Here is a 54,982-nt window from a genome sequence, read left to right as displayed (position 1 = left end):
ACTATCTCGAGCAATGCGGCTGGCTCAATGCGCGGACCTGGCTCGCTCACGGCATCTTCTTCAATGCGGAGGAGATGAAGCGGCTCGGCAAGGCGAAGACGACCATCAGCCATTGCGCGTGCAGCAACCAGATTCTGGCGTCGGGCTGCTGCCCGGTGTGCGAGATGGAGGAGGCCGGTGTCGGCATCGGCATCGGCGTCGACGGTTCGGCCTCGAACGACGGGTCGAATTTGATGCAGGAGGTGCGGGCGGCGTTCCTGCTGCAACGGGCGCGCTACGGAGTGGCCAAGGTCAGCCACAAGGATGCACTGCGCTGGGCCACCAAGGGCTCGGCAGCCTGCGTCGGCCGGCCGGAGCTGGGCGAGATCGCCGTCGGCAAGGCCGCCGATCTTGCCCTGTTCAAGCTCGACGAGCTGCGCTTCTCCGGTCACGGCGATCCGCTGGCCGCGCTGGTGCTGTGCGGGGCGCATCGGGCCGACCGGGTGATGGTGGCGGGACAATGGGCCGTGATCGACGGCGCGATCCCGGGACTGGATGTTCCCGATCTCATTCGCCGCCACGGTTCCGCGGCGCGGGCGATGCAGGTGGGATAATCCGGGCAAAAAAGAAAGAGGGGGCGACCACAAGTGCCGGGTGCTTCTGGCCACCCCCTCCGAACCTCCTCCGGGAGGAGCAGGTGATCTAGGCAATGCAAGAAGCGTGCTACTTGCCCGGAAGCTTGTCGTCGATGCCCTTGACGTAGAAATTCATGCCGAGGATCTGGCCGTCATCGAGGTGATCGCCACCTTTGCACTCGACCGGCTTGCCGTCCTGCCCAACGACCGGGCACTTGAATGGATGCAGCTTGCCCGCTGTGATCGCGGCCTGGGCATCCTCGGCGAGCTTCTTCACGTCGTCAGGCATGTTGGTGTAGGGCGCCATCGCGAACATGTGGCTGTCGAGGCCGCCCCAGCTGTCCTCGGACTTCCAGGTGCCGGCGAGCTCGGCCTTGACGCGTTCGATGTAATAAGGGCCCCAGGTGTCCAGGATCGAGGTGAGCTGGGTCTTCGGCCCGAACTTGATCATCTCGGAATCCTGGCCGAAGGCGAGCTTGCCGCGTTCGCTGGCAATCTGCATCGCCGCCGGCGAATCCGTGTGCTGCATGATTACGTCGGCGCCCTGGTCGATCAGCGCCTTGGCGGCGTCGGCCTCCTTGCCCGGGTCGAACCAGGTATTGGCCCAGATGATCTTGACCTTGATGTTCGGGTTGATGGTCTGCGCCGCGAGGATCGTCGCGTTGATGCCGGAGACGACCTCCGGAATCGGGAACGAGCCGATATAGCCGAGCACCCCGGACTTCGACATCTTGGCCGCGATCAGGCCCTGGATGTAGCGGCCCTGCCACCATTTGGCCGAGTAGGTCGACATGTTCGGGTTGCGCTTGTAGCCGGTGGCGTGCTCGAAATGCACGTTCGGATATTTCTTGGCGACCTTCAGCGTCGGGTCCATGTAGCCGAACGAGGTCGTGAAGATCAGCTTGTTGCCGGCGCGAACGAGCTGCTCGATGGAGCGCTCGGCGTCGGGACCTTCGGGCACGTTCTCGAGATAGGTGGTCTCGATCTTGTCGCCCAGCTCCTTCACCAGGGCCTGGCGCGCGAGGTCGTGCTGGTAGGTCCAGCCCAAGTCTCCGATCGGACCCAGATAGATGAAGCCGACTTTCAGCTTCTCGGCGGCGGAGGCTGCACTGACGCTTCCGGCAAGCAAAAGCCCGGCAGCCAGCGCAAGAAGTGATTTCCTCATCATCAATCTCCAAACATCAGGGGACAGCCACGATCCGCAACGTACGCGCCCCATCGCGCACGCCGCGGAAATGAAACTCAGCGGTCGGGCACGAACACGGTGCCGAGCGCGGCCGGCGCGGTCGAGCCGCCGGTGCGCGCGCGTGAGAGCAGGACCAGAACGATGACGGTTGCGAGGTAAGGCAGCGCCGACATGAACTGCGAGGGAATGCCGACGCCCCAGCCCTGCGCGTGCAGTTGCAGGATCGTCACCGCGCCGAACAGGTAGGCGCCGACGACGAGCCGGCCCGGCCGCCAGGACGAAAACACGACCAGTGCCAGCGCGATCCAGCCGCGGCCCGCGGTCATGCCGGGAATGAAGAACGGCGTGTAGGCGAGCGGCAGATAGGCGCCGGCAAGGCCTGCGCAGGCGCCGCCGAACATCACGGCGAAGGTGCGGATGCGCAGCACGGGGTAGCCGAGCGCATGCGCGGAGACATGGTTGTCGCCGCAGGCGCGCAAGATCAACCCCGCCCGCGTGCGGTACAGGAACCACCAGACGCCGACGACGAGCGCGATGGAGAAATAGACGAAGGCGTCCTCGCCGAACAGCACCCGGCCAATCAGCGGCATATCCGTGAGGCCGGGAATATAGAGGTGCATCGCGGGCGTGATGCGCTCGCCGACGAAGCCGGCGCCGATCAGGCCGGACAGGCCGACGCCGAGGATGGTCAGCGCGAGACCCGTTGCAACCTGGTTGACGGCGAGCCCGAGCGTCATCAGCGCGAACACCAGCGACATCAGCGTGCCCGCGACGATGCCGAACAGCGCGCCGAAGAAGATCGAGCCGGTGAGCCACGCACCTGCAAAACCGCAGGCTGCACCGACGATCATCATGCCCTCGACGCCGAGATTGAGCACGCCGGAGCGCTCGGTCACGAGCTCGCCGGTCGCCGCGATCAGGAGCGGGGTCGATGCGGCGAGCACCGCGAGGATGATGGCTTCAACCAGTTCCACGGGTCACCTGTCGGTTCGGGAAAACCAGCTTGAAGCGATAGAGAATGAGCGAATCGCAGGCGAGGACGTAGAACAGCAGGATGCCCTGGAATACCTTGGTGACGTCCAACGGGATCTTCATCGCGATCTGCGCCTGCTCGCCGCCGATAAAGGTCAATGCGAGAAAAAGGCCTGCAATTAGTATTCCAAGCGGGTTCAGCCGACCGAGGAAGGCGACGATGATCGCGGTGAAGCCGTAGCCTGGCGAGATGCCGGGCTGGAGATGCCCGACCGGACCCGCGACCTCGATGATGCCGGCGAGCCCGGCGAGCGCGCCCGACACAGCGAAAGTCAGGATGATCAGCTGGTTGGCGTTGAAGCCGCCGAACCGTGCGGCGCGCGGCGCCGCGCCGACCACGCGAATCTCAAAGCCCTTGATGGTGCGGCCGAGCAGGATCGCGGCTGCCGCGACGACGAGCAGGGCGATGATCGAGCCGAGATGCAGCCGGCCGCCTTCGATCAGCAGCGGCACCGTTGCGACCGGATCGAACTCCGCGGTGGTCGGGAAGTTGAAGCCGTGCGGATCGCGCCAGGGGCCGCGCACGAGATAGTCGAGAAAGAGGTCGGCGACATAGACCAGCATCAGGCTGGTCAGGATTTCGCTGGCGCCGAACTTCACCTTGCAGATCGCCGGGATCAGCGCATAGAGCGCGCCTGCTGCGGCGGCGAGCACGAGCATGACCGGAAGCACCCAGGCGCCGGCATCGGTGCCCTGCGTCTTCACCGCGATCCAGCTTCCGGCCACCGCGCCGATCAGGAATTGCCCTTCGGCGCCGATGTTCCAGGCATTGGCGAGATAGCAAAGCGACAGTCCGATCGCGATCATCACCAGAGGCGTGGCCTTCACCGCGATCTCCTGCAGCGAATAGCCGTCGGTCAACGGCGCGATGAAGTAGGCGTGCAGCGCGAGCAGCGGATTCTTGCCGAGGATCGCGAACAGGATGGTCATGGTGGCGATCGTCAGCCCGATCGCGATCAGCGGCGAGACCAGCGCGATCGTGTTGGAGCGCTCGACGCGCTTCTCAAGCACCAATTGCATGCGCGGCCTCCTTCGGCTCCAGGCTGCTGCCCCCCATCAACAGGCCAAGTTTTTCGCGCGTGGCTTCGCTTGTTGCAAGCGGCGGCGACAGCCGGCCATGGAACATCACGGCGATGCGGTCGGCGATCTCGGCCAGCTCGTCGAGATCCTGGCTGGTGACGAGCACGGCGGCGCCTGCGGTTGCGAGATCAAGCAGCGCCTGGCGGATCACGGCGGCGGCGCCGGCATCGACGCCCCATGTCGGCTGACTCACCACCAGCACCGCGGGGTTGCGCAGGATTTCGCGGCCGACGATGAACTTTTGCAAATTGCCGCCGGACAGGCTCGCAGCTTCCGGATCCCGCTTGGCCTTGCGAACGTCAAACGTTTCGGTCGCGCGGTCCACGGTCTTTAGTGTCGCCGCGGTGTCGATGAAGCCGTGATGGACCATGCCGCTGGCGGCGTGCCCGGTCAGCAGCGCGTTCTCCGACAGCTTCATGCGCGGCGCGGTGCCGTGGCCGAGCCGTTCCTCCGGGACGAAGGCCGCGCCCAGCTTGCGGCGCCGGGTGATCGAGAGGTGGCCGGCGGCGATGCCTTCTATCACGACGGTACCGGGGTCGTTCGACAGGCGCTCGCCGGAGAGCGCGGCGAACAACTCGTCCTGGCCGTTGCCGGCGACGCCGGCGATGCCGAGGATCTCGCCGCCCTTCAGCTCGAACGAGATGTGCTCGAGCCGCACGCCATGCGCCTCGCTCGGCGCGAGTGAAAGGTCGTTGACGACGAGTCGCGGCACGGTGGTCTTCCGGCCTGCCGGTGCTCTCACTTCCCTGATCTCGCCGCCGACCATCATCCGCGCGAGCGAGGCCGCGGTCTCGAGTCGGGGATTGCAGGTCTCGACCTTCTTGCCACCGCGCAGGATCGTGGCGGTGTCGCAGAGCCGCTTCACTTCGTCGAGCTTGTGGCTGATGTAGAGGATGGCGCGGCCTTCGGCCTTGAGGCGTTCCAGCACGATGAAGAGCTGGTCGGCCTCCTGCGGTGTCAGCACGGCAGTGGGCTCGTCCAGGATCAGGAATTTCGGATCCTGCATCAGCGCGCGGACGATCTCGATGCGCTGGCGCTCGCCGACCGAGAGTTGCCAGACCTCGCGCCTGGGATCGAGCGGCAGTCCATAGGTCTTCGACACCTGCTCCAGCCGCGCCGACATGTCCTTGAAGGATTCCCTGCCGTCGAGGCCGAGCGCGACGTTCTCGGCGACCGTGAGATTGTCGAACAGCGAGAAATGCTGGAACACCATGCCGATGCCGCGGCTGCGCGCCTCTGATGGACCCGACAGCACGATGGGGTGGCCCTGCCAGCGGATCTCGCCGGCGCTGGGCTGGATCAGCCCGTAGATCGCCTTGACCAGCGTCGACTTGCCGGCGCCGTTCTCGCCGAGCAGAGCGTGGATTTCCTTGGACCAGATACCAATGTCGATGGAATCGTTGGCGAGGAAATCACCATAGCGCTTGGTGAGCCCGATCGTCTGAAGCAGAGGGGGCTCGCCGGAATGCAGGTCGTTGGACGTCTGGTCTAACATTCGCTGATGCGCTGGCACGGGGTGAAGTGCCTCAATTGTGGGCTAGTTTGAACCGTCGCGTAAGATGTGAAAAAGCGTCATCCCTTGCTCAACGCTTCGGCAGGCGGTCTGTGTCGCGAGTCGCGGCCCTTGTCAGTCGATGATCGTCTCCAACCGACATCAGGGAGAGCCATTGCGGCGGCCTCCTGCGAGAGACGCCTGTTGCAAATTTGTGACGGCTCAAACCAAATCGGAACCCGCTGTGCAGGCCTGACGTGAAGTTGAGCAAAGTCGCGCCGGCGCGCGTATGCAATTCCCGACCGGGCCAACGGCCGCTGTCGTCAATTGTGTCTGCATTCTTGCGCCGCCACAAAAGACAAATGAAATCAAACGGGAATCTTCGGCATCGCGTCACCGCACGCACGCAGCAGCGAAACGGAAAAAATCCTCGAATTCCTGGGTTGAAAGGCCGCCTCCTGCCGAAACAAGCGGCATGCCTTGAAAAAAGTTGAGGCTTCTCACTCCGGGAGATCGGCGCAAGTGTCGCACCCAAGGGGCGTTCATTTTTACGTGTCCAAACTTGGGGGTATTCAGGATGTCGTTTGGTTTCAAGGCAATCGCAGCCGCGGCGCTGTCGATTGCTACACTCGCTACCAGTGGCCTGGCTCAGGCGGCGGACCTGCCGGTCAAGGCTGCCAAGAAAGCGTCGGACGTCCCGTTCTTCCTGGTGATCGACAACCGCGTCACGTTCTCCTGGATGCCCAAGGGCACTGACCCCGGCATGTGGAGCGTCAATCCGAACGGCAGCATCAACGGTACCACCGCCAAGCAGGTCTATTCGTTCACGCACTTCGACCTCTGGGCCTACGGCACCAACTTCTTCACCATCTCCATGTTCAAGTCGGGTCATAACGACCCTGCTTCGCCCTGTATCGCACCTGGTCTGTCCTCCTCCTTCGGTGCAGCCGACTGCGCCGGCGCGACCGAGATCTACGGCCTGTTCCGCTCGACCTTCGGCTGGAACCAGCTCTTCAACACCAAGGCCTTCACCACGGGGCCGCTGCAGAACATCTCGTTTGAAGTCGGTATGGATGGCAATTCCGAGAACACCTTCTTGGCGCCCGCGAAGCGGGACGTCGTTGCCGGTCTCCAGTTCGCCTTCGACCTTCCTTACAAGGGCTACATCAACGTCGCGCCCTTGATGTACTGGGAGTTCTCCAACCACAACGCCTTCACTCAGTGCGGCAGCGGTTTTGCTGGCCCCCTCTCGGGTGTGAGCTGTAACTCCGATGGCAATGTCAGCTACAACCCGACCTGGGCCGTCGAAATCAACTACTACATGGACCTCGGCTTCCTGCCGCCGAACATGCAGTTCTGGTCGATCAGCGGCCGCGCCGGCTGGTATGGAGCGAAGGGCGACTCGAACGGCCTTCCCGCGCTCTCCGGCCCTGGCCGGTTCTCTACTGCTTCCAAGGTCGAGTTGAACAGCGAACCGATCCGTCTGACCTTCGACGCTTCGAAGGCCGCCTGGGGTGACAAGTACTCGCACTTCGTCGATCTCTGGGTTGCCTATCGCTACTGGCAGAACAAGTTCGGCCTCGACCACAACGCCATGCCCGGCGTCTGCACGGTCGCCGCGACCGGCCAGAGCACCAACAGCTGCACCGAGTCCACGGTGTACGGTGGCGTCACTGTGAAGTTCTGATCGACTGAATGTCTCCAGGTTTGAATAACGCCGCGCAGGAATGCGCGGCGTTATTAGCGTTTCCGAGCGTAGGGTGGGCAAAGGCGCAATGCGCCGTGCCCACCATCTTCCCAGATAGTTAGTTATCGGTGGGCACGCTTCGCTTTGCCCACCCTACGAAGTCGAGTTGTTGAGCTCGCTACTTGGTCCACACGCCGTCGTGCAGCGCCTCGGCCTCGTCCTCAAGCAGCGGCCCGACGACTTCCGTCGATCGCTGGCCGCTGGCAAAGACCTCGCGACAGGGCAGGTCGAGCGTGGGGTTGTCCGGATGGTTGCCGGTGACGCCGCGCAGGCGGTGCTCGCTGAGGCCGTAGACCACACGGCCGATGCCGGCCCAGTAGATCGCGCCGGCACACATCGCGCAGGGTTCAGCGGAGGAATAGAGCGTGGCCTTCGCCAGCACCTCGCGGTCGAACCTACGGCAGGCCTGCGTGGCCGCGAGGCGCTCGGCATGCGCAGTGCCGTCGTGGTCGGGCATGTAGCCGTTCTCGGTCTCGATCAGCACCTTGCCATCGGCATCGACGACGACGCAGCCGAACGGATGGTTGCCATGGGTGAGCGAGCGGCGGGCGACCGTAAAGGACAGGCGGAGGAAGTGTTCGTCGCGCTCGGATCCGCCGCTCATCGCTCGTCTCTGGTCAATGCCCCGCCATATGCCGGCCGACCACGGTCAGATCGGCTTCGCTGGTTCGTGCTTCATACACGAATTCGCCGTGGAACATCACCACCAGCCGATCGGAGAGTTCGAGCAATTCGTCGAGATCCTCGCTGACGAGCAGCACGGCGGCGCCACGGTTGCGGGCGGCCATGATCTCGGCGTGGATCTGCGCCACCGCCGCGAAGTCGAGGCCGAAGCAGGGATTGGCCGCGATCAGCACCTCGACGTTGCCGCCAAGCTCGCGTGCCAGCACGGCGCGCTGGACGTTGCCGCCTGACAGCGCCGAGATTGGCGTGTCCGGGGTGCGGGTCTTGATCTTGTACTGGCCGATCTTCTTCCTGGCATCGTCGCGGAAGGCGCCGCGGTTGAGCCACCAGCCGAGGCTTGCGAAGGGCGCGCGATCGAATTCGCGGAAGGCGATGTTGTCGGCGACGCTCATGCCGCCGACGCAGGCGTTCTTCAGCGGCTCCTCGGGCAGCAGCGACATCTTGTGGCGGCGCATCTCTTCGCGGCTGGCGTGATAGGGATCGCCTGCGACGCGGATCTCGCCGCTCTCGGCTTCGCGCTGGCCGGCCAGCACCTCGACAAGCTGACGCTGGCCGTTGCCGGAGACGCCAGCGATGCCGACGATCTCGCCGGCGCGCACGGTGAGCGAGACGTCATGGACGGCCATGGCGCCGGCATCGTCGAGCGCGCGGAGCTTTTCCAGCTCCAAACGCGCCTTGCCGGCTTCGCCGGTGCGCGGCGGCTGCACGGTCAGTTCTTCGGCGCCGATCATGGTTCGCGCCATCGCATCCGGTGTGAGTTCGGAAACCTTGCCGGCACCTGCGAGCTTGCCGCGGCGCAGGATCGTGACGTCGTCGGCGAAGGCCATGACCTCGCGGAATTTGTGCGTGATCATCAGGATGGTCAGCTCGCCCTTGACGACCATGTCGCGGAGCATGCCAAGAACTTCGTCGGCCTCCGCCGGCGTCAGCACCGAGGTCGGCTCGTCCAGGATCAGGAAGCGGCGCTTCAGATAGAGCTGCTTGAGGATCTCGCATTTCTGCCGCTCCCCGGCGGAGATGTCGGAGACCTTGGCGCCGAGCGGCACCTTGAACGGCATCCGCGCCAGAAAAGCCTCGAGCTCCTTCATCTCCTTCGACCAGTTCACCACGGCCGGCACATCGTCGCGGGCCAGCACGAGGTTTTCGGCGACCGTCATGGCCGGCACCAGGGTAAAATGCTGGTAGACCATGCCGAGGCCGAGCGCGTGGGCGTCCTTTGGATTTGCGATCGCCTGCTCGCGGCCGCCGACCAGGATGTCGCCTTCGGTCGCGTGGTAATAGCCCATGATGCATTTGACGAGCGTCGACTTGCCGGCGCCGTTCTCGCCGAGCAGCGCGTGGAACGAGCCCGGCCGCACCTTCAGCTCGACATTGTCGAGCGCGAGGAAGTCGCCGAAGCGCATGGTCATGGCGATGGCGTCGATGCCGAAGGCGCCCGCTGGCGGCGGCGTGTCGCCGATGATCACGAAATAGCTCCGATGAAGGCGTCCGACGTCGAGACCGCGCCGAACACGCCGCCCTGCATCTTGATCATCTTCAGGGCATGGTCGTGATTGCTCTTGTCGGTCGCGCCGCAGCAATCGTGCAGCAGGACGCATTCGAAGCCGCGGTCGTTGGCCTCGCGCATCGTGGTGTGAACGCAGACGTCGGTCGTGATGCCCGTGAGCACGATGTTCTCGATGCCGCGCACGCGCAGGATCAGCTCCAGGTCGGTGGCGCAGAACGAGCCCTTGCCGGGCTTGTCGATGATGGGCTCGCCTGGCAGCGGCGCCAGCTCCTCGATGATGTCCCAGCCGGGCTCGCCGCGAACGAGGATACGTCCGCAGGGACCGGGATCGCCGATGCCGGCACCGATCTGGCGCGAGCGCCAGCGCTTGTTGGCGGGAAGGTCGGAGAGATCGGGGCGATGGCCCTCGCGGGTATGGATGATGTGAAAGCCTTGGGCGCGCATCGCCGCGAGCAGCTTCTTGATCGGCTCGATCGGCGCCCGCGTCAGCGAGAGGTCGTAGCCCATCTTGTCGACATAGCCGCCGATGCCGCAGAAATCGGTCTGCATGTCGATGATGACGAGCGCGGTGTTTTGGGGGCGGAGATCGCCATTGTAGGGCCAGGCGTAGGGCTCGGACTTGATATAGCGCTCGGGCATGATTTCGTTCTCTAACGGGTGATCGACAATTCGGCCGGGGCTCCGGTCAGTGTGCGTTTCGGCGAGCAGGTGATGATCATGATCGCCAGCGTCAGGATGTAGGGGGCGGCGTTGAAGAGGTGATAGCCGGAGGTGACGCCGACCGATTGCAGCGCAGGGCCCAGGGCCGCGGCACCGCCGAAGGCGAGCGAGGCCCACAGGCAGAGCAGGGGATCCCAGCGCGCGAAGATCACGAGCGCCACGGCGGTGATGCCTTGTCCCGAGGACAGGCCTTCGTTCCAGCTTCCGGGATAGAACAGCGACAGGAACGAGCCGCCGATGCCGGCGAGGAAGCCGCCGACCATGGTCGCGCGCAGGCGGATCAGCAGCACGGAATGGCCCATCGCACGCGCGGCATCGGAGCTCTCGCCGGCGGTGCGGATCAAAAGGCCCCAGCGCGTGGTGCGGAAGGCCCAATAGAGGATTGGCGCGAGCGCGACGCCGATCAGGAACAGGACGTTGACGCGCAGCGCGGCGCGGACCTGCGGGATGTCGCTCCACCAGCCAAAATCGATCGCGGGCAGCCGCGGCGCGGTGGGCTCGATCAGCGGCTTGCCGAGATAGAAGGCAAGGCCGGTGCCGAACAGCATCAGCGCGATGCCGACCGCGATATCGTTGACGCGGGGCAGCGAGCAGATACCGGCGTGCAATGCGCCCAGCAGTGCACCTGTGATGCCGGCGGCGAGCACGCCAAGCCAGGGCGAGCCCGTGAGATAGGAGATGCCGTAGGCGCTCATCGCGCCCATCACCAGCGTGCCCTCAAGGCCGAGATTGATGCGGCCGGAGCGCTCGGTGATGCATTCGCCCAGGCTCACGAACAGGAACGGCGTCGAGACGCGGATGGCGCCGCCGAGCACGGCGAGCGGGACAGTCCAGAGCCCGATCGATCCGTCTGCCATCTCAGGATTTTCCCTTCAAAAATCCAGTGCGGCCGTAAAGCGCATCGCTGGCCAGCACGAAGACGAAGATGATGCCCTGAAGCACCAGAACGGATGCGTCGGGCAATCCGAGGCGGCGCTGCAAAAGGCCGCCGCTGGCGCTGATGCCGCCGAGCAGGATCGCGACGGGAATGATCGCGAGCGGATTCTGCCGGGCGAGGAAGGCGACGAGAATGCCGGTGAAGCCGTAGCCCGCCGCAAGGTTGGCGTTGGTGCGTCCCTGCACGGCGGCGACCTCAACCATGCCGGCAAGGCCCGCGGCGCCGCCGGCGAGGAAGCAGATGGTCAGGATCAGCTTGCTGACGCCGAGACCGACGATCTTTGCGGCGCGGATGTTGCCGCCGGCGACGCGCGCGGCGAAGCCGAACACGGTGTGATAGATCAGGACGTAGGCAGCGATCGCGGCGATCAGGCCGAAGACGAGGCCCCAATGCACGTCGGTGCCGGGAATGCTGCCGATCATGTTGGCGGCGCCGATCTCGCGCGTCGACGGCTTGTTGAGGCTGGCGGGATCGCGCATCAGCCCCTCAACAAGATGGTTGAGGATCGCGAGCGCGATGTAGACGAGCAGCAGGCTCGAGATGGTCTCGTTGACGCCGCGATACTGGCGCAGCGCGCCCGACAGCATGATCCACAGGCCGCCGCCGACTACGCCGCCGATGACCATGGAAATTTGGACGACGAGCGGCGGCATGCCCTGAAGCGCCAGCGCGGCGCTGGTCGCCGACAGCGCGCCGATCAGGAGCGCGCCTTCGCCGCCGATGATGACCATGCCGAGCTGTGCCGGCAGTGCGGTGCAGAGCGCGGTGAGGATCAGCGGCGCAGCACGCGTCAACGTATTCTGCCAGGAGAACCAGGTGCCGAAAGCGCCGTAGTACATATAAAAATAGAGATCGAGCGGGTTCTTGCCGAACATCGCGACGAAGATGCCGAAGATCACGAGCGCGCCGGCCAGCGCCGCGCCCGGGATCAGGATGTATTCGATTGTCGCGCCGTGGCGCTGGAGAAAGCCGGGATCGGCGGCCGGGGCAATTGTCCCGGCCGCTTCAGTAGAATCCGCGGCTTCCGTTGTCACGAAGTCGCTCCGATCACGCCTTCGACCAGGTAGTCCATCTTCTCCAGCTCAGGATCCTTCTGGCCGCGATCGGTGCCGGCCGCGATCACCGTCTTGCCCTTGTTGTCGACCAGCCCGCCCTTGAAGATGGCGTAGCCCTCCGCCGACAGAAATTTGGCCTTGACCTCGTCGGCATGCTTGCGCGCTTCGGCGGAGACTGCCTCACCGTAGGGCGAGGTCTTGACGATCTCTTCCTTGAGTCCACCGCGATAGAAGTTCGGGATGCTTTCGCCGGCGGCGATCATCTTCACGAACTTCGGATAGAGCGCTTCCCAATTCCACTCGGCGCCGGTGAGATACGCCTTCGGCGCCAGCGGCGACTGGTTGGTGTGATAGCCGCAGACGAAGGCGCCGCGGCGTGCCGCGTTCTCGACCATGGTCTTCGGACCGTCGACATGGCAGGTGAGCACGTCGACGCCCTGATCGATCAGGCTGTTGGTGGCTTCGGCCTCCTTGACCGGCATCGACCAATCGCCCGTGAAAATAACCTGGGTGGTGGCCTTGGGATTGGCGAGCCTGGCGCCGAGCGCGAAGGCGTTGATGTTGCGCAGCACCTGCGGGATCGGCTTGGCGGCAACGAAGCCGAGCTTGCCGCTCTTGGAGGTGTAGCCGGCGACGATGCCCGAGATGTACTGGGCCTCGTCGATATAGCCAAAATAGCTGCCGGCGTTCTTCGGATCCTTGTCGCTCCACAGGCCGCCGCAGTGCTCGAAGCGCAGCTTCGGGAACTTGGTGGCCATCTTGATCATGTGAGGGTTGTAGTAGCCGAACGAGGTCGGGAAGAGCAGGGTGGCGCCGTCGAGGTTGATCATGGACTCGATCGTCTTCTCGACCGCGTCGGTCTCCGGCACCTTCTCTTCCTCGACGACCTTCAGCCCCGGAATTTTCTTCAGTGCCGCCGCGCCCTGCGCATGAGCCTGGTTGTAGCCGTAGTCGTCGCGCGAGCCGACATAGATGAAGCCGATGGTGGTATCGGCCGCGAAGGCGGGACGGACGCCCGCTGCCGCACCGAGGGTCAGGGCCGCGCCGCCCTGCAACAAATGACGTCGTGAAATCTTGCCGAAATCCATTGCTCGCTCCCCTTGGCGGATGTCCCGCCTTAATCTCGCGGCCGCGCCGGTCTGGCGGAGCCCGGGGATAAGATGTCGCAAGCTTCGTGCCAGAGGCCACCGAGTGGTCAATTGATCTGAAGCCATTGAAAAATATCGTGTTTATAAATTTTCAGAATCCTGTCGAGTAAGCCGGCAGATTAATTTTTGAGCAAAATATAGAAGTTGTATGCAATGGAGTTGAGCAGCCAGGCCAGCTCGCGTGTGTGCATGGCGGGAGCTACGAACTGCCGGCAACCCGCATTCATGCTACCCACGCGCGGATCGGGACCACGGTCGTGATTTTTTGCTGGCACCGAACTTGTATCGATCGCCGCCAGGGCCGCCGCCGCGGTCCCAAGAGATGGGAAGCTCGCCGAGATGGTTGCTGGTAACGCCGTTCAGAATGCATCGCTCGGCGAGGAGATCGTGCGACGAATCGACGAGCTCGCCGCGATCTCGGAAGACGGCGACAAGCTCACCCGCATCTACCTCACCAACGAGCTGCGCAAGGCCGCTGACCTCATCCTGGGCTGGATGCGCGAAGCCGGCATGAACGCGCGTCTCGATGCGATCGGGAATGTCTGCGGACGCTACGAAGGCGAGCAGTTGGGGGCGCCCTGCCTGATGCTCGGCTCGCACTACGACACGGTGCGCGATGCCGGCAAATGGGACGGGCCGCTGGGGGTGACCACGGCGATTGCCTGCGTCGCCGATCTCAAGCGCCGCGGCAAGCGCCTGCCGTTCGCGATCGAGGTGATCGGCTTTGCCGATGAAGAGGGGGTACGTTTCTCTTCGACGCTGCTCGGAAGCCGGGCGGTGGCCGGCACCTTCGACGAGAGCGTCCTGAACACGCGCGACCGCGACGGCGTGTCGATGCGCGATGCGCTCGTCGCGTTCGGCCTCGATCCCGATCACATCGGCGCGGCCGCGCGGGCCCGGCGCGAACTGCTCGCCTATCTCGAATTGCACATCGAGCAGGGTCCGGTGCTGGAAGCCCAGAACCTGCCCGTCGGTGTCGTCACCGCGATTGCGGGCGCGACACGGCTCGCTGCGCGGCTGACCGGCATGGCCGGTCATGCCGGCACCGTGCCGATGGCGCTGCGCCGTGATGCGCTCGCCGGCGCGGCCGAATGCATCGGCGCGATCGAGCAGTTTTGCCACACCGACGCGGACGGGCTGGTCGGCACCGTCGGCTATATCCAGGCGAGGCCCGGGGCGACCAATGTCATCCCGGGCGAAGTGTCCTTCACCATCGACATGCGGGCACCGACCGACATGCATCGCAAGCGCGCGGTCGCCGACATCGTCCGCCAGATCGAGGCGATTGCAAAACGCCGGCAATTGGCGCTTCAGCTCGACGTCACTCACGAGAACCGCACCGCGCCTTGCGCACCCTGGTTGAAGGACCAGATCGCGCAGGCGATCGCTGCCGAAGGCGCGTCGGTGTTCGAGCTGCCGAGCGGGGCAGGGCACGACGGCATGGCGATGATCGATATCGCCGATGTCGGCATGATCTTCGTCCGCTGCCGCGGCGGCATCAGCCACCACGCGGACGAGCACGTCGAGCTCGCCGATGCCGACGCCGGCGCACGCGTGCTGCTGCGGGTGATCGAGAATTTCAGGCCGCGGGAGGGCCGCGCCGGCGCGAAGTGATTGCCTGAAGCCCGCAAGTCACCGGGTAGAGATACGAATCAGTCATGTTTAAAATGGTGGCCGCCATCACGGGGTCACGAGACATCAGCCGATTGACGCATATGAACAGCGACATCTCTTTTCCATCGCATCGTGAAAACCGGTTCTACCAGGGGATGGCTGCGACCTTCGTCGCCAACGCGCTTCAGGCGGTCAATTTTCTCGGTGATCGCTTCCTGAGACAATCGCATCATGCGTTGTCGGACATCGAGGATCTCTACCGGCACTCGATGGACAGCGCCTTTTCGGTGACCGAGGCCTTCCTCGTCACGGGGGCGCCACATGCTTCCGCCTATTACCCGCGCGACTTCGCCTGGTTTTATCCCGACGTTCTCGATCCCGAAACCATCATGGATTCGCAGGACGCAGTGCGCCGGGCGCGCCTGCTCGAAAAGAGCGTTCGCCTCCTGCTGGAGGCGGTTCGCGCCGACGTGGTCACGACGACCATCGTCCCTGCGGGACGTGGGCGGTACCTCGGCGTGAATTATTTCTCGCGGCCCTCGGACACGCTGCTCGGCATTCTCGCCGGTCTCCAGCAGATGATAGGTGCCGACGACAGGGCGTCTTCCTATCTGGCGATGTCGCAATGCGCACATGCCGGCCGCCTGTTGCTGGCCGAGTATGGCGCAGACCTGAAGCGAGCGATCCTCCGGCTTGCGAGCGAACTGGAGCCATTTGACACTGATGGCACCAGGTATTTGCTATGCGATGCCGGCGGGCCTCGCTCTGCGGCAACGGATACGCGGGCCGAGCGCAGGCGCTTCGTCACCAACGCCTGCGTCTACACGACGTTCGTGTGGGGCGTGCAGCTCGGGATCGTCGACGACAACGAACTGAAGCGGCTGCTCGGTCGCGACCTTGCGCAGTACAAGAGGGATCTGCTCCGTTTGTTCGGCAAGGACGGCTATATCAGGCATTCGCTTGACGGCCCGGCGGGCGCACCGGTGTCCTTGGTGGCCCTGGATTTCGTCAGCGTGCACCGCGGCTTCTGGGACATGAACGATGCTAGCGAGCGGGCGCTGTTTGCGGCTACGACGGATCTGATCATCGCCGAGCCGCGATTTCGCATCCCCAGCACGTTCCACTTCCTGGTGTCCGCGGACAATCCACGGAACAAGATGATCCACAAGATCGCGGCGCCGGCCTATCAGGGGCGTTCGTCGTGGCCGACGTTCAATGTCGAATTCGCGGATCGGATGCTGGATTTTGATGAAGCCTCAGGGAGCGATACCTATCGGGCTTGCGCGCAGGGGATATTGAAGGACATTCGGACCGCGACCGAGGTCCATGGCGGCTATCAGGAGCTGATCTCGGAGCAGGGCCTGAAGTATCGCACCTGGGCGTATAAGGGCGCCGTGGCGCACTCCTGGTTTCCGCGCTTCCTGTCGGTCTGGAGGAGGGCGTATGGAACGCCGCTCCTCCAGTGGAATGATTGATCCGCGGGCTACCCCGCCGTCACGTCCACCAGCTCGCCGCCCTCCAGCACCTTGGCCGCCTTGGCGCGGTCGAGATCGCCTTCCCAGGCGGCGACCACCACCGTCGCCACGCAATTGCCGACGAGGTTGCCGACCGCGCGGGCCATGCCGATGAACCAATCGACCGACAACACCAGCACGAGGCCGATGGCGGGAATGCTCGGCACCGCGTTGAGCGTCGCGGCCAGGATCACGATCGCCGAGCCCGGCACGCCGTGCGCGCCCTTCGACGTGATCAGCGAGACGCCGAGCACCAGCAGGAGGTCGCCGAAGGACAGCGGCGTGTTGGTCGCCTGCGCGATGAAGACGACGGCGAGCGTCAGGTAGATCGAGAAAGCGTCGAGGTTGAAGGAATAGCCGGTCGGGATGACGAGGCCGACGACGGAATCCTTCACGCCCATCCGCTCCAGTTTCTTCATGATCTGCGGCAGCACGGCATCGGAGGACGCGGTCGCGAGCACGATGGTCAGCTCTTCGCGCAAGTAAGCGAGGAATTTGAGGATGTTGATTCCGGCGAGCGCCATCACGCCGCCGAGCACGCCCAGCACGAAGATGCCGACCGAGACGTAGAACAGCATCACCAGCGAAACGAGCTGCTTCAGCGAGCCGACACCGTATTTGCCGACGGTATAGGCGACCGCGCCGAGCACGCCGAGCGGCGCGACCCGCACGATCAGCCCCATGACCCGAAACAGCACGGTGGAGGCTGCGTCGATGATCGATGTGACCAGCGCGCCCTTCTCGCCGCCGACGAGCGCAAGGCCGACACCGAACAGGACCGCGAAGAACAGCACCTGGAGCACGTCGTTGCGCGACAGCGCATCGAACGAGGTGCTGGGGATCACGTTCATCAGGAAGGCGCCGATGCCGCCGCCGGACAGCTTGTGGGCGTTGTCGGCATAGGTGTTGAGCGCCTTGGCGTCGAGCGTCGAGGGATCGATGTTCATGCCGTGGCCGGGGCCGAAGAGATAGGCGAGCAGCAGGCCGACCACGAGGGCGACCGTCGTCATCACCTCGAAATAGACCAGCGCCTTGACGCCGACCCGGCCGACCTTCTTGAGGTCGCCGGCGCCGGCAATGCCGTGCACGACGACGCAGAACACGATCGGGGCCACGATCATCGAGATCAGCTTCAGGAAGGCATCGCTGAGGATCTTGAGCCCGATGGCGAAGTCCGGAACGGCCATCCCCAGGATGACGCCAAGCACCAGCGCGGCGAGAACCTGGACGAACAGCGAGGTGTAGAGCGGCTTCGGCTCGGCGGTAGGTGCCGCGGTGATGGTCGACATGGTGGACTCCCCCGGTTTGACGCGTCTTGGATGTCAAAAAGGAGCAACAACCGTGCCAGATTGTCGCGGCTTGGTCCTGGAAGTCATCCAGGGCGCCGCAAAATCCAAGGATTCCTGCGCGCGCTCTTCCGTTTGCAAGTCGGCATCGCAACAGCTATGTCCCGGCTTTCGCAAGAGCCTGATATGACAATCTCGAATGAGAACGATCTGATCTGCCTGAAAGAGGTCGGGCGTATCGTCGCCAATGCCCTTGAGGCGATGGGGAAGGCCCTCGAGCCCGGCATGACTACCGCGGAACTCGACCGGATCGGACGAGAGCTCCTTGAGGCCGCCGGAGCGCGTTCGGCGCCGGAACTGGCCTATGCCTTTCCTGGCGCAACCTGTATCAGCGTGAACGAAGAGATCGCTCATGGCATCCCGGGTGCCCGGCGGATCGAGCGTGGCGACCTCGTCAACATCGACGTCTCGGCCGAGAAGAGCGGCTTCTTTGCCGATACGGGAGCCTCGTTCGCCGTTCCGCCCGCGACCCGTTCGATCGAACGTCTTTGCAGGGATGGTCGGCGGGCGATGTGGACGGGCCTGCGGCAGGTTGGAGCCGGCAAGCCGATTGCCGGCATCGGTCAAGCCATCGGGACGTTTGCGCGGAAAAACGGCTACATGCTCGTCAAGAACCTAGCCAGTCACGGTGTCGGCTTGTCGCTCCACGAGGAGCCGACGGAGATCGCGACATGGCCCGATCGCTCCGAGCGCCGCATCATGAGCGATGGCCTGGTGTTCACCGTCGAGCCGTTCCTGTCGCTTGGCGCGGAGTGGGCCGAGAACGGTGATGACGATCCATGGACGCTCTACAGCAGCCCCGAGGCGCCTACCGTTCAGTACGAGCACACGGTTGTCGCAACCCGAAATGGACCTTTGATCGTTACCTTGGCGGGTTGAGGTCGTCCCCGCGACGCGCCGTCAGCGGGAACGCAAGAGATTATTCTTCAGGCGATCATGCGGAGCTATTGCGCGGACAGTCTCGTCACGCCACGAGATCCAGTAGCCGGCACGATCCGCGCACCAGCACCTTGCGTCCGGTTGGCGTCATCGAAGGTACGCCGTCATTGACAACAACGAGACCGAGCTTGACGAGACCTTCGACGAGATAGGCCTTCGAGAGGCGACCATTCGACACGGGGTTGCGAAGCGCTTTCAGCGCTTCCCATTGGTCCGGCGAAAGATCGAAGTCGATGTCGTTGCTCATGTTGCCTCAAGCGATAGTCCAAGTTCGCGAGCCTCTGTTAGCGGCGCCGCATGAACACCATGCGACGACAATGAGTCGGGAATTCGGTAAGCTGTTTAGAACCTCTCTTCACGAATTGCCGCACTTCATTGCGCCACAACAGTTAAGATCGTTCGCGCACGAAAATCGTCCCGGTCTCCGATCACTAATTGATGATGTGCGCTTGATCGTGCGGCGAGAGTTACCGCAGTGCACGGGAAGCATCACTGTCCCATTGCGCGTCGCGATATGCACAGAAATCGTGAAGCGAGGGCGATTGGACTCTGACTGGACTCTGCTACGTTGATTCGCAGGGGATTGGCTTCACACGACAGGAGTGTGAGTGCATGAATAGGCTGATGGCAATTCGCAGTCAGGAATTCCTCTGCCGAGAGCGCGCGGCGCTGGATTCGGAGCGACGGGCGTTCTGGCTCGCGCAGGCCCAGGAATGGGAGCAGCGCGCGCTCGACGAAATTGCGCATCACTTTCGGGAGTGCAACCTCGTCCAGGCCGAGCTGACTGCCGCCTGACGCCGGCGGCGGACGTGATTGCCGTCTACTGATAAGTCGCCACGATGTCGGACACGGCGCGTTCGAGCTGCTGTGCGGTGGCGCATTGGCGCACGACAGTGCAGAAGGTCGCGTAGCGCGGCATCTCGGAATCACCGAAGCCCCAGGCGAGCCGTCCTTCGGGATTGAGCCAGACCACGCGCTTCGAGCGTTCGGAGATGCGGCGCAGGATGTCGGCGCGCGGGTCGAGATTGTTGCTGCGGGCGTCACCGAGCACGATCACCGTGGTCTGCGGCGTCAGCGTGCTCATGAACCCCTTCTCGAAATCGACGAGCGAAGAGCCGTAGTCGGATGAGCCGAAGCCGACCTTGGACATGATCTCGGCCATCGCCTCTTCCGGCGACTTCTTCTCCAGGATCTCGCTGACCTCGATCAGATGCGAGGAGAAGGCGAAGGAGTGGACGTCGTCGACCACCTCGTGCAGCGAGTGGATCAGGAGCAGGAAGAAATCGGAGACCTGCGCGACCGAGCCTGAGACGTCGCAGATTGCGACGATCTTCGGCCGGTCGCGGTGCTTGCGCTTCCACGCGGTGAGGAAGGGCACGCCGCCCCAGGCCGCGTTGCGGCGCAGTGTGCGGCGGACGTCGAGATGGCCGCGGCGCTGACGCTTGCGCGGCTTCGAGTAGCGCTCGCGCAGGCGCCGCGCGATCTGGCGGATGAGGGCGCGCATCTCCGCGACCTGGCGCCGCTCGATGCGGGCGAGAGGCGCGTTGCGCAGGATCTCGTTGCGGAGGTTTTCGGCCTCCTCGCGGGCATAAAGCGCAAGGCCTTGCGAGACCGTGTCGCGGACTGCTTCTCGCAACGCGTCCAGCGCGCCGCGCAGACGCTCGGCCAGCGACGGATTGGTCGCGGTGAGCGCGTCGAGATCGTCGCGCAGGCGCTGAAGGCCCATGGCGTCGAGGATGCGGCTGGAAAAGATCCCGCGCTGAGTCGAATAGCGGATGTCGGACAGCGAAGCCGCGCCGGAAGCGCTGGCGATCGCGGCTGCGATCGCGTTGCGATCCTGCGACAGCAGCATCTGCGCAAGCGGGCCTAATCCTTCGGAAGGCTGGCCTTCGCCTGCTTCACTGGCCGAGCCGGGCGAGGGGGTTTGATCCGCGTCCTGCGATGCGTCGTCGTTGTCGTCGGCCTCGGGTTGATCCTGCCGCGGCTCTGGTTGGCTGAAGAAGAGATCAAAGCAGTCGCCGAGGGCGAGCTTCTCGTCCTGCGACTTGGCGAGCGTCAGGAGCAGCGCATCGCGCAGGATGGCCCGGTCGGAAAAGCCGACCTGGTTGACTGCGCGCATCGCATCGATGCTTTCGGCGGGCGAGACATGCACGCCGGCACCGCGCGCCGCTCGAAAGAAACGATGGAGATTCTCGCGCATCGGCGTCAACCGAAGACGTTGGACCGTGCCGCCTTGGCAATGAAGGTCGTAACTTGCGGCGTTGCTGCCTCGATGTCGGCCTCGTACTTCAGGAGCACATTGAGCGTGTCCTTGACGATGTCCGTATCGAGCTCCGAGGCCTGAAGTAGAACCAGAACGCGCGCCCAGTCGATGGTCTCACTGACCGAAGGCAGCTTCTTCAGGTCGAGCGAGCGGATCTCGTGGATGAAGCCGACCATCTGCCGGCGCAGCGCCTGCGAGATGCCGGAGACGCGGCTCTCGACGATGCGTTCTTCGAGTCGCTGCTCGGGGAAGCCGATATGCAGATGCAGGCAGCGCCGCTTCAGGGCGTCGCCGAGGTCACGCTCGCTGTTCGAGGTGAGGATCACCGTCGGCGGCGTGATCGCCGCGACCGTGCCGAGCTCCGGGATCGTGACCTGGAAATCGGAGAGGATTTCCAGCAGCAGCGATTCGAATTCAGCGTCGGACTTGTCGATCTCGTCGATCAGCAGCACGCAGCCGCCCGGCTGCTCCAGCGCCTGGAGCAGCGGCCGCGGCTCGACGAACTCCTTGGAGAAGAACACGTCGCCGAAATCATGGAGCTGCTCGAGCGCGGCATGCAGCGTCTGCGCGCCGCCGAGGACTTCGCCGAGCTTGTCCTTGAGGATCTGGGTGTAGAGAAGCTGTTTTGCGTATTTCCACTCGTAGAGCGCCTTGGCCTCGTCGAGGCCCTCGTAACACTGCAGGCGGATCATCTTCATGCCGCGCCAGGCAGCAATGGCCTTGGCAAGCTCGGTCTTGCCGACGCCCGCAGGGCCCTCGACCAGGATCGGTTTCTCGATCTGCTGCGACAAATAGACGGCGGTCGCGATCTGCCGGCTCGCGATATAGCCCTGCGCGGCGAGGCCGCTCTCCACTGCCTCGATCGAGGTCGAGGCCTTCTGTTCAGCCACGAAAGGGCGCTCCCAAAGGTCTTGCTTGGGGCTTGTTCTGCCTGCGTTCCCGGCAAAGAACAAGCCTCGTTTGGGACGGCCTGACCCGCGCTGAACGTCGCTTTTTCCGTTCAGCGCAAATACTTAAGCGATGGCTGATCGTGCGGTCAGTGCCGCAGCTCCGGCTTGCGGATGGTCTGCCGGACTTCCGCGCCGCAGTCCGCGCATTCATAAACGAAGTCGATCCTGGCAAGGCCCCAATGCGGTTCGACCTCGCGGACGTACATCGGCAGGAACCCCATGCAGGCGGGACAAATTACAGGCGCGATTTCGATGTCCTGATGATGCTGTACATAAGCTGGCATCTCGGCTCTCCTTCGCAGGCGACCACCAAACCCCGCGAAAAGGCTACTGCCGGAACGCGCCGGTGCCGTCATCAACTCTTTCGAACAGAGGCGGAACGGCAGGCGTTTGTCGTTCGCTGTGACATTCTTGTTACGTCTCTGTACTGTAACGGGCCGACCGAATTCCTATTTCACAGGCCGATCCGTTTTCCACGGACCTTCACTGCAACGATAAGGGAGCAACGCCCATGACGCATGCCATTCGCTTTCACAAGACCGGCGGTCCTGAAGTCCTGGTCTGGGAGGAAGTCAGTGTCGGCAAGCCCGGGCCGGGCGAGGCGCGCATTCGCCACACGGCGGTCGGCCTCAACTTCGTCGACATCTACAACCGCTCCGGTGTGTATCCGGTGCAATTGCCGAGCGGCCTTGGCAGTGAGGGTGCCGGCGTCGTCGAGGAAGTCGGGGCCGGTGTCACCGATTTGAAGCCCGGTGATCGCGTTGCCTACGGCGCCTCGCCGCTCGGAGCCTATTCCGAGGCGCGGCTGATCCCGGCCGACCGGCTGTTGAAGCTGCCCGACGGTGTCGATGACAAGACCGCGGCGGCCATGATGCTGAAGGGGCTCACCACGCAATATCTGATCCGGCAGACCTATCGCGTGAAGGCCGGCGACACCATCCTGCTCCATGCCGCGGCCGGCGGCGTTGGTCTCATCTTGAGCCAGTGGGCAAAACATCTCGGCGCGACGGTGATCGGCACCGTCAGCAGCGACGAGAAGGCAAAGCTCGCCAAGGCACATGGCTGCGATCATGTGATCATCTATACGCGCGAGGATTTCGTGAAGCGCGTCGACGAGATCACGGGCGGCAAGAAGGTGCCGGTGGTCTATGATTCCGTCGGCAAGGATACGTTCCTGAAGTCGCTGGATTGTCTTGCGCCGCTCGGTGTTGCCGCGCTGTTCGGTGCGTCCTCCGGCGCTGTCGAGCCGCTCAACCTCGGTCTGCTCGCGCAGAAGGGCTCGCTCTACGTCACCCGTCCGACGCTGTTCACCTACGCTGCCAAGCGCGAGGCCCTGGTCGCGATGGCGAACGAGCTGTTCGACGTCGTGAAGTCCGGCGCGGTCAAGATCGAGGTGCACCAGACCTACCCACTGAAGGATGCCGCCAAAGCGCATGCCGATCTCGCTGCGCGCAAGACCACGGGATCAACCGTTCTCACGGTGTGATCTCCGGCCGGGCAGTGAAGTGACGCAGCCCGCTTGGGCCTGCGTCACGTCTTCTCGTGCTTGCGCAGGTCGCGGGCGTGATCGAGGCGGATGGCCTGGAGGTCGACTTCTTCCGGCGGAACCTGGGGGAGGGCGGCCTCGGTCAGGATGGCCTCGGTCACGTCCTCCACCGCATTCTCCGCGATTTCGTGGATGAACGAGATGTTTCGATATTCACCCGAAGCGACGCGGGAGATGACCTCGCGCCTTGTGATTTCGGGATCGACGACCGCCTCGCGTCCGCGCCGCCCATAGTCGATCATCACGACGAAATACTGCATGAAACGATCCTGCCGCGCCCCGTAGCCGGGAGCGCGGCAGAGTATTTCCGAAAAACAGAATTAAGTCAAGGGTGATTTCCAAAAATCGGAAATCGACGCCTATTTGCTCTTCTTGCGAGGGCGTGCCGACTTGGCGCGCAGCCGCTCGAGTTGGCCCTTGGGCATGGACAGGCAGATCTCGCCGACCCACTCGAGCTTGACGCCGACGATCGGCTTGGCGTTGAAGCTGTTGAGATTGACGACGGAGGGAGTTTTCCCGCGTTCGATGGTCTTCAAATAGCGTTCACCGGTCTTTAGCCGGACCACGGCCTCTTCACCGTAGAAGCTCGACAGCGGATGGCGCTGGTCCTTGTAGACGACGATCACGTCGCCGCTCTCGTATTTGGGCAGCATCGAATCGCCAACGATCTCGAAGGCGACGGTCTCTTCCATGATCGGGAACGGCAGCGCGATATCGCCGAGGCCTTCCGGGGGAACCTGTTCATAATCGGGCTCGATCACAGCGCCGGCCCCGACGCGGCCCATGATCGGCGCGAGATTGAGCTCAAGATATTCCATGATCGGAATGATTTCGGACGCCTTCACCAGGCGTTCGCCGCCCAGGATCTCCGACACCGCGCCGGGCCGCACGCCCATGGCCGCCGCCAGGCCGCCCTTGCTCTTGCCCGTCTTCTCCAGGCCCCGCTCGATCATTGCAACGTCCAACATGGTGATTCCCTCGATTGCCCATCGTCCCGCCTCTTGTAATCCGAAATTCGGAATTGATGCAATTATGAATATCAGAATTGTCGCTTGACAGTTGCTTCGGAATACCGGAATGTAGGATCCGCCTCGCGATCGAACGATCGGAGGAGGCGCATCACAGGACAGCAGCATGGAACCGGGTCATTGGCCGTCGGAGCACTCCGACGCGCTTCGCGACTATTTTCTCAAGGGAATGTCTTATGCGGAGATCGGAAGACAGATAAACGGAAGGTTTGGAACGGCTTACACACGCAACGCGGTGGCCGGCCGCGCCAAGCGGCTTGGACTCGCGGCGCCGGCGCGGATGACGAGTCCATCGATCGTGCCGTCCTTGCCGTCAGGAGCCTGTCTCATCGGGCCGCCCCGTGCGGCGGTGCCGAACCTGAACTTGCCACCGAAATCCGCAATGAAACCCGCGCGGGTCAAGTTGCGCTGTGTCGGCGTCCAGCCCCGCCTGGTCGCGCTAGGCGAACTCGGGCGCGACGACTGCCGCTATCCCTATGGTGGCGACAAGGACGGGGAGGGGATCGCCTTCTGCGGCCATCCGCGCCAGCCGGGCTCCAGCTATTGCACGCCGCATGCTCGCCTGACGCGAAGGTCTGAGGCCGCGTCCGCTCGCGCCGCCGGTCCCGTCGTCCTGAGGCTGATCTCTGCTGCCTGACGAGACCGCTATCCGTTCAATTTTGCGAGGAGTATCCGAGTGGCAGGTGCACGACGCAACAAGTCCTACAGATTGACTGGAATCTACGATCGGCGATCGCGCGAGGTGCCGTTCAATGCAGAGGTGGCGGAGGTCGAGGTCGACAATCCGCTGGCGCTCGATGCCGGCGAAAAGATCGTCGCCGTCCGCTCGATCCGCGGCGATCCGCTCGGCCGGTTGCACGCGCATCACCAGATCGACGAGGCGCAATATCGCGGCGGGCGCGCCTTTCAGAGCGACTGGGAGAGGGCGGAGCGCGGGCCCCAGGCAGTGGACCCGACGCGCGAATATGTCGATGGCACGCGCTCGCGCGAGCCGGTCACCGAGGACCAGCGCCAGGCTGTGCTGCGCCTCAACCGGGTCGAGCGCGAACTCGGTACCGATGGCGCCGCGCTGGTGCACGACGTCCTGGTGCTGGGGCTGACCATGGATCAGATCGGGGAGCGGCGCGCTGTCCGTACCCAGCGCTGGAACGACTATTTCGCGCGGCGCTTTCGCGAATGCCTGGACCGGCTGGCGCTGATCTACGGCTTTGCGACGGAAGGCCGGGCTGGGCGCGCCAAGCAGCGTTGAGAGTCGTGGTGCGCCTGCGGGTCTCGCCGCAGGCGCGCCTGGGCCGCTTGTTACGGATGCGGCACGATCTGGTAAGGCGTCGTGTAGGGCTCGACACGGAGAGACGCGTTGGCCAAGAGCCCGATCTTCGCGGTCGGCGCCTGTTGCAATTCACCGTTCGGGCCGCGATGCACGTTGTACTGCCAGACCGTGAGATCGCCCTTCTGCGCCAGCGCGTGCGCAACCGCGCTCGCATCATTGCCGCCGAGCGCCTGGAGCTCCTCCGCCGACAATCCGACGACGATTTCGTCCTTGATGGTGACGATCTTGAACAGATTCATCCTGGTCTCCTGCGCCCATGCGCCTTGTATCGAGAAAGTGAGAAGCGCAATCGCGCCGCCCTTGATGAGATCGCAGCGGGAAAGCATGCTGTCGTCCTTTGGTGCTGAGGCGCGCCCGAATCGAGAAGTCCGTCAGCCATGGCGCCCGTGGTCCGCGTGGCCGCATCGCAACCGCTTGGTCGTTCAACCTTGAACGACGGTTCATTGGCGGAGATATCTTCGGACCGATGAACCCTGGTGCGGGGAACCGCGTCCATCAAGGGGGGCTTCACTGGCGGACGGATCAAGACGCTGCAGGCCGGCTGCGCGGCTCGACGTTCATTTCGCCGACGATACAACCGCCGAGGTCGGGCTCAACAATTACGTGTATACGCTGAAGAAACTTTAATCTGGCCTCGTTCACGCCGGAAACACGGCGAAACGCCGCACCGATTGACAGCGATCGAGGTCGTGTGCGTGAGTGATGCCGCTTCTTGACGCAGGTGGGTGACGACGGTTCATATTCCTGTTATCCGGAATTGCCGTGGTGCGATGCGGACGAAGCATCGCTAGGGCGACGGTTGGGCTTGCCGGAAGGGTTGTTTCTTGACATAATTGCAACCTGTTCTGTTGAGCCAGTATATGGTTCAGTGTGTTAACCCACCGGGTGCCCGGCCGAGATATCAGGGTCACCATGGCGTCCGGTCATGGTGTTCGGTTCTCGAGCGAGACCTCGACGTCTGATCACGAGGGCCGATGCTTGTCATAGGTGCGAGATGAAAAACCTCAATTTCGCGGCTGAACTGCACCTCAAGCTCGGCGCGCCTGCAAGCAGCACCGTTGAAAGTCTGCGCCTGCTTCGCGCGTTCCTGAAGCTCGGGCCTCGACAGCGTTTCGAGGTCATCAAGCTGGTCGAAGACCTCGGCGCCGAAGAAACCCTTCCCGAGCATCCCCTGTCCTGACCCCAGCCGCGCGCCGGCCGTACGCCTCGTCCCCCGTTTTCCGGCCGGAGCCGGACCGCCGGGCGACGTTTGTCCGCCAGGCTGCCGCTGGAATGCGATCCGGCAAGTGTGGTATTCAGTTGGGAAAAAGGGGAGGAGTATGACCATGATCGAACCGAAGCTCGAAGTCCCGGCCGAACTGCGCGACCTAGCCGAAAAGACGATCGATCAGGCGGAACAGGCATTCGGCATGTTTTTCGAAGCTGCCACCAAATCGATGACGTCGGTTCCCGGAGCGGGTACCGAAGTGTCCAAGCAGGCGCTCGCGTTCACCGAGCAGAACATGAAGTCGGCGTTCGAGCACGCGCGCAAGCTCGTGCATGCGACCGACCTTCAGGAAGCGATGCGAATCCAGTCCGACTTCCTGCGCAGCCAGTTCACCAGCGCCGGCGACCACATGCGCCAGATGACCGGCAGTTTCATGCAGCCCGGCAAGGGAAAGTCCTGAGTTCCGGTGTGCGCCGCGTGCCCGCAAATTGATCCTGCGTGACGCCGCGCTCAGCCGCAGCACGATCCCGGAAATTGCGAGAGATCGATGCGGGCGATGATCGACCGCAGCAGCTTGCGGGTCGCACGATAGAGATGCCGCGCGAATGCCGGTGTCCTCGCAGCTGGCTGGCCAAGGCCTGCCGTATCGAGATGTTTCGTACCGAGGCTTTCGATGGAGTGCGACACGTGCCTCTCCGGGATGGTGAGGCCCTTCCTATCGTCGCCAGTCTGGAGCTGCCTTGATCTGCCGCAAAGGGGGCCCGGCTAGTAGTCGCCGGGGTTCATGATCATCGGGCTTCTGGTGTCAGCCGGCGCGAGCGAGCTGCTGGCACTGTCACGCAAGAAGCGGTCGAGTGTCGCCTGGATCTTCTCCTTGACCGCTTCGGGACCGCGATCGCTCATCTCGGTGTGCTGAGCGCCGGTGTGGACGATGTCGATGCCGCGCGCTTTGGCCTCTTCAGGCGTCGGCAGCACGCCCGGGTCGGTCTGGAAATGCGGATCCTTGGAGCGGAACGACAGGATCTTCAGGTTGTCGCTGAGCACGAAGGGCACCCGCAGATTGTCGAGCGTGATCACCTTCGACACGATCTCCGGGTGCTGATGGGCGACATACATCGAGACGTCGCCACCGTTGGAATGGCCGACGAGGGTGATGTGGTCGTAGTCGGTGTTTTCCTGCCGTCGCTTCAGTTCGGCCAGGGCGAAAAGGATGTTGGCCTCGCAGCGGATATAGACCTCGCGCCGCCCGACATATTGCTGACCGACATGGGTCATCAACGGCGGATCGCTCGGCAGGTCCTGCTGGATGCTGGCAACGAGATAACCGCGCGCCGCGAGCACGTTGGCGAGGAAGGAATACTCGGTCGCCTTGACGGTGTTGCCGTTGCTGATGATGGCGAGCGGGAGCTTCCAGAGCCCGAGATTGGCCTTGGTCTCGTAGTCGCGCCGCACCGCGATCTCGACCGAGATCGGCCGTTGGCGCGAGGCATCGAACAGGGTCAAAATCTCATGTCGGATTGCGAACCGGCTGACCACGAAATACTGGCCGACGCCGAGCACGCAGAGAAAGGCCAGGATTGCAAACACCCTCTTCATGGTTCCGTCCCAATCACTTTCGACTGAAAATGGTCATTGCAAGCCCCCGGATCGAGCGATCGTGAGCAGGTTACGGGATTAAATTTAGGCAAGTCTGTGAGCAAGGCCGCAAAAGGGCCGCATGCCGGGTGTGCTCAAAGCGCGGCAGCTAGAGGCGGCCGCCCCTGCCGCGTTCGGGGCAGAGCCGGAATGCGCTCGAGAGGGTGAACAGGAAGCGTGGGCTGCGGCGCTCGTTGTCTGGGGCCCGGTAGCTCAAGGGGACGGCTACGCCGAGATCGGCTTGAAGATCATCCGGCAGAAAGAACCGCACGCCGGCTCCGGCCGATGTCAGCGACAGGCCGTCGCTCAGGCGGTAGCCGTCGTTCCAGACTGCGCCGGCGTCGCCAAAGGCGTAGAGCTGATAGCCGGTCCAGTAGCGGAAATTGAGCTTCTGGTCGAAGCGCAGCTCGAGCGAGCCGGCAAGACCGTTGTCGCCGCTGATTTCGGCCGCGCCATAGCCCCGGCCGAAAGCCGCGCCGCCGAGATAGAACTGCTGCGAAATGAACAGCGGCCGCGATGCCGTCTGGCTGGCGGCGGAGAGCTTGAGCGACCAGGCGTCGTTGAGGGTCTGGTAGCGCGTGAACCAGAGGTTCAGCACCGAGAAGTTCGACGCGGCGCCATCGCGCGACAAGAGATCGTCGTCGAAATGCGAGGCACCGAAGATGTCGAGACCCTGGCGGTAGGTGAGCGTCGCGAAATTGGTGCCGCCGAAGCGATCCTGGAGCCGGTAATCGGCGGTCAGGCTCGCGGTCCTGATGTGGTCGTTGTACCAGGGGCCGTAAAGATCGTGCTCGGACACGTTGCTGAAGGTCCCGGCCAAGGTCAGCGTCAACGCCGATGATTGCGACATGAAGGGCACGGTGCTTGCCCGCAGCTCGAACGCCTCTGTCGTGGTGATGTCGCTGTCGAGGCGGCGGGCGTCACCCGGCCGGACCGCGCTGTACAGGACGGAAGCGCCGAGGCGCACGCCGTCGACGCCGACGGGCGCGTCATAGGATAATCGCGCAAAGCCAAGCTCACGCGGGTCGTTGGCAATGGTCGACAGGTTGACCGCCAGCGTATCGCCGGGCGTGAGGTAGGAGTTGAAAGCGCCGGTCGCGTAGGTCTGCCACGGGCCGACCGACGATGAGCCCAGATTATCCACGCCGAACGACGAGAAGACGTGCCAGGTTTTCAAATGGACGATGAGGCGAAAGCGGCCGGTGGCACCGCCGATCTCCTCGAGCGCGGTGTCGGTGATCCGGATGCCCGGCCCGCTGTTGATGAGGAAGAGCTGACGCTCGAGCGTTGCCAGGCGCGACGGCTGCTCGGCGAGAACCGGCCCCAGCATCGGCCTCACGCCAAACTGCTCGGCGCCGTCGCCTTTCAGCTCGGCCTGCACGATGGCGCCTTCAATCACCTGGATCCGGACGCGACCGTCGGCGATGTCCTGCGGCGGCACGATCGCCCGGCTCAGATGAAAGCCGTCTGCGCGGTAGAGATCGCTGATCGCGCCGGCGATCGCGGCGAGGTCGGCTTGCGAGACCTTCTTGCCGAGATAGGACTGATAGGCTGCGGTGATGCGATCGCGGGGAATGGCTTGGGCGCCGCTGACATCGATCCCGCGCAACACGAATTGTGGTTTCGTATCCCCGCCTGTGTTGGGCCGGCCGACCGCCGGCAGCGTGACCGGAGGACGGCTCAGCGATTCCTGCTCGGTTTGGTTTTCAAAGTATTTCTCGGGCTGCCGCGGATCGAAGCCGGGCTGGTTCGCCTGTTGAGCGAACGCCTGCGAAATTCCCGTGAAAATCGGTGCCGCCAGCGCCAGTGCCATAAGGAGATGCCGCTTCTCAATGCGCGCAGCGAGCTGCTCACCGTAGTTTAACGGAGCGGTGCCCAGGAGCTGGTAAGAGTTCGTTAGCTGCATGATTTTTCTTAGTTTTTTATGGTCAATGATTGGTTAATGCAGCCACTGGACTTGCCGGTTCCCGCTAATTCTCTCTTGAGTGATTTCGGATACGCCTCAGGACTGGCTGCAATGCGGGACTGAGGATCGTGATGCTGGGCAGAGTTGGAATGCGGTGCGCCTTTGTGGCCGCGCTGATCCTTGGTACGGCCTCGTTCGCATCTGCCGCGGACGATGGCGTCTGGTCAGTCAGCAAGTCCTCGGGTGAGGTCTGGCTTGCCGCCAACGGCGCGCAGCCTGTGTCATTGACCCAGGAAGGGACGCTGAGGGCCGGTGATACCATTCGCACCGGACGCACCGGACGCGTGCTACTCGTCCGCGGCGAGGAATCGATTTTGATCTCCCCGAACTCGGTGGTCGGTTTGCCGGCCGAGAAGAAGGAAGGGCTCTCGACCACCATCATCCAGCAGGCGGGTTCGATCCTGCTCGAGGTCGAGAAGCGCAACGTCAAGCATTTCGAGGTCGAGACGCCGTATCTCGCCGCCGTGGTCAAGGGAACGCAATTCAGCGTCACCGTGAATGCTGGCAGCACCAAGGTCGGCGTGCTCCGCGGCCAGGTTGAAGTCTCCGACTTCAAGTCCGGACAGATCGCACAGGTCATGCCGGGACAGGCCGCCACCTCCTTTGAGCACGGCAAGCCCGGCCTCAGCCTGAGTGGTGCCGGCACCTTCAATCCGATCGAGCACGGCAAGCCGCGCGCCTCGACGATCGAGCGAGTCCCGGTGCCGAAATCGGGCCTGTCGGCACCGCGCAATGCGGCGAGTGGCCATGCGATCCATGCGCTCGGTCCGATCGACAAGGGGACCAAGGCGGCCGGCGCGCCGGCGCAATCGCATCAAGCGGCCGGCGGTCAGGCGCCCAAAGGCGGCGTCGTGCGCATCTCCAGTTCGCTCGGCGAGGTCAAGCTGAACGTCCACAAGGTCACGAACGGGCTCGCCCACGGCGCCGTGACAACGGGGCACGTGCGCAACGCGAACGCCAGCACCGGGACCGAGACGGTCTGGAGCGATACGAAGGCGAGCACGACGACCACGGCCGCCAACAGCTCCAACGTCACGGCGGTTACGGTGAGCAGCAGTGCACCCGCGGCCAGTGCCACGTCGACGTCGTCAAATACGACGACGACTGTTGCGACCACCTCTGGTTCGACCAGCGATGTGTCCGGCGGGAGCTCTGGGAGCGCAAGCAACGGGACTGGCGCGACCAGCAACGGAAGCGGTGGCACCGGCAATAATGGCAACAACGGCAACGGGAACAGCGGAAACGGGAATAACGGCAGCAACGGTAACGGCAATCATGGCCACCACTACGGTTGGTATTGGGGCAAAGGCCATCGCTAGGACCGTGTCGTCGGTATAGGGGGAGCGCCTGGCGGCAGGGACCGCCGGTGCAGGGGAGCAAAGTGAAACGTCATCGGCCGCATATTCTCGTCATGATCGCGCTTGCGGTCGTGCTGTCCACGGGGTGGCACGGCGCGCTTCGCAACGCGCTCACCGATCTGCGCTTCGCCTGGCAATCGCGTACGGCCAGCGGCAATGTCGTCGTGGTGGCCATCGACGCCCCCTCGATCGACCAGATCGGGATATGGCCCTGGCCGCGCCGGCTCCACGCGGAACTGCTGCACAGGCTCGAGGCGGCGGGGGCACAGGACGTCGCCTTCGACGTCGATTTCAGCACACCATCGGATCCGGCCTCAGACGAAGCCCTCGTCACCGCGCTTCGGGAGGTCGGCGGTTCGACGATCCTGCCCTCCTTCAAGCAGCCGACGCCGAATGGTGGCGCGGTTCACATCAATCGTCCACTGAAGCCGTTCAGCAACCAGTCGTGGCCGGCCGTCGTCAATGTTGCGATCGAGTCCGACGGCCTCGTGCGCCGCTATCCGGTCGGAGAGAAGCTTGGCGATGCCGTGATGCCGTCGATGGCCGTCGTGCTGGCCGGGCAGGATGCCAATCGGCGGCCACCCTTCCTGATCGATTTCGGCATTCGTGCGGCCTCCATCCCAAGTGTCTCCTATTTTGACGTGCTGCGCGGCGATGCGGCGACCTTGGACAAGCTGAGAGACAAGAAGATCATCGTCGGTGCTACCGCGCTCGAACTGGGCGACCGGTTCAGCGTTCCCAACGGCAAGATCGTCTCTGGGCCCGTCCTCCAGGCCCTGGGGGCGGAATCGATCCTCCAGAACCGGATGCTGCGCTGGACGTCCGATGTCGGCATGATCATTGGCTTGGGCCTGATCTGCCTGGCGATGATGTATTCGTGGCGCCGTTCCGCACCGGGCGTCCGTGTCACCATCCTCGTCGCCGCAGGAGCGGGCGTGGAACTTGCCGCTGCGCTCGTACAGGCAAGCTGGCCGCTCATCATCGACACGTCGCTGTTTCACATTGCGATCATTGCCTATCTGACGGCGATTGCACTCGACGAGATCGATTTCCGTAGTCTCCTGGGACGTATTGCCGAGAGCCGCTTTCATCGTATCGCGATGTCGCTCGGCGACGGTCTGATCTGCACCGACGAGGATCACCGGATCACGGTGTGGAATCCGGGCGCCAGTGCGATCTTCGGTTACATGCCGACCGAAATGATCGGGCGTCCGTTCGAAACGCTCTGTGCGGAGCCCGCCGGCGGTGGCGCAAAGGCATTTGCCATGCGCGATGCTGCACGCCAGGCGCTGTTGGTGCCCGGCGGTGCCGTCGTCGTCGAGTTTCAGGGGCGGCGGAAGAACGGCGAGACGTTCCCGGTCGAAGCGAGCTTTTCGGGCTGGCAGGGCACGGACGGCTTCCAGTACGGAGCGATCCTGCGCGACATCTCGGTCCGCAAGCGCGAAGCCGAACGCGTCAGGTATCTCGCCGAACATGACGCGTTGACCGGTCTTGCCAACCGCAACATGCTGCATGCAAGCCTCGCCAATCTGATCGCCGCGGCGGAGCGGCGATCGTCCGACGTCGCGCTGCTCGTGCTCGGGCTCGACGGCTTCCAGCAGATCAACGACATGCTTGGACATTCGGCCGGCGACCTCGTGCTGCGGGCCGTCGCGGAGCGCCTCCGGACCAAGGTCGGTGGCAAGGCGGTCGTAGCCCGGCTCAGCGGCGACGAGTTCGCCATCGCGCTTGATTGTACGGAGGCTGGCGAGCCGATTGTGGAGTTTGCCGAGCGGATCGCGCGCGCGTTCGAAGCGCCGCTCGCAACGGGCGCGCGCCAACATCGCGTCAGGATCAGCATCGGCGTCGCCGTCTATCCGGAAGGTGGGCGCAACGCCGACGACCTTCTCGGCAATGGTCATCTGGCGCTGAGCAAGGCAAAGATGACGCGGCGCGGCAGCCACGTGATCTTCGAGAGTGCGATCAGGCAGGAGCTGGAGAACCGGTTGACGCTAGAGAGCGAACTGGCGCTTGCCGCGGATCGCGGCGAGTTCGAACTGTTCTACCAGCCACAGGTTCGGCTGGTCGACGGCAGCCTGCTCGGGGCCGAAGCGCTCATCCGTTGGCGGCATCCCGCGCGCGGCTATGTCTCGCCCGGGGAATTCATGCCGGTGGTCAACACCTCGTCCCTGTCCGAGCGGATCGCGAACTGGGTGATGGAGACCGCCTGCCGGCAGGCGCGAGCCTGGGAATTGTCCGGAAACAGCGTGCGCGTCGCGATCAACCTCTCGCCGTCGCAGCTCGAGTCCGGCGACCTCGCGCATTCCGTTGCGGCGCTGCTTGCGGAGACGGGGCTCACGCCGTCGCTGCTCGAGCTCGAAGTCACCGAGGATATCCTGCTGCATGACGAAAGCCGCGTGCTCGACATGTTCGAGCGGATCCAGCAGCTCGGCGTCCGCGTTCTGTTCGACGATTTCGGCACGGGCTATGCGAGCCTGAGCTATCTGAAGAAGTTTCCGCTCGACGGGCTCAAGATCGACCGGTCGTTCGTGCTTGACCTGCTCGCCGATTCCGACGACGCCGCGATCGTCGGCTCGACCATCGGTCTCAGCAAGCAGCTCGGGCTCACTGTCGTGGCGGAGGGCATCGAGAACCGTGCCACGGCCGACTTCCTGGTCAGCATGGGATGCGAGGAAGGGCAGGGATATTTCTTCGGCCGGCCGATGCCCGCCGGGGCGTTCGAGAGGCAATTCCTGCCGGCTGAACTCGAAGCCGTCAGCGCGGCCTGAACCGCTTCAACTCCGATCGCTAGCGCCGGCGTGCAACTGCCACGCCAAAGAGGAAGGCGACGAACAGACTGGCCAAGGGCGCTTCGCGCGTGATTGCCGCGACGGTCGCGAGCGGCCGGCCGGGTTTTCGTGCTTCGTCGATTGCGGCCGTGAGGCGATCGACCGCGGCGTGCAGGCCGCCTGCCACCTCGCCAATGGTGCGGGACACGTCGGTTGCTGCGTCGATGGCACGCTCGGCCATGCCGGGCGGGGGATTGGGCTGCGGTATGTCCGTGCTCAAGATCGCGATCTCCGGAATTGGCGAAGAGATGGAGGCCGGCACCTTTGGCTATCCGCGCGTGCGCTCGTTTTGAACAGCGGGTCGAGAGACCTTGTGGCTATCCGCGACAGGCGCCGTTTTGAACGGCGGATGCCGGCCCTGTAAACAAAATGCGGCGTTCGGGAATTTGTTCCGGGCGCGCGAGCCCTTTCGTCCCGTAATCCCGGGAAACGACGGATGCGAATCTCTGTTAGGCTGGCGGAGGCTTGCTGATCTCAGGAGATTGCCGTGACCGATCGGATCATGACGGATCAAGGCCGGCGCATCGCCTTGCTCGGCGCGCCCATCGATATGGGCGCTTCGCAGCGCGGCACCTTGATGGGCCCCGCAGCGCTGCGCACCGCTGGCCTTGCGCCATTGCTCGAAAGCCTTGATTTCGAAGTCGTCGATTACGGCGATCTCTCAGTGGCGGAGGTCAGGGACCTCGCTGACAGGCCGCCCGAAAAGGCCAATCACTATCGCGAAATCCAGCGCTGGACGCGTCTGCTGAGCCGCAGAGGCCATGAGATCGCGCAGACCGGGGCGTTGCCGATCTTCCTCGGCGGCGATCACACATTGTCGATGGGCTCGGTGAATGCCATGGCGCGCCACTGGCAGGAGCGCGGACGCGAGCTGTTCGTGCTCTGGCTCGACGCCCATGCCGACTACAACACGCCCGAGACGACGATCACCGCCAACATGCACGGCATGTCGGCGGCGTTCTTGTGCGGCGAGCCGGGCCTCGACGGATTGCTCGGCGATGATCCGCGCGCCTCGATTGATCCCGACAGGCTGGACCTGTTCGGCGCGCGTTCGATCGACAAGCTCGAAAGGGAATTGATGCGCACACGCCGGATCAGGGTTGTCGACATGCGCCAGATCGACGAGTTCGGCGTCGCCGTGCTGATCCGGCGCGTCATCGAGCGCGTCAAGGCGTGCGATGGCGTGCTCCATGTCAGCTTCGATGTCGATTTCCTCGATCCGTGTGTGGCGCCGGGAGTCGGCACCACGGTGCCGGGCGGAGCGACCTATCGCGAGGCGCATCTGATCATGGAACTGCTTCATGACTCCGGCGTGGTCGGATCGGTCGACATCGTCGAGCTCAATCCGTTCCTGGACGAGCGCGGTCGCACCGCGCGCACTGCGGTCGAGCTGATCGGCAGCCTGTTCGGACAGCAGATCACCGACCGCCCGACGCCGAGTAACGCGATCGCTCCGGGCGAGTGAAACTGAGAGCTGTCTTGCATCGCGAAGAACGGAATGACTGTTGCGGCTGGCTGATCTAGACCAGTCCTGGTCGAAATCGCCTGTTTTTGAAATAGGTGCGGATTGCAAACACCCTTCGCGGAGGGTTTGATGCGGGTCGCGCTTCAGCCGAGGATCCGCAATGAGCAGCACGATCGACGCCGTCGGAAAATCCGCGAGAACAACACGCCGTCGCTTCCTGCAAGGCGGCACCGCGGTGGCGGGCGGCGCCGTTCTGGGTGCTGGTGCGTCGGCCGCGGCGGAGACGGACAACCTTCCGCCCAACATTCCCGAATGGATGAAGGCGCCGGGCGAGCCGATGGGAGCCCAGCCCTATGGCGCGCCGTCACCGTTCGAGAAGGGCGTCGTCAAGAACATCTCGAAGACGCTCAAGCAGTACATATCGGCCTCCAGCCGGACGCCATTGCAGGAGCTCGACGGCATCATCACGCCGAATGGACTGTTCTACGAGCGGCATCATGGCGGTGTTCCGACCATCGATCCGGCGCAGCATCGGTTAATGCTGCACGGCCTCGTCGAACGGCCCCTGATCTTCACGATGGACGATCTCAGGCGCTTCCCGTCGGAGTCGCGCATCCACTTCCTCGAATGCTCCGGCAATCCCGGTTACACCAAGCCCTATGGCAAGACGGCATCGGACCTCGTGGGTCTGGTGAGTTGCGCCGAATGGACCGGCGTGAGCCTGAAGCTGGTGCTCGAGGAGGCCGGATTGAAACCGGACGCCAAATGGGTCGTCGCCGAAGGCGCTGACGCCGCCGCGCTGACGCGCAGCATTCCGATCGAGAAGTGCCTCGAGGACGCCCTTCTGGTCTACAGCCAGAACGGCGAGCGGTTGCGTCCGCAGCAGGGCTATCCCTTGCGGCTGTTCCTGCCCGGCTTCGAAGGCAATATGAGCGTGAAGTGGCTGCGCCGCCTGCACGTGACCGCGGAGCCCACTTATTCGCGCGAAGAGACCTCGAAATACACCGATCTCTTGCCCGACGGCACGGCGCGCGAGTTTTCCTTCTACATGGAAGCGAAGTCGATCATTACGCGCCCCTCGGGCGGTCATCGCCTGAGCGCGCCTGGCTTCCACGAGATCACCGGCATCGCCTGGAGCGGACATGGCAAGATCAAGCGCGTCGAGGTGTCGGTCGATGACGGCAAGAGCTGGCAGGACGCGCGATTGCAGGAGCCGGTGTTGACGCGCGCCCTCACGCGCTTCCGCCTGCCTTGGCAATGGGACGGCAAGCCGGCCGTGATCCAGAGCCGAGCCGTCGACGAGACCGGCTATGTGCAGCCGACGCTGGCCGAACTGCTCGCGGTGCGCGGCGAGAACTATTTCTACCACAACAACGCGATCTGGCCCTGGCGCATCGCGGCCGACGGCGAGGTGATCAATGCGCTGGCGTGAGACCTGCGGCGTTGCCGTTGCAATCGCGCTGGGTGCCTTTGCGAGCGAAGCGCAGGCGCAAAGCCCTTATGGCATCGGTCGCCCTGCGACGGCTGCGGAGATCGCGGGCTGGAATATCGATGTCGGACGTGACGGCAGCAACCTGCCGAAGGGAGGCGGTTCGGTCAGCCATGGGCGCGAGGTGTTCGCCCAGCAATGTGCTTCCTGCCATGGCGATAAAGGCGAGGGTGGCTTGGGTGACCGGCTCGTCGGTGGGCAGGGCACGATCGGGACGGCCAAGCCGATCCGCACCGTCGGCAGCTATTGGCCTTATGCGCCGACGCTGTTCGATTATATCCGCCGCGCCATGCCGCAGAACGCGCCGCAGTCGCTGAGTGACGAGGACGTCTATGCGGTGTCCGCCTATATCCTGAACCTGAACGGGCTGGTGGGAGCCGATGCGACACTCGATGCCAAATCGCTTTCGGCAGTCAAAATGCCGAACCGCGACAGCTTCGTCGGCGATGCGCGCCCGGACGTGAAAAAGTGATCGTATCGGGACGATCAGTTCCGCGCAGTGGCTCGGAACTTGCTTAAGCGAAGCGCGGAACTCGCGGGATGCGTTTGAGTTAACCCGCGAGAGGAAACAGCACGGGTCCTTCGATGGCAACACATCGCTTCGCAAACTCCATGTCCTCGGCGCTTCGCCATCCCGGCGTGATCGCGCTGATCGTGGCCGGCTTGACGATTGCTGCGATGGTGATCGTCGATCATGGGCCGTGGAACCGCGCCAAGACGCAGCCGGCGCATGTTGCGATGTATGCAACGACGGGCGAGGCCGCACATGCCGCCGGCGCCAAGGTGCTTCCCACCGCACCGAAGTCGCCGGTCGAGCCGGAGCGGCCGGGGCCGAACACATCTCCGACCGTCAATCCCGTGACGCCGTAATACGGTCCATCAGCGTGCCGGCCGTGCTCGCGGCCTTCATCATCGTCGTCGCGTCGCAGATTTTGGCGTCGCAGATCTTGGCGCCGCAGATCTCGGCGTCGCTATCGCCGGTCCGGTCAGCCGATCGCGGATGAGCCGAGCAGAGCGAGGACGGCCAGCGCCATGATCGCGGTGCCGAGCCAGCCCAGCGCGACCAGCCGTGAGCGGGCCTTGAAGCGGCCCATGATCGCACGGCTCGAGACGATCAGCATCATCATGGCCATGACCGGCACGGCAACGATGCCGTTGAGCACCGCGCTCCATACCAGCATGTGTATCGAGTCGATGCCGGTGAAGCCGAGCCCGAAGCCGATGATGGTCGCGGCCGCGATGATGGTGTAGAAGCCGACCGCTTTTTCCGGCTTCGCCTCCAGCGTGGCGTGCCAGCCGAAAGTCTCCGCAACGGCGTAAGCCGCCGAGCCGGCCAGCACCGGGATCGCCAGAAGGCCGGTGCCGATGATGCCGAGCGCGAACAGCGCGAAGGTGAAGTCGCCGGCGAGCGGACGCAGCGCTTCGGCCGCTTCCGTCGCCGAGTTGATCCTGGTGATGCCATTGCCGTTCAGCACGGTCGCCGTGGTCAGGATGATGAAGAAGGCGATGCTGTTGGAAAGCAGCATGCCGACGATGGTGTCGGCCTTGATGCGCGCGATCTCGGGGGCGCCCCCGGTTGGAAGGTCGCGCAGCGGCTTGTCGCGCTTGCCCTGGTTCATCTCCTCGACCTCTTGCGAGGCCTGCCAGAAGAAGAGATAGGGGCTGATGGTGGTGCCGAGCACGGCGACGACCATCAGGAAATAGTCGGCGCTGATCGTCGCCTTCGGCCACACCGCGGCGAGCAACGCGGTGCCCCACGGGATCTTCACGGTGAAGGCGGTGGCGACATAGGCGAACAGCGTCAGCGTCAGGAATTTGAGCACCGGCGAATAGCGGCGATAGGGCACGAACACCTGGAGCAGGGTCGAGCCCGCCGCGAAGATCAGGGCGTGCTCGTGATTGAGCCCGCCGATGACCAGCGAGAGCGCCTCCGCCATCGCGGCGATGTCGGCGGCGATGTTGAAGGTGTTGGCGATGACGAGCAGCGAGACGAGCCCCAGCACGATCCAGCGCGGCGCGAGCTGCAGGACGTTGGCGGCGAGCCCCTTGCCGGTGACCCGGCCGATCCGGGCGCTGACGAGCTGAATCGCGATCATGAACGGCAGGGTCAGAAACACCGTCCAGAGCAGCCCGTAGCCGAATTGCGCACCCGCCTGCGAATAGGTGGCGATGCCCGACGGATCGTCGTCGGCTGCGCCGGTGATGAGCCCGGGCCCCAGCCGTTGCAGCAGCCCCGGCACGGACTTCGCCGAACCTTCGGCGCTGTCGTGCTTGGCGGCGTGCTGCTTCGATCGGTTTGACAGGGGCTGACCTTCCGGCTTCCGGAATTGCGAAGTGTGCTTCAAGCGCGTCATGGCCGCAAAGTTCCTGCGTCAGCCGGCGTCGCGCCGTCCGCTGACGCCAACGCCCCGTCATCCTTTGACACGTCGGGCAACACACTTGTAGAGTGATACCATCACAGAGATCGTCGAGCCCGCACCGTCACCGGTTGCGGGCTCTTCCTTTGCCTCCCGTTCAAAGCGGTCGCCGGCCCCGCGCGCCAGAGCTTGTCGCCGACGATCGGCCGATCCCTGGACACGGAAGCCGTCGGCGATCAGGCAGCACTTGCTCGACTGTGCGCCGTCGCGCGGCACGGTCTGGTTCTCATGCCAGTGGCGCCCGCCGACCGGCGGGGTTATCGTTGTTGCTCTGATTCGCGCCTTCCGAAAATTTGGAACCAAAGCTGGATGCGCGCGTTGCGGTGCCGCTTGACGGGCCGTTCCAACCCGCCCCGGCAGCAAAGTCACGGTGCGGTCCTGCCTTGCACAAGGCCGGGCCGCGCGCCGTACGAGCAAAGAATTTGCAACGACAAAAGGGGGCACATTTGGCCGCCGATCTGGTTTTCAGAATTGCAATTGTCGGGCTGTTTCTGTTTTCAGCGGTGCTCGCTTCCATGCTGTGGCTGAACGTCTGAGCCTCGACGTGCAAGCCTCGACGCGTGAGCCTCGACGAATGAGTCTCGTCCTGCCGTTAGGAACGGCCGGTCCATGGTGGCGTTTTGCTCTTCCATGAGGGAGGAAACGCGATGGACAATCTGACGAAGCGCGGGCAACCGGACCGCAGCAAGATCAACATGCACGAGGCCCACGAGGTCAAGTACTGGACGCACGCGCTCGGCATATCGAAGGAGGAGCTGCAAAAGGCCGTCGACAAGGTCGGCAATTCGGCCGCCGCGGTCCGCAAGGAATTGGCGACGTAACGCATCCGACGCAGGCGCGCGGAGGCGCGTGCTGCTACTTGACGCTGACGAACATGCCCCAGGCGGCGGCCAGCGCGCCGCCGGTGAAGACGACCACCGGGTTGTCGCAGAACGTGCTGCCATAGCTGCACACGTTCGCACCGAACTGGCCGAGCTCGTGATGGCTCGCGGAGTAGAACAGTCCCGACAGCACCAGCAATGCGGCGGCGACGTAATACATCGACGGAATCTCCAGCTTGCCCATGCGCCCTCGCAAGGGACATGTCCCAGCATGGCGCGGAGGGATTTCATTCCGCCGAATCCGCTTCGCCGCATTTGGATAAAGTTTGACCTGTTGGGCAAACGATGCCGTGATGCAGAAAATGAACGCGGCTCGAGCCTGTTACTCATAAATCCGCGATGTCCGCTTCGCCCCCAAGAGCGGCGCAGAAGCGGACGTTCCATGAGGTCCGGGAAGGGCCATAAGGTGACGTAGCAGGATGGTGAGCACGAAAGAGGCCGCCAACTGAGGCGGCCTTACTCACTCTTAAATTCCGCAATCTTTCGATCTTGACACCATAGCTCTACGTCGCACCCGTCAGCTAAGGATCTGGCGCGTTTCTTGGCTTCGGTTTCGTCCTCACACATTAGATCGATGCGAACCTCGATATGTCCGTCGAGGCCCATAATATATGCGCGGTACTCTTGCTTCTGCTGCCCGTCCAATGCTTGAAGCCCGTATTTTGAGTTACTGCGTGTTTACGTACACTCGCGTTCGCAAATCGTTCGATGAGTCGAATTCATTGATCTATTCCTCGGTTGGCCTGAGACGGCCTTATTCCTCCGGGGGTTGTAGGCCCGGCGACGTTAGCCATCCGTCTATATGAGAAACGGTTTCGAGCTGGCGCAGTTTGAGTTCGAGAAGATCACGCTGCGGTCCTGGCGGCGTATTTTTCAGTTCCGCTATGATGCGGGCTCTTTCCACGTCCAGATTGTCGTCAATGTGGGATTGTGAGCGTCGTCCCATGGCACTCTCCTTTCCCTGCGTGAATTGGGCGGGAGCGCAACCGGCGTTCTCATCACCGATCAAAGCACGGTGCCGAGCGGTGAGAGAACCAGTGTGCACCCGGAACCAGAGCGACGCCAGAACAAAAGTTAACCCAGTAAACGTCTGCCGGGGTCAGAAGCCGACTTCGGGCCATCGGCCGGGATGCGGCTGCTATGGGCCTTGGCGGATGACGCGGCCGAGAAGGCACGTGGTGAGACGAGGAAGATCGAGCGGCTGCATACCTGACAAGATTAGCGGAAAAGCCGCCGCCGGGTTGAGCGCGGCGACGGCTTCTTCTTTACGCGCTCAGACGGCCGCGACTACCCGTCGCGTCGCATGAAGGAAACGGTTAGCGGGCGCTGCGACGCCATCAATTGGATGACGCTCCTGTTTGCGCAATTCATCGACTAGACGTTCGAGGTACTGCGGCAGAGGCGAGGCTTCGAGAGATAAGTTCTGTTGCAATCTGTCACCCACCTCGTCACAGATCGACCGGGCAGTCTTATGATCGATGTGGTCCGATATTCTGCTGGTCGGTTCCATATCGCGACCTTTCGATTAGGCCCCACGATTAACTCAAGTTACAGGGATGCGAAAATGTTTCGCGCACCTTCGAAGAATGCCGATGGCTTCATTGAATGGAACGAAGACACTGTGCGTCAGGCCGATTGCCCTTGTCAGCGCTGATACCTGCAACCCGCCGAGTTAGTGAAACTTGGCGCGCGACTTTCAACACTCAGAATGTCCGTTCCGGGTCAAAACCGGCCATACTCTGATTGAGCAAAGAATTTCTGCTTAGACCCCAAAAGCCGACGTCTGCTCCTTTATGAGTACCCGCCCTGGTTCAAAGGCCCGCACGTCAGCGAAGCAATCTTGCCGGGCGCATTGAAGGTGAGGACTGCGCTCACGACGCCATCGCACGCTTTATAGGAAATGGCTGCTCCGCCCTCGGACGGACGGAGATCGTCCAGATGCGAAGCGGGATAATCCCTGAGACGGTCGACCCAATAGGCGCGCAGGCCTTGCCGGGTCGAAATCGTCTTCAGGCCGTCGCAGGCGCAATGGACGATCGCGTCATCGGCATACATTCCCAAAATCGTTTCGATGTCGCCGGCGCGGTAGGCATCAAGCCAGTCAACCGCAGCGGCGGGTCAAAGGACATGTTTCCTACCTACGTACCGTTATGGACTCGGGGTTTAGGACTGGCCTGATGAACTCGACGTGAAGATCTCCGCTCGGCTATTTTGGATTTCCGGAACGGATTGGGAACGTTAGCGTTCCGCCAAATGAACACTCGGGCGCCGACCTGAAAGTTAACATTTGGCAAGGAACTCCAACACCGCAATGCTATTGTCCATTCATCGCAGAACGGCCCGTGGCTTTTATCTGTGATGAGAACGCCACTTGCGCTCCCGCCTTCCTCTCATGGAAAGGAGCGCGCCATGGCTGAGCGGCGTCGTTTCAAGCAGATCGAATCCCTCGAAGAACGTCTTGCCGCGGAAGCCGGTCGCCTGCGCGAGCAGGCTAAGACTACTCTCCCAGGTATCGAGCGAGAGCATCTACTGCAGAGGATACGCCAGTGCGAGACTGGCTCGCACATGAGCGAGTGGCTAAATTCACCCGGCTTGCAGCCGCCGAAGTGACAGGCCTGCGCAGGTGGACTCGCGAGGAGGAGCGGCAGTTATTGGAGCTTCGCGCTTCAGGCCTACGGTTGGCCGCAGTGGCCAGAAAGATTGGTAGGACTGAGGCAGCCGTTATCGGCCATCTCGCAATAATGAAAGCGAGGCAAGAAGCCACGAAATAGTAAGGCCGCCTCAGTTGGCGGCCTTTTGCGGCGACTTCCGTCTCCTTTGCGGTGCACGCGAGAGGGCGGTTAGCTCTGGAGTTATCCGCCCGCCGTTCAGTGTCCTGATCCGCCTTCGCTGGTGTCAAAGCAAAGGGCCGCTGTTTTGGCAGCGGCCCCTCATGCTTCCGGGTTTCAATAATTCCGAAATGAAAATGCTCTAACCAGCTCCCCGGGTTGCTATTTTTTCCCGGTTAACAAATCCTTGCCATAACAAATGTGAACCAGATCGGTAAATTTCCCAGTGTCCTGATCTGCCAGCAATCCGCATGAACTCAAGATCTCCCGCATTGACTATTTGTTCATGATTTGTTCTTATCGTGCCATCGTCAGATGGAGATGGGCCGTGGACAACCGCATCAATGAAATCCGCAACATCGTCAGAGCGTTACGCGTCAGCATGCGAGAGGCCGAGGCCATCATGCACGAGCAGATCAATCGCGACGAGGACTGCACCTTCGTGGCGGAAGAGATCATGAAGATGCGCGTCGTGATGAGCGGCCTGGTTCAGGAGCGGACGCGGCTCGGCGACAGCGAGCCTATTCTCGTGCGCAGCCTCTTCGTTCCGCGCCGGCCGCCGACAACGCCGCGGACTGGTCTTGCCAGGCGCCGCCTCGTACCGCACGGAATTGAGCAGCAACGGGGCCACGCACGCCCGTGATCATGGATGGACAATCTCAGGCGGTTTCCGGCGCCGTGGGTCATGATCGCGGAAGAGGAGTGCTTCCGAGTCAAGGACGCGAACGGCTTCACGATCTGCTGCGTTCTTCATCGCGATGATCTGCACTCGTGGGGCTACCAATATGCCCACCAGTATCTATCGCGCGACGAGGCGCGACGGATCGCAACGGCAATCTCGCGATTGCCGGAGCTGTTGAAGCGTCCTCAGTATTGAGCTGTTCGCTTTGCCAGGTCCCCTTTGGAACTTCTTGCTCCAAACTGGAATTAGTTTTGTGGTCGGCCCACCGCCGATGGCCGGCCTGGAATGGCGGCTCCGGCGCCCCCAGCCCCCCGTCCCGCGCCGGGGCCGTTTTCACGAGTTAGGGCTGGGACAAAAACACCGGCGGCATCGCCGCCAGACGTTCAGCAGGCACCTGTAGATCGTTTTCCGGAGATCGTTTTGGGTCTCGACGAAACACGCCTGAAACATTGCTGAAACCAGATTGTCCTGAACGCCGCGCCCGTTGGCCCCGACCAACGGAGCGAGAAGGAGACAAGTCATGATCCAGGTCGGTTCGAAGGAAGAAGTCGCGTTTCTGCTGGCGCTGTTCGGCACGCACACCCAGCCGGTCAAGCGGCCGAAGCCGAAATCGCAGCAACGCTGAAGGCTGAGCCATGCCCGGTTTGGCCGATTGCCAGAGCCTCTTGCGTCTCTTGATCGCAAGGGGCGATCCGAGGGCCATTCCGCTCGCCAAAGGCGCCATCGATCAATACCTGAACACCGCGCCGGCCAGCCTACGCGGGCGCGGCCTGCGCGTGCTCCAGCGCGACGCGCTCGACCAGCACGGTGCCGCGGTCGGGGTGCAGCGCTCCTTCGCGGAGACGGTGGACGCCTATATCGAGCGCAAGCTTGCGGAGGAGTGACACCTTCCGATGCGGCGGCTGGGGCAGCGTGGCTGCCGGTCAGGCTGCGACGGGTGGCGTAGCTTGCTTCAACAGCCCGATCTTCCGGTCGAGATGCCAGACCTCGACGTTGCCCCGGCGCGTGAACTGTTGTGCGACGCGAAGCGCGGATGCATCGGAGTCAGCCTCGAATGCTTCGGCGGAGCGAAACACGCCGTTCTCGCCGACCAGATAGGCGCGGTATTGCCGGGTCATGTCGGCGGCCTCAGGCCGGGCGAATGCAGCCAGGACTCGATCTGGATGGCCGTCTCGTCCTGTCGCGCCCGGCGCAGCAGGATCTCACGGCGGCGTCCCGGCGCAAGCACCTGGGCCTCCTCGCGAAGGCGTGCGGCCTCGTCTGCGAGCCGCTCGTGGAGAGTTTTGGACTGTTTAACCCGACGCCGCTTCAGCATGACACTGCTCCCTCGTCAGAGTGGGCGGGAGCGCAACTGGCGTTCTCATCACCGACCGATGCCAAGTGCCGTGCGGTGATATTTCAACTCTACGCCTCGGGCCGAGGAGAGTCTGTATCATTTGTTAATTGGTTCGAAGAATCTCTCGGGCGTCATCGCAGCTCGGTTTGAGCAGTTTTATTCCTATCGCGTGCAGGTAGTTCCTAAGTTCACTATTGAACGGAAGTGGCGTCGGCGATTGAAGGTCTATCCTCCTTGTCTGCGCCCCGCGCCACGATTTTCAGCGCTTGATCTGACAAAGGCCGTTGGAGCGCCTTAGCCTCGTCCCATGGCGCCCGCAGCCAAACATCTCGTTCTTCGGCCGTCGTCAGGATCGCCGGCATTGCCTTTGGATGAATGGGCTCGACAACGGCATTCGGCGCCGTCGTGAGAAAACCATAGACCTGATGAGGTCCAGGCACGGGCTTTGACTTCGTACCGCGATCGCCCTTGAAAGTTGTCCAGATACCGGCGAACGCGAACAGCGGCCGCGTCTCGTCTATCGCAAACCACACGACGTCTTTCTTCTTTGTTTCCGGATTCGGCTCAGGCGCATACTCAGCAAAACTGTTGACGGGCACGAGACAGCGATGCTCCGGCTTGAGCCATGCGCGCCAGTGCGGCGACGAGGTGTTGCGGATGTTGGTGACGGGCGGGCCGGGCTTGCTCGGTGGTGGCGGCATGCCCCAACGCATCATCACAATCTCCCGTTCGCCCCCGCCTGCGTCGCGAATGACCGGTGCCGGGTAATCCGGAAATACGCCCGGCATTGGTGGCAAGTTGCCCTCGTAGCGACGGACCACACGGAAGAGCCCGGCGATGGCGGCCTGATTGGTGGTGATCGAATACAGATTGCACATGGAGACCATTATTCCTTACCGCTCGCCCGGCCAAAGGTAATTTCGAGTGAGGGGGGTCGCTAGTCGTAATGATGTCTGTATTCACATCAATGGGCAAACAGACGTCAGGTTGGCCTGTGCATTAAGGGCCAATCCCGGACATTGCTTAGGGGCCACAGTGTCTTCGTGTGACGCCACCTGTTTCCCGGATGCGTCAGGTGACGTAGAATGCCACTGCCCCTTGAAGCGGGACGTGCCGAAATCACCGTCCGGGCAAACGAGCAGCACTTGTGCCGTCGGCAAGCACGCTCTCTTAGAGACCGTTCTTTTTTCGGTTTCGTACCACCGTTCACCACGAACTTTGCGCGCTGCTTATGCGGCGGCTCGTTCGGTAACGTCGGGAGAAAGCGATGAGCAAGATCGATCGAAGGTCCGCTCTGGGAATCGCGTTGACTGCAGTTTCGGCTGCCATGGTCAAGCCAGCCGCCGCTCAAGCCACAAGCTACAAGGATACGACGCCTTGGCCAGGTGTCGTGGTGCGTGAATATGAAGGCGAAACACCATCCTTGATCCCAGGTTTTAAGACCGTCTCAATGCGCGATATCATTATGCAGCCGGGGGCGAAGACCATGGGGCCCCCGATGATGAATGCCATGATCTGCCATATCACCGAAGGGGAGCTTCGGCTTGAGCAGGACGGAAAGACCTTTACGGGCAAGAAGAATTTTGTCTGGACCTGCAACAAGGAAACAAAAGAACAGGCGTTCAACGATGGGAATGTGGTCGCGATTATGCGGATCACCGACTTGAAGGCTTAACGCTCGTTTCTTCGCAAGAGATCGATTGTGGGGTGCGGATGGTGCATGCGACAACGCGCCATCCGCGTGCAGGACCGCCTCGGTCAATCGCATCGATCAGCGACCGTGTCGCCTATGTCCGGTCTGCCCAACACAGCGCACTTCTGTGACTGCTCGAGTGCCGACGGGCTCGCCAGTTTCGGGTACCCCGACTACAAATCTAACGCAGGACCTTGAAGCAGAGTGAACCGTGTGCCAACGCGCGGGCCGCGACCGCGCTTTGCGGCAAGGCAGAAGTGATGTAACTTCTCTTGCGAGCTGCCATGAGGACGTGCCGACAGTCCTGTACTCGCCAATTATCTTAGCGGCAGCGCTGATGCCGTCGGCGGGCAAATTCCTAGACCTGTAATCTCTGGTCTGTTCAATCGCAGTCAAAACCGAGGCGCGAATGACGTGCACACCGCGTGATGTGCGCGTGAAGGAAAATGCCGCATTTCACATCAGGAGCTTACAATGGATCGGAAAACCTTTCTGGTCGGCATTATCGCCGCCGCATGCCTTGTTGCAACCTCTACACTAATGCCGGGCACCGGGCACGCCCAAGCGGATCCGAGAGTAACGAAATCGATGGAAACCTTAAAAGCCATGACGGCGAAATTAGGAGCCCCCAAGCTCGAAGGAAGGGAAGCTGTTGGGGGTAAAGACGCACCAGCTCTGTATTTCGGCACGACTAAGATCAATAACAATTTCGACATCGTCGACGCGGTTGGAAGCGAGGACGGCAAAGGGATGACGGCCACGCTGTTTGCAAAAGACGGAGGCGAATACGTCCGAGTATCCACAAGTGTGCCAAAACCCGATGGAAGCGGCCGAGCAGTTGGCACCGTCCTAGCCGGGCCAGCGCTTGAATCGATCAAGGCGGGGAAGAGCCATTACGGCGAGGTGCCTATACTGGGTACGCCCTACATAACCGGATATGAACCGATCAAGGACAGTACGGGCGCCGAAATCGGCATCTATTACGTCGGCTACAAGAAGTAGTTGAGAGCCATAAGAAATCGTCTGGCAACACTGGACGCGCGGCCGTAGCTGTCGAGGTCCGAGTTGGGTCAAAATCGGCAATACTCTGGTTGAGCAGAGAATTTCTGCTCAAATCCCAAAAACCGACCTCGCCGATTTGCCGGTTGGAATGACGGCGCCGGCGCGACCCGCACCCGGAGCCGCTTTGGCGTCTTTGACACGTCGGGCAACACACTGGCATAATACTATCATTGAGACGATTTCGTTCGTACCCGCGCCGGAGATTCATCCGCCGCGGGTTTTTTATTCTCGATCCAGGACCGGATATGATTGCAAAGGGGTTTTTCAGATGACCGAATTGGTGAACAAGCGTTCTGAAGTGGCGTTGGCGAGGGAGGCGGCTCGCAGAACTTTGAAGCAGCGGACGATGACGGAACCGATCGCAATGAAGACATGCAGGCCCAGTTGAAAAAGTTCCGCAGGGATGCTGCCGAGTGCGCCTTGATCCGTGATCTGGAGCGAACTCACCAAGCCGATGGGCGGCAGGCGATCAATTCTCACCCCAATGCAGTGGAGAGTAATTCGCACGTCTCGACCGGATGTCAACGAACGCTTCATTCGGGCGGCCAGAAACCCGGCGACGATCAGGGGGCTTATGAGCACCAAGACACTTGCGCACGTTAAAGGGGTGATTTTTGAGCGACCCGCTGAGGTCGTGCCTGGCAGCGATATCCCGCTTTACATACCCGAAGACGGTGACTTCGAGTGGCTGTCCAGCTTCGCACCACGTAACCTCCAACAGGACACTCGCAACGATATTGTTGCCGACCTGTGGGTCGAGCTTGCAGGACGTCGCGTCAGCCGAGTTGGCGTGAGGTACTCGCCCGCCGCCGCACTGGTCGCAGGGCGCGGTCCTGCACATCATGCGAGGCCAGCGGGTTTTCTTTGCCGTTTTCTGGCTTGAAAGAGTTTCCCGTACGAGGCCGCATATAGGTGCCGGGACGGGGCTCAACTTGAGAAACTCTAAGGCCGCTCGACCAGGGTCTTTCGCGGTCGACCAAGCTTCGGACGGGGGGGCCTGGCCTTGGGTTCAGTCGACGGCACGACCTCCAGCCTGACCCGGAAAGTCTCAAAGAGACTTAGGACCCGGCTTAGCTGCGGATCGACGGTTCCTCCGAACGTCTTGTAAACCGTCGTCCGCATAATGCCGAGTTCGCGCGCGAGCGAGGTGACGTTCTGCGATTTGACGACGGTGCTCAGCTCCCGGATGGTGTCAGTCGGATCGTCGAAAGCGAAGGCTTGACTGAGCCGTGTAGCGATCGCGCTCGGGCTGGCGATCCTGGACGCAGGCGTAACCCGGGCCTTTACGTTCAGCGCTTCGAGCAGCCTAAGAACCCGGCTGAGCTGCGGGTCGATTCGACCGCCAAACGTCCTATAGAGGGTGTCGCGTCGAAGGCCCGCGTCCCGTGCCAGGATCTGTACGTTATGAGCTCGCGTGACGAGGCTGAGCGCCGTCTTAGCCTTTAGTATCTCATTTTCTTCAAAGTTATCAGATAGATAGATGGCGATAGCCGCTGGATTGTCGCGGACTAAATTGGCCATGTCTTCTTCGTTGCCAGCCAGCATTTCCAGAGCGTTTGTCCGTCACTGTGGCCTTCCAGCTACAGCATTATCGGCCAATACGTCTAGATTACCTCACAGACATCGACGACGCTTCCACTTGGGGTAATTTTGACAATGAAAAAGACTTTGCTCGCTCTCGCCGCGGTTGTGGCGATGACCGGTTCGGCCTCGGCCGCTGACCTGGCTGCCCGTCCCTATGTGAAGGCTCCGATGCCGGCGCCGGTCGCCAATTGGACCGGCTTTTACATTTTCGGCGGTGGCGGTGGCGGCCTCTCGAATGCTGACCAGAGCGTTGTGGATACGGTTTCCGGTACGCCGCTGACGATCACCCAGCGCCAGGGCGGCTCGGGCTGGTTCGGCACCGTGGGCGCCGGTTACGACTGGCAGTTCAGCGGCACCTGGGTCGCTGGCGTGTTCGCTGACGGTCAGTTCGGCAGCATCCGCGCCACCATCCAGGATCCGCTCAATCAGATCACGGGCTCCCAGAAGCTCGAGACGTCGTGGGCCGCTGGTGTGCGCCTCGGCTGGCTGGCCGCCCCGAACGTTCTCACCTACGTCAACGGCGGTTACTCGGGCGCCCACTTCGGCCAGACCAACTTCACGGACCTCGCCGGCGTTCCCGTCGGTGCCCACCTCAACAGCTACAACCGCAACGGTTGGTTCATCGGTGGCGGCGTCGAGAATAGCCTGAACTTCTTCGGCATCAGCTCGCCCGGCTGGTTCATGAAGACCGAATATCGTTCGGCCTTCTACAACGCCAAGACCCAGGACGAGCTGTTCGACGTCGGCAACGTTCCGGTCGGCAACAGCATCCGCGCCAACAGCTGGAACCAGACGATCTCGACCTCGCTGGTCTACCGCTTCAACTGGACCGGTCCGGTCGTCGCGAAGTACTGATCTGAACTGAACCAAAATTCAGACGTCAAAGCCCCGGCATCGCCGGGGCTTTTTCGTTTGTCCTGAACGCTCGTGCAACACGAAGTGCGATGGGATCCAGGCAAACGCCTAGTGCTGGAATATGCAAAATGACCTGCACGATCACATTGAATGCCGAATTACGCTCGCCCGGACCTCCGCGGCGGGCTTTGTCGTTTCGGCCGGTAATGAAGGTCGGGGGTGCTTTCGGCCTCGGCTACGTTGCCGGCGGCTGTGGCTGAGCGTTCTTGGAAGCTTCGGCGCGACGGGCGATTTCGACGAAGAGCTTTGGCTGCGTTCGCAGGAGAATACATGAGCACTGACCGACAGAAGCCGCGCCAACCGCGGATTGAGCCAGATCCCCCAGCTCAAGGCATTGCGGAATTGACCGGTCGGCCGCGCTGGATGGCCGACGCGCTTGCATACAGACCACAGAGCCCGGCTCTAGACGTCGGCTCGCCGGGTGAAACGGCTGCATTGGAGGGCAACGCGACCGGTTCGGTGGGCTTGGCGTCTCTCTAGTGCAAGTCTCAAAAGTCCCTGAAAACACTGGCGATCACTACAATATGGTAGGGGGCGTACCCCCCCAAAAGGTCAAGTCGAGGCAAGCCCAATTGATGTGACCGTTGTGACAGTGCTGTGACCACAATTTGCCGACGCACGCGCGGCATGGGGGAAACTTGCAAGCGTCAACCTATCTGATGCCCCCACAAAAAAATCCGTCATTCTTCGCAAGTTTAAGTTGGCGCACGTCCCAGCGTGTACTTGTCGGACACAGGAGAGCTCGTGCATGAATCCGAATCTTACTCCTGTTACTTCATACGTGATCGACAACGTGCACCACGCGCACGACGAAGTATGCGAGAGGACGGACCTCGTCGAGCGCGAAGGCGAAATAGATCAGTTCTCAGTTGGTGCGCCTGAAGACATCGCGTTCGATCCACCCAGCATGAACGTGCGAAATGTTGAGGCAGCCCTATCGGTCATGAAAGTCGATCCGGCCAAGGTAAAATGAGTAGCGTCCCAATAAAGCCAATGGCCTGCGTGATACGTTGGGCACGTTTGGTCGCAGAGATAATCGACCGGTTTGAGCAAGTCGACCCTTCCGGGATACTTAGACTGCACACGGGCGAGCATTGCATTGATGGCTGCGCCCGCCGCTACCGCGTTCACCTTTGACATGGGCGAACATGGAGGAGGTGGCACATGAGGCAGCGGCCCTTGAAGTAACCGCGGCCGATTGATCTCGCAGCCGGCGGGAACTTGGGCGCCCACAATCATTACACGCCGAACAGGCGTTAACACGCGTAGCGTCTCAGAAAGGGCCGCTTCGAGCTTGGCGAACGATCCAGCATCGTTCGGCCACATGCCTGGTTGGTCGTAATCGATGCCCGCATCGTCATAGGTTTCCCACCGCTGGATGAATATCAGCGGGCGCGTTTGGGTCTCAAGTTGAGCGATTTGCTCATCGCGACCCCGAAGACAATCCACGCGTCGTCGCGATCGGATGGCTGCTCCTTTGACAATCGGGCATCCGGCAGTGCCAACGTACTGAAGGTTTCCACCTAGGCTCTCGACTAACGGCAACATTGCCGCCACGTACATTTCAGCATGGGAGTCTCCAGCCAAGTCAACAATCGGTAGGCCCGGCGGCCAAACGACTTGATCAGTAGTGGGAGAACTGTCGAGCCTTCCATCCGCCAAAACCGACTCAGGCACCCGCCATGCAAAGCCCTTCAGAATGAATGTTGCGTGAGTCAGAATCGCAAATGCCAGAATAGCCGCGCTGAATTTCATCAATGTCTTAAGCGGCGCTCCAGAGGCTGCGCCTCCAGCAACGATGAAGCGACGTTCCACGAAATAGTACATGCTGGTAGCGACGAAAAGCATCGTTACAAGCATGACTATATTGCCTCCAGCAGTGTCGGCCGCCTCACCAAAGATGAAGCGCGAGTAGAAAATGATCGGCCAGTGGCAAAGATAGAGTGAATACGAGATTGTTCCGATGGCGGTTAGCGCCTGAGAGCGTAGAGCGCGAGAAACGAAGGTTGTATCTCCGGTCCAAATCACAGCAGCAGCGCCAAGGCATGGGATCACAACGAGCAATTCTTGCCGTGACGTGTCTGGCTGCAGCAAAAGGGCACTGGACAAGATCACAGCGAAGCCAGCCGCCGAAAGCAATTCACGGACCGATTGGCGGCGTGGCGTTTGACCGGCGAAAAGCACCAAGGCGCCACAACCGAACTCGAACATGCGAAACGGCATCAAGAAGAAAACGGCAGAGCTGTCGATGGGGCCAACCCATATCGTGGCCAAGAAGGATGCAAGCGACAACAGGACGATTGCCGATCTTATGCATCCAACGCGCGCCGCGGCGATCAGGAGTGCGGGCCAAATAAGATAGAACTGCTCTTCAAGCGACAGCGACCAACAGTGAAGCAGAGCGAGTTCGTCCGACTTCGCTGCGAAGTAATGGCTTGCTTCTCTCCAATATTGGATGTTTGCGATCGACAGCAGCGCATGCGTGCACTCCTTCGCAATATCGAGAAACAGTAGAGGCGCCGTCCATAATGCGCCCGACAGGTACGTCATAAGCACCGTGAAGATCAGGGCTGGATAGATGCGCCTCGTTCGTCGCAAGTAGAACGCGCTGAAGGAGAAGCGACCGCCAGCGTCGTCCACGAGGATATTGCGAGTGATCAAGTAGCCGGAGATGACGAAAAAGACGTCGACTCCGACGAAGCCGCCCTGAAAGCCCGGTACTTTCAAGTGAAACAGCAGAACGCTCAGGACAGCAATCGCTCGAAGTTGAACGATTTCCCTGCGAAAGCTCGTCCCCTCCGAACCTATCATCTCCAATGAGGCCACCAGAAGCTGCAACGTTTCCAAATATTTCTACTGGATTGCAGTCTAATACCTGAGAGGATTTCAGGGTGTAAACCTCAATTTTGGCTTCTAATAAAGGTAGCCGTCCTACCCGCCGAACAGCGATCTAGACGAACAGCTACGGCCAATCCCGCTATTGGGGTCTAACTCTAGGGGAAAAAGGCAAAAGACAGATGCACGAGGGAGTGGACAGGGCGCTAGGCCCCGCCCTTTCTTAGGTTCTCGCTTCGCCACAGCGGTTGGAGGTTGCTGAAGTGGCATAGCGCGATCAATTCGCTTAGTGTTTGCGCCGACGAAAGCGGCCTGATATGATCGACTTCCCATTGCCGATACCTCTCCCAACGCATTCCCGTACGAAACTGACCAGCGATATGATCGCGTAATTCGGTATGGTCGCAGCCGACCGCATAAGCGGGGCTGACGCGGCCCCTCAGAGCCATGCCAGTCCGTCTCAGCGTATTGCGGTGCATCCTGAACGACGGATCTCTGAAGCCTCTCAGCGCCTCTCGCTGGCGTGCCTTCTCATTGGTGACGTTGTCGCGATAGCGCGTGAGAAGCTGCGCAACAGTGATTGTATTGAGAGATCGTACGTCGTTGGGGATCAAAGTCCGATCTAACTCGGCTTCGATCTGCCGTGCCCAACGTTGTGCATCAGATTTTGATTGAAACGACTTGGCTTGTTGTGTGTGTCCGTGGCGTCTGACTTGGACCTGCCACTTCCCGTTCCTGAACCGTAGGCTTGCCATTCAAAAAGCTCCTCTCGCGTGACCAGCTTGTGACCGGCCGGTCTGAGGAGCTTTTGAGGAGCTACCACCAACGCTCTAAGAGGTTGGTAGATCGAGAGAAACACTGGCGCACCCGACACGATTCGAACGTGAGACCTTTGCCTTCGGAGAGCAGCGAGCGGCGTAACGTTCGGATATTGAGCCGTGTTTCGAAAACCTGATGCCAATCAAGCCCGCGGAATCCCGCGGGCTTTGTTTGTATGGCGCCTCTGACGTTCGCGCGCTACACCGCAGCAGCCGGTCCAAACCAGGTGGTCAGCGCGTCCTCGAGTCCT

At 62.4% G+C, this 54,982-nt stretch carries 57 protein-coding genes (2 of these 57 cut by a window edge); 24 read left to right on the top strand and 33 right to left on the bottom strand.

Features of this window, described 5'->3' with window-relative positions; all coding sequences use genetic code 11:
• Positions 1-593, top strand: partial view of an 8-oxoguanine deaminase gene (locus ABIA90_RS34690; RefSeq protein ID WP_354120419.1) — the end only. Its footprint begins 757 nt before the window's first position; the window shows 593 of its 1,350 coding nt (coding positions 758-1,350); its start codon lies off the left edge, out of view; its stop codon occupies positions 591-593.
• Positions 594-702: 109 nt separating this feature from the next.
• Here the strand turns inward: ABIA90_RS34690 and ABIA90_RS34685 are convergent, their stop codons facing one another.
• The 4 genes from ABIA90_RS34685 to ABIA90_RS34670 all read right to left on the bottom strand — a co-directional run bounded on the left by ABIA90_RS34685 (position 703) and on the right by ABIA90_RS34670 (position 5,407).
• On the bottom strand, positions 703-1,779 hold the full coding sequence (locus tag ABIA90_RS34685; RefSeq protein ID WP_354120420.1) for a BMP family ABC transporter substrate-binding protein: 1,077 nt from the start codon (positions 1,777-1,779) through the stop codon (positions 703-705).
• Between the two features lie 77 nt (positions 1,780-1,856).
• Positions 1,857-2,774, bottom strand: a complete 918-nt coding sequence (locus tag ABIA90_RS34680; protein WP_354120421.1) for an ABC transporter permease — start codon at positions 2,772-2,774, stop codon at positions 1,857-1,859.
• Positions 2,761-3,852: an ABC transporter permease gene (locus ABIA90_RS34675; RefSeq protein ID WP_354120422.1), complete on the bottom strand. Its 1,092-nt coding sequence runs from the start codon at positions 3,850-3,852 to the stop codon at positions 2,761-2,763. The genes ABIA90_RS34680 and ABIA90_RS34675 overlap by 14 nt, the downstream gene beginning before the upstream one ends.
• Positions 3,836-5,407 carry an ABC transporter ATP-binding protein gene (locus ABIA90_RS34670; RefSeq protein WP_354120423.1) on the bottom strand — a complete coding sequence of 524 codons (1,572 nt, stop codon included), beginning with the start codon at positions 5,405-5,407 and terminating at the stop codon, positions 3,836-3,838. The genes ABIA90_RS34675 and ABIA90_RS34670 overlap by 17 nt, the downstream gene beginning before the upstream one ends.
• 574 nt (positions 5,408-5,981) lie before the next feature.
• Between ABIA90_RS34670 and ABIA90_RS34665 the strand changes: the two genes are divergently transcribed.
• Positions 5,982-7,091, top strand: a complete 1,110-nt coding sequence (locus ABIA90_RS34665) for a hypothetical protein (RefSeq protein WP_354120424.1) — start codon at positions 5,982-5,984, stop codon at positions 7,089-7,091.
• Positions 7,092-7,269: 178 nt separating this feature from the next.
• On the opposite strand, the gene ABIA90_RS34660 is transcribed toward ABIA90_RS34665, so the two are convergent.
• The 6 genes from ABIA90_RS34660 to ABIA90_RS34635 are packed head-to-tail and all read right to left on the bottom strand — an operon-like array spanning position 7,270 to position 13,142.
• Positions 7,270-7,755, bottom strand: coding sequence for a nucleoside deaminase (locus tag ABIA90_RS34660; protein WP_354120425.1), 486 nt, complete (start codon positions 7,753-7,755; stop codon positions 7,270-7,272).
• 13 nt (positions 7,756-7,768) lie between these two features.
• Positions 7,769-9,301 carry an ABC transporter ATP-binding protein gene (locus ABIA90_RS34655; protein WP_354120426.1) on the bottom strand — a complete coding sequence of 511 codons (1,533 nt, stop codon included), beginning with the start codon at positions 9,299-9,301 and terminating at the stop codon, positions 7,769-7,771.
• Positions 9,298-9,981, bottom strand: a complete 684-nt coding sequence (gene biuH, locus ABIA90_RS34650) for a biuret amidohydrolase (protein ID WP_354096633.1) — start codon at positions 9,979-9,981, stop codon at positions 9,298-9,300. Before biuH ends, ABIA90_RS34655 begins: the two co-directional genes overlap by 4 nt.
• Before the next feature lie 11 nt (positions 9,982-9,992).
• Positions 9,993-10,919 (bottom strand): ABC transporter permease, encoded by a 927-nt coding sequence (locus ABIA90_RS34645; RefSeq protein ID WP_007601468.1) that lies wholly within the window; start codon positions 10,917-10,919, stop codon positions 9,993-9,995.
• 1 nt (position 10,920) lies between these two features.
• Entirely contained in the window at positions 10,921-12,033 is a 1,113-nt protein-coding gene (locus ABIA90_RS34640) for an ABC transporter permease (RefSeq protein WP_354120427.1), read from the bottom strand.
• On the bottom strand, positions 12,030-13,142 hold the full coding sequence (locus tag ABIA90_RS34635) for a BMP family ABC transporter substrate-binding protein (RefSeq protein ID WP_039152669.1): 1,113 nt from the start codon (positions 13,140-13,142) through the stop codon (positions 12,030-12,032). Before ABIA90_RS34635 ends, ABIA90_RS34640 begins: the two co-directional genes overlap by 4 nt.
• 399 nt (positions 13,143-13,541) lie before the next feature.
• Between ABIA90_RS34635 and ABIA90_RS34630 the strand changes: the two genes are divergently transcribed.
• Together ABIA90_RS34630 and ABIA90_RS34625 are read left to right on the top strand one after the other, a co-directional pair.
• Positions 13,542-14,816, top strand: a complete 1,275-nt coding sequence (locus ABIA90_RS34630) for an allantoate amidohydrolase (RefSeq protein ID WP_354120428.1) — start codon at positions 13,542-13,544, stop codon at positions 14,814-14,816.
• Between the two features lie 101 nt (positions 14,817-14,917).
• Entirely contained in the window at positions 14,918-16,291 is a 1,374-nt protein-coding gene (locus ABIA90_RS34625) for a hypothetical protein (protein WP_354120499.1), read from the top strand.
• Positions 16,292-16,299: 8 nt separating this feature from the next.
• Here the strand turns inward: ABIA90_RS34625 and ABIA90_RS34620 are convergent, their stop codons facing one another.
• Positions 16,300-17,619, bottom strand: a complete 1,320-nt coding sequence (locus ABIA90_RS34620; RefSeq protein ID WP_063982032.1) for a dicarboxylate/amino acid:cation symporter — start codon at positions 17,617-17,619, stop codon at positions 16,300-16,302.
• Between the two features lie 183 nt (positions 17,620-17,802).
• On the opposite strand from ABIA90_RS34620, the gene map reads away from it, so the two are divergent.
• A complete protein-coding gene (gene map / locus ABIA90_RS34615; RefSeq protein WP_354120500.1) occupies positions 17,803-18,555 on the top strand; it encodes a type I methionyl aminopeptidase in 753 nt (250 codons plus the stop codon).
• A gap of 85 nt (positions 18,556-18,640) precedes the next feature.
• Here the strand turns inward: map and ABIA90_RS34610 are convergent, their stop codons facing one another.
• Positions 18,641-18,862, bottom strand: coding sequence for a hypothetical protein (locus tag ABIA90_RS34610; protein ID WP_028152899.1), 222 nt, complete (start codon positions 18,860-18,862; stop codon positions 18,641-18,643).
• 365 nt (positions 18,863-19,227) lie between these two features.
• On the opposite strand from ABIA90_RS34610, the gene ABIA90_RS34605 reads away from it, so the two are divergent.
• Positions 19,228-19,410, top strand: coding sequence for a hypothetical protein (locus tag ABIA90_RS34605; protein WP_028152900.1), 183 nt, complete (start codon positions 19,228-19,230; stop codon positions 19,408-19,410).
• 25 nt (positions 19,411-19,435) lie between these two features.
• On the opposite strand, the gene ABIA90_RS34600 is transcribed toward ABIA90_RS34605, so the two are convergent.
• From ABIA90_RS34600 to ABIA90_RS34590, 3 genes are all read right to left on the bottom strand, one after another.
• Positions 19,436-20,815, bottom strand: coding sequence for a vWA domain-containing protein (locus ABIA90_RS34600; protein ID WP_354120429.1), 1,380 nt, complete (start codon positions 20,813-20,815; stop codon positions 19,436-19,438).
• 5 nt (positions 20,816-20,820) lie between these two features.
• Positions 20,821-21,768: an AAA family ATPase gene (locus ABIA90_RS34595; protein WP_028156663.1), complete on the bottom strand. Its 948-nt coding sequence runs from the start codon at positions 21,766-21,768 to the stop codon at positions 20,821-20,823.
• A 146-nt stretch (positions 21,769-21,914) separates the two neighbouring features.
• Positions 21,915-22,112 (bottom strand): hypothetical protein, encoded by a 198-nt coding sequence (locus tag ABIA90_RS34590; RefSeq protein WP_028152902.1) that lies wholly within the window; start codon positions 22,110-22,112, stop codon positions 21,915-21,917.
• A 227-nt stretch (positions 22,113-22,339) separates the two neighbouring features.
• On the opposite strand from ABIA90_RS34590, the gene ABIA90_RS34585 reads away from it, so the two are divergent.
• Positions 22,340-23,314 (top strand): quinone oxidoreductase family protein, encoded by a 975-nt coding sequence (locus ABIA90_RS34585; protein ID WP_071911763.1) that lies wholly within the window; start codon positions 22,340-22,342, stop codon positions 23,312-23,314.
• A 44-nt stretch (positions 23,315-23,358) separates the two neighbouring features.
• Here ABIA90_RS34585 and ABIA90_RS34580 read toward each other — a convergent pair whose 3' ends face one another.
• Together ABIA90_RS34580 and ABIA90_RS34575 are read right to left on the bottom strand one after the other, a co-directional pair.
• On the bottom strand, positions 23,359-23,634 hold the full coding sequence (locus ABIA90_RS34580) for a hypothetical protein (RefSeq protein ID WP_259256627.1): 276 nt from the start codon (positions 23,632-23,634) through the stop codon (positions 23,359-23,361).
• Positions 23,635-23,733: 99 nt separating this feature from the next.
• On the bottom strand, positions 23,734-24,342 hold the full coding sequence (locus ABIA90_RS34575) for a S24 family peptidase (protein ID WP_028152904.1): 609 nt from the start codon (positions 24,340-24,342) through the stop codon (positions 23,734-23,736).
• Positions 24,343-24,508: 166 nt separating this feature from the next.
• On the opposite strand from ABIA90_RS34575, the gene ABIA90_RS34570 reads away from it, so the two are divergent.
• Positions 24,509-25,039: a GcrA family cell cycle regulator gene (locus tag ABIA90_RS34570; RefSeq protein WP_354096637.1), complete on the top strand. Its 531-nt coding sequence runs from the start codon at positions 24,509-24,511 to the stop codon at positions 25,037-25,039.
• 39 nt (positions 25,040-25,078) lie between these two features.
• A complete protein-coding gene (locus ABIA90_RS34565) occupies positions 25,079-25,651 on the top strand; it encodes a hypothetical protein (RefSeq protein WP_354120430.1) in 573 nt (190 codons plus the stop codon).
• A 50-nt stretch (positions 25,652-25,701) separates the two neighbouring features.
• Here ABIA90_RS34565 and ABIA90_RS34560 read toward each other — a convergent pair whose 3' ends face one another.
• Entirely contained in the window at positions 25,702-26,058 is a 357-nt protein-coding gene (locus ABIA90_RS34560; RefSeq protein ID WP_028152906.1) for a hypothetical protein, read from the bottom strand.
• Between the two features lie 668 nt (positions 26,059-26,726).
• Between ABIA90_RS34560 and ABIA90_RS34555 the strand changes: the two genes are divergently transcribed.
• Positions 26,727-26,912 (top strand): hypothetical protein, encoded by a 186-nt coding sequence (locus ABIA90_RS34555; protein WP_028152907.1) that lies wholly within the window; start codon positions 26,727-26,729, stop codon positions 26,910-26,912.
• Between the two features lie 145 nt (positions 26,913-27,057).
• The gene (locus tag ABIA90_RS34550) at positions 27,058-27,399 is read left to right on the top strand and encodes a phasin (protein ID WP_014493705.1); all 342 of its coding nucleotides are present in this window, start codon (positions 27,058-27,060) and stop codon (positions 27,397-27,399) included.
• 50 nt (positions 27,400-27,449) lie between these two features.
• Here ABIA90_RS34550 and ABIA90_RS34545 read toward each other — a convergent pair whose 3' ends face one another.
• The 3 genes from ABIA90_RS34545 to ABIA90_RS34535 all read right to left on the bottom strand — a co-directional run bounded on the left by ABIA90_RS34545 (position 27,450) and on the right by ABIA90_RS34535 (position 30,480).
• Positions 27,450-27,626: a hypothetical protein gene (locus tag ABIA90_RS34545; RefSeq protein ID WP_354120431.1), complete on the bottom strand. Its 177-nt coding sequence runs from the start codon at positions 27,624-27,626 to the stop codon at positions 27,450-27,452.
• Positions 27,627-27,704: 78 nt separating this feature from the next.
• Entirely contained in the window at positions 27,705-28,535 is an 831-nt protein-coding gene (locus ABIA90_RS34540) for an alpha/beta fold hydrolase (protein ID WP_354120432.1), read from the bottom strand.
• Between the two features lie 148 nt (positions 28,536-28,683).
• Positions 28,684-30,480: a ShlB/FhaC/HecB family hemolysin secretion/activation protein gene (locus ABIA90_RS34535; protein WP_354120433.1), complete on the bottom strand. Its 1,797-nt coding sequence runs from the start codon at positions 30,478-30,480 to the stop codon at positions 28,684-28,686.
• A 131-nt stretch (positions 30,481-30,611) separates the two neighbouring features.
• Here ABIA90_RS34535 and ABIA90_RS34530 point away from each other — a divergent pair, with 131 nt between their 5' ends.
• Positions 30,612-31,859, top strand: coding sequence for a FecR domain-containing protein (locus ABIA90_RS34530; protein ID WP_354120434.1), 1,248 nt, complete (start codon positions 30,612-30,614; stop codon positions 31,857-31,859).
• 62 nt (positions 31,860-31,921) lie between these two features.
• The gene (locus ABIA90_RS34525; RefSeq protein WP_354120435.1) at positions 31,922-34,666 is read left to right on the top strand and encodes an EAL domain-containing protein; all 2,745 of its coding nucleotides are present in this window, start codon (positions 31,922-31,924) and stop codon (positions 34,664-34,666) included.
• A gap of 19 nt (positions 34,667-34,685) precedes the next feature.
• On the opposite strand, the gene ABIA90_RS34520 is transcribed toward ABIA90_RS34525, so the two are convergent.
• Entirely contained in the window at positions 34,686-34,907 is a 222-nt protein-coding gene (locus ABIA90_RS34520; protein WP_414643390.1) for a hypothetical protein, read from the bottom strand.
• 306 nt (positions 34,908-35,213) lie between these two features.
• Between ABIA90_RS34520 and rocF the strand changes: the two genes are divergently transcribed.
• The 4 genes from rocF to ABIA90_RS34500 all read left to right on the top strand — a co-directional run bounded on the left by rocF (position 35,214) and on the right by ABIA90_RS34500 (position 38,550).
• Entirely contained in the window at positions 35,214-36,191 is a 978-nt protein-coding gene (gene rocF, locus ABIA90_RS34515; protein ID WP_354120436.1) for an arginase, read from the top strand.
• A gap of 160 nt (positions 36,192-36,351) precedes the next feature.
• Complete coding sequence (soxC, locus tag ABIA90_RS34510) at positions 36,352-37,623, top strand: sulfite dehydrogenase (protein ID WP_354120437.1); 1,272 nt, start codon at positions 36,352-36,354, stop codon at positions 37,621-37,623.
• A complete protein-coding gene (locus tag ABIA90_RS34505) occupies positions 37,610-38,152 on the top strand; it encodes a c-type cytochrome (RefSeq protein WP_354120438.1) in 543 nt (180 codons plus the stop codon). The genes soxC and ABIA90_RS34505 overlap by 14 nt, the downstream gene beginning before the upstream one ends.
• A gap of 113 nt (positions 38,153-38,265) precedes the next feature.
• The gene (locus tag ABIA90_RS34500; protein ID WP_354120439.1) at positions 38,266-38,550 is read left to right on the top strand and encodes a hypothetical protein; all 285 of its coding nucleotides are present in this window, start codon (positions 38,266-38,268) and stop codon (positions 38,548-38,550) included.
• Between the two features lie 116 nt (positions 38,551-38,666).
• Here ABIA90_RS34500 and ABIA90_RS34495 read toward each other — a convergent pair whose 3' ends face one another.
• Positions 38,667-40,034, bottom strand: a complete 1,368-nt coding sequence (locus ABIA90_RS34495; protein WP_249807719.1) for an NRAMP family divalent metal transporter — start codon at positions 40,032-40,034, stop codon at positions 38,667-38,669.
• Positions 40,035-40,744: 710 nt separating this feature from the next.
• Between ABIA90_RS34495 and ABIA90_RS34490 the strand changes: the two genes are divergently transcribed.
• Positions 40,745-40,918, top strand: a complete 174-nt coding sequence (locus tag ABIA90_RS34490) for a DUF3606 domain-containing protein (RefSeq protein ID WP_071911790.1) — start codon at positions 40,745-40,747, stop codon at positions 40,916-40,918.
• Positions 40,919-40,952: 34 nt separating this feature from the next.
• Here the strand turns inward: ABIA90_RS34490 and ABIA90_RS34485 are convergent, their stop codons facing one another.
• The 3 genes from ABIA90_RS34485 to ABIA90_RS34475 all read right to left on the bottom strand — a co-directional run bounded on the left by ABIA90_RS34485 (position 40,953) and on the right by ABIA90_RS34475 (position 43,033).
• Positions 40,953-41,138, bottom strand: a complete 186-nt coding sequence (locus ABIA90_RS34485; RefSeq protein WP_028153023.1) for a hypothetical protein — start codon at positions 41,136-41,138, stop codon at positions 40,953-40,955.
• A gap of 594 nt (positions 41,139-41,732) precedes the next feature.
• Entirely contained in the window at positions 41,733-41,924 is a 192-nt protein-coding gene (locus ABIA90_RS34480; protein WP_155795049.1) for a hypothetical protein, read from the bottom strand.
• An 845-nt stretch (positions 41,925-42,769) separates the two neighbouring features.
• The gene (locus tag ABIA90_RS34475; protein ID WP_354120440.1) at positions 42,770-43,033 is read right to left on the bottom strand and encodes a nuclear transport factor 2 family protein; all 264 of its coding nucleotides are present in this window, start codon (positions 43,031-43,033) and stop codon (positions 42,770-42,772) included.
• A 354-nt stretch (positions 43,034-43,387) separates the two neighbouring features.
• Here ABIA90_RS34475 and ABIA90_RS34470 point away from each other — a divergent pair, with 354 nt between their 5' ends.
• The 3 genes from ABIA90_RS34470 (at position 43,388) to ABIA90_RS34460 (ending at position 45,372) form a co-directional block, all read left to right on the top strand.
• Positions 43,388-43,588 carry a hypothetical protein gene (locus ABIA90_RS34470; RefSeq protein ID WP_085405745.1) on the top strand — a complete coding sequence of 67 codons (201 nt, stop codon included), beginning with the start codon at positions 43,388-43,390 and terminating at the stop codon, positions 43,586-43,588.
• 546 nt (positions 43,589-44,134) lie between these two features.
• Entirely contained in the window at positions 44,135-44,449 is a 315-nt protein-coding gene (locus ABIA90_RS34465) for a hypothetical protein (protein ID WP_354120441.1), read from the top strand.
• Positions 44,450-45,123: 674 nt separating this feature from the next.
• On the top strand, positions 45,124-45,372 hold the full coding sequence (locus tag ABIA90_RS34460) for a hypothetical protein (RefSeq protein ID WP_014493719.1): 249 nt from the start codon (positions 45,124-45,126) through the stop codon (positions 45,370-45,372).
• A gap of 39 nt (positions 45,373-45,411) precedes the next feature.
• Here ABIA90_RS34460 and ABIA90_RS34455 read toward each other — a convergent pair whose 3' ends face one another.
• The 3 genes from ABIA90_RS34455 to ABIA90_RS34445 form a co-directional block, all read right to left on the bottom strand.
• Positions 45,412-45,606 (bottom strand): hypothetical protein, encoded by a 195-nt coding sequence (locus ABIA90_RS34455; protein WP_071911797.1) that lies wholly within the window; start codon positions 45,604-45,606, stop codon positions 45,412-45,414.
• Positions 45,603-45,803 (bottom strand): hypothetical protein, encoded by a 201-nt coding sequence (locus ABIA90_RS34450; RefSeq protein ID WP_247303285.1) that lies wholly within the window; start codon positions 45,801-45,803, stop codon positions 45,603-45,605. The genes ABIA90_RS34455 and ABIA90_RS34450 overlap by 4 nt, the downstream gene beginning before the upstream one ends.
• Positions 45,804-46,015: 212 nt before the next feature.
• Positions 46,016-46,702: an SOS response-associated peptidase gene (locus ABIA90_RS34445; protein ID WP_208089509.1), complete on the bottom strand. Its 687-nt coding sequence runs from the start codon at positions 46,700-46,702 to the stop codon at positions 46,016-46,018.
• A gap of 389 nt (positions 46,703-47,091) precedes the next feature.
• On the opposite strand from ABIA90_RS34445, the gene ABIA90_RS34440 reads away from it, so the two are divergent.
• Positions 47,092-47,499 carry a hypothetical protein gene (locus ABIA90_RS34440; RefSeq protein WP_354120442.1) on the top strand — a complete coding sequence of 136 codons (408 nt, stop codon included), beginning with the start codon at positions 47,092-47,094 and terminating at the stop codon, positions 47,497-47,499.
• Positions 47,500-47,991: 492 nt separating this feature from the next.
• Positions 47,992-48,519, top strand: coding sequence for a Cache 3/Cache 2 fusion domain-containing protein (locus tag ABIA90_RS34435; RefSeq protein ID WP_354120443.1), 528 nt, complete (start codon positions 47,992-47,994; stop codon positions 48,517-48,519).
• Positions 48,520-48,843: 324 nt separating this feature from the next.
• Here ABIA90_RS34435 and ABIA90_RS34430 read toward each other — a convergent pair whose 3' ends face one another.
• Both ABIA90_RS34430 and ABIA90_RS34425 read right to left on the bottom strand, forming a co-directional pair.
• Positions 48,844-49,116: a hypothetical protein gene (locus tag ABIA90_RS34430; protein ID WP_155795050.1), complete on the bottom strand. Its 273-nt coding sequence runs from the start codon at positions 49,114-49,116 to the stop codon at positions 48,844-48,846.
• 405 nt (positions 49,117-49,521) lie between these two features.
• Positions 49,522-50,124, bottom strand: coding sequence for a helix-turn-helix domain-containing transcriptional regulator (locus ABIA90_RS34425; RefSeq protein ID WP_071911807.1), 603 nt, complete (start codon positions 50,122-50,124; stop codon positions 49,522-49,524).
• A 111-nt stretch (positions 50,125-50,235) separates the two neighbouring features.
• Between ABIA90_RS34425 and ABIA90_RS34420 the strand changes: the two genes are divergently transcribed.
• Positions 50,236-51,018: an outer membrane protein gene (locus ABIA90_RS34420; RefSeq protein WP_071911808.1), complete on the top strand. Its 783-nt coding sequence runs from the start codon at positions 50,236-50,238 to the stop codon at positions 51,016-51,018.
• Between the two features lie 918 nt (positions 51,019-51,936).
• Here the strand turns inward: ABIA90_RS34420 and ABIA90_RS34415 are convergent.
• Complete coding sequence (locus ABIA90_RS34415; RefSeq protein WP_354120444.1) at positions 51,937-53,925, bottom strand: acyltransferase family protein; 1,989 nt, start codon at positions 53,923-53,925, stop codon at positions 51,937-51,939.
• Positions 53,926-54,930: 1,005 nt separating this feature from the next.
• Positions 54,931-54,982, bottom strand: partial view of an FAD-dependent monooxygenase gene (locus ABIA90_RS34410; protein WP_354120445.1) — the end only. The gene runs 1,478 nt beyond the window's last position; the window shows 52 of its 1,530 coding nt (coding positions 1,479-1,530); its start codon lies off the right edge, out of view — the gene reads right to left on this strand; its stop codon occupies positions 54,931-54,933.

This window comes from Bradyrhizobium sp. LA6.8 (assembly GCF_040547935.1).
Classification (GTDB): Bacteria; Pseudomonadota; Alphaproteobacteria; order Rhizobiales; family Xanthobacteraceae; genus Bradyrhizobium; species Bradyrhizobium barranii.
This window is presented reverse-complemented; position numbering and strand designations above follow the sequence as displayed.

Excerpts from the sequence above, each read along its gene's own strand:
- ABIA90_RS34685 (WP_354120420.1), bottom strand. The coding sequence starts at position 1,779 with ATGAGGAAATCACTTCTTGCGCTGGCTGCCGGGCTTTTGCTTGCCGGA.
- ABIA90_RS34675 (WP_354120422.1), bottom strand. The coding sequence starts at position 3,852 with ATGCAATTGGTGCTTGAGAAGCGCGTCGAGCGCTCCAACACGATCGCG.
- ABIA90_RS34670 (WP_354120423.1), bottom strand. The coding sequence starts at position 5,407 with ATGTTAGACCAGACGTCCAACGACCTGCATTCCGGCGAGCCCCCTCTG.
- ABIA90_RS34665 (WP_354120424.1), top strand. The coding sequence starts at position 5,982 with ATGTCGTTTGGTTTCAAGGCAATCGCAGCCGCGGCGCTGTCGATTGCT.
- ABIA90_RS34660 (WP_354120425.1), bottom strand. The coding sequence starts at position 7,755 with ATGAGCGGCGGATCCGAGCGCGACGAACACTTCCTCCGCCTGTCCTTT.
- biuH (WP_354096633.1), bottom strand. The coding sequence starts at position 9,981 with ATGCCCGAGCGCTATATCAAGTCCGAGCCCTACGCCTGGCCCTACAAT.
- ABIA90_RS34645 (WP_007601468.1), bottom strand. The coding sequence starts at position 10,919 with ATGGCAGACGGATCGATCGGGCTCTGGACTGTCCCGCTCGCCGTGCTC.
- ABIA90_RS34635 (WP_039152669.1), bottom strand. The coding sequence starts at position 13,142 with ATGGATTTCGGCAAGATTTCACGACGTCATTTGTTGCAGGGCGGCGCG.
- ABIA90_RS34630 (WP_354120428.1), top strand. The coding sequence starts at position 13,542 with ATGGTTGCTGGTAACGCCGTTCAGAATGCATCGCTCGGCGAGGAGATC.
- ABIA90_RS34625 (WP_354120499.1), top strand. The coding sequence starts at position 14,918 with ATGAACAGCGACATCTCTTTTCCATCGCATCGTGAAAACCGGTTCTAC.
- ABIA90_RS34620 (WP_063982032.1), bottom strand. The coding sequence starts at position 17,619 with ATGTCGACCATCACCGCGGCACCTACCGCCGAGCCGAAGCCGCTCTAC.
- map (WP_354120500.1), top strand. The coding sequence starts at position 17,803 with ATGACAATCTCGAATGAGAACGATCTGATCTGCCTGAAAGAGGTCGGG.
- ABIA90_RS34610 (WP_028152899.1), bottom strand. The coding sequence starts at position 18,862 with ATGAGCAACGACATCGACTTCGATCTTTCGCCGGACCAATGGGAAGCG.
- ABIA90_RS34605 (WP_028152900.1), top strand. The coding sequence starts at position 19,228 with ATGAATAGGCTGATGGCAATTCGCAGTCAGGAATTCCTCTGCCGAGAG.
- ABIA90_RS34600 (WP_354120429.1), bottom strand. The coding sequence starts at position 20,815 with ATGCGCGAGAATCTCCATCGTTTCTTTCGAGCGGCGCGCGGTGCCGGC.
- ABIA90_RS34590 (WP_028152902.1), bottom strand. The coding sequence starts at position 22,112 with ATGCCAGCTTATGTACAGCATCATCAGGACATCGAAATCGCGCCTGTA.
- ABIA90_RS34585 (WP_071911763.1), top strand. The coding sequence starts at position 22,340 with ATGACGCATGCCATTCGCTTTCACAAGACCGGCGGTCCTGAAGTCCTG.
- ABIA90_RS34580 (WP_259256627.1), bottom strand. The coding sequence starts at position 23,634 with ATGCAGTATTTCGTCGTGATGATCGACTATGGGCGGCGCGGACGCGAG.
- ABIA90_RS34575 (WP_028152904.1), bottom strand. The coding sequence starts at position 24,342 with ATGTTGGACGTTGCAATGATCGAGCGGGGCCTGGAGAAGACGGGCAAG.
- ABIA90_RS34570 (WP_354096637.1), top strand. The coding sequence starts at position 24,509 with ATGGAACCGGGTCATTGGCCGTCGGAGCACTCCGACGCGCTTCGCGAC.
- ABIA90_RS34560 (WP_028152906.1), bottom strand. The coding sequence starts at position 26,058 with ATGCTTTCCCGCTGCGATCTCATCAAGGGCGGCGCGATTGCGCTTCTC.
- ABIA90_RS34555 (WP_028152907.1), top strand. The coding sequence starts at position 26,727 with ATGAAAAACCTCAATTTCGCGGCTGAACTGCACCTCAAGCTCGGCGCG.
- ABIA90_RS34550 (WP_014493705.1), top strand. The coding sequence starts at position 27,058 with ATGATCGAACCGAAGCTCGAAGTCCCGGCCGAACTGCGCGACCTAGCC.
- ABIA90_RS34540 (WP_354120432.1), bottom strand. The coding sequence starts at position 28,535 with ATGAAGAGGGTGTTTGCAATCCTGGCCTTTCTCTGCGTGCTCGGCGTC.
- ABIA90_RS34535 (WP_354120433.1), bottom strand. The coding sequence starts at position 30,480 with ATGCAGCTAACGAACTCTTACCAGCTCCTGGGCACCGCTCCGTTAAAC.
- ABIA90_RS34530 (WP_354120434.1), top strand. The coding sequence starts at position 30,612 with ATGCTGGGCAGAGTTGGAATGCGGTGCGCCTTTGTGGCCGCGCTGATC.
- ABIA90_RS34520 (WP_414643390.1), bottom strand. The coding sequence starts at position 34,907 with ATGGCCGAGCGTGCCATCGACGCAGCAACCGACGTGTCCCGCACCATT.
- soxC (WP_354120437.1), top strand. The coding sequence starts at position 36,352 with ATGAGCAGCACGATCGACGCCGTCGGAAAATCCGCGAGAACAACACGC.
- ABIA90_RS34505 (WP_354120438.1), top strand. The coding sequence starts at position 37,610 with ATGCGCTGGCGTGAGACCTGCGGCGTTGCCGTTGCAATCGCGCTGGGT.
- ABIA90_RS34500 (WP_354120439.1), top strand. The coding sequence starts at position 38,266 with ATGGCAACACATCGCTTCGCAAACTCCATGTCCTCGGCGCTTCGCCAT.
- ABIA90_RS34495 (WP_249807719.1), bottom strand. The coding sequence starts at position 40,034 with ATGACGCGCTTGAAGCACACTTCGCAATTCCGGAAGCCGGAAGGTCAG.
- ABIA90_RS34490 (WP_071911790.1), top strand. The coding sequence starts at position 40,745 with ATGGACAATCTGACGAAGCGCGGGCAACCGGACCGCAGCAAGATCAAC.
- ABIA90_RS34485 (WP_028153023.1), bottom strand. The coding sequence starts at position 41,138 with ATGTATTACGTCGCCGCCGCATTGCTGGTGCTGTCGGGACTGTTCTAC.
- ABIA90_RS34480 (WP_155795049.1), bottom strand. The coding sequence starts at position 41,924 with ATGGGACGACGCTCACAATCCCACATTGACGACAATCTGGACGTGGAA.
- ABIA90_RS34475 (WP_354120440.1), bottom strand. The coding sequence starts at position 43,033 with ATGTATGCCGATGACGCGATCGTCCATTGCGCCTGCGACGGCCTGAAG.
- ABIA90_RS34470 (WP_085405745.1), top strand. The coding sequence starts at position 43,388 with ATGGCTGAGCGGCGTCGTTTCAAGCAGATCGAATCCCTCGAAGAACGT.
- ABIA90_RS34460 (WP_014493719.1), top strand. The coding sequence starts at position 45,124 with ATGCCCGGTTTGGCCGATTGCCAGAGCCTCTTGCGTCTCTTGATCGCA.
- ABIA90_RS34455 (WP_071911797.1), bottom strand. The coding sequence starts at position 45,606 with ATGACCCGGCAATACCGCGCCTATCTGGTCGGCGAGAACGGCGTGTTT.
- ABIA90_RS34450 (WP_247303285.1), bottom strand. The coding sequence starts at position 45,803 with ATGCTGAAGCGGCGTCGGGTTAAACAGTCCAAAACTCTCCACGAGCGG.
- ABIA90_RS34445 (WP_208089509.1), bottom strand. The coding sequence starts at position 46,702 with ATGTGCAATCTGTATTCGATCACCACCAATCAGGCCGCCATCGCCGGG.
- ABIA90_RS34440 (WP_354120442.1), top strand. The coding sequence starts at position 47,092 with ATGAGCAAGATCGATCGAAGGTCCGCTCTGGGAATCGCGTTGACTGCA.
- ABIA90_RS34435 (WP_354120443.1), top strand. The coding sequence starts at position 47,992 with ATGGATCGGAAAACCTTTCTGGTCGGCATTATCGCCGCCGCATGCCTT.
- ABIA90_RS34430 (WP_155795050.1), bottom strand. The coding sequence starts at position 49,116 with ATGAAGCGTTCGTTGACATCCGGTCGAGACGTGCGAATTACTCTCCAC.
- ABIA90_RS34425 (WP_071911807.1), bottom strand. The coding sequence starts at position 50,124 with ATGCTGGCTGGCAACGAAGAAGACATGGCCAATTTAGTCCGCGACAAT.
- ABIA90_RS34420 (WP_071911808.1), top strand. The coding sequence starts at position 50,236 with ATGAAAAAGACTTTGCTCGCTCTCGCCGCGGTTGTGGCGATGACCGGT.